The organism is Priestia iocasae (assembly GCF_016909075.1).
In the GTDB taxonomy this organism is placed as follows: domain Bacteria; phylum Bacillota; class Bacilli; order Bacillales; family Bacillaceae_H; genus Priestia; species Priestia iocasae.
Genome location: NZ_JAFBFC010000008.1, coordinates 57,672 through 115,342 on the forward strand (window position 1 = coordinate 57,672; position 57,671 = coordinate 115,342).

The 57,671-nt window shown below is 37.5% G+C and carries 55 protein-coding genes and 3 riboswitches (1 of these 58 only partly in view); of the genes, 18 read left to right on the top strand and 37 right to left on the bottom strand.

The features are described 5' to 3' along the window. The first annotated feature begins 25 nt into the window (after window positions 1–25). Complete coding sequence (locus JOC83_RS17680) at window positions 26–1,132, top strand: iron-containing alcohol dehydrogenase family protein (RefSeq protein ID WP_205188724.1); 1,107 nt, start codon at window positions 26–28, stop codon at window positions 1,130–1,132. Between the two features lie 100 nt (window positions 1,133–1,232). Further along, window positions 1,233–1,601, top strand: coding sequence for a YueI family protein (locus JOC83_RS17685; RefSeq protein ID WP_205188725.1), 369 nt, complete (start codon window positions 1,233–1,235; stop codon window positions 1,599–1,601). 58 nt (window positions 1,602–1,659) lie between these two features. Here the strand turns inward: JOC83_RS17685 and JOC83_RS17690 are convergent, their stop codons facing one another. From JOC83_RS17690 to JOC83_RS17705, 4 genes are all read right to left on the bottom strand, one after another. Continuing rightward, window positions 1,660–2,265: a cell wall hydrolase gene (locus JOC83_RS17690; protein WP_205188726.1), complete on the bottom strand. Its 606-nt coding sequence runs from the start codon at window positions 2,263–2,265 to the stop codon at window positions 1,660–1,662. A 313-nt stretch (window positions 2,266–2,578) separates the two neighbouring features. Further along, window positions 2,579–2,905 carry a hypothetical protein gene (locus tag JOC83_RS17695; protein WP_205188727.1) on the bottom strand — a complete coding sequence of 109 codons (327 nt, stop codon included), beginning with the start codon at window positions 2,903–2,905 and terminating at the stop codon, window positions 2,579–2,581. 136 nt (window positions 2,906–3,041) lie between these two features. Further along, window positions 3,042–3,236: a hypothetical protein gene (locus tag JOC83_RS17700; protein ID WP_205188728.1), complete on the bottom strand. Its 195-nt coding sequence runs from the start codon at window positions 3,234–3,236 to the stop codon at window positions 3,042–3,044. 44 nt (window positions 3,237–3,280) lie between these two features. Continuing rightward, window positions 3,281–4,156, bottom strand: coding sequence for a patatin-like phospholipase family protein (locus JOC83_RS17705; RefSeq protein WP_205188729.1), 876 nt, complete (start codon window positions 4,154–4,156; stop codon window positions 3,281–3,283). A 337-nt stretch (window positions 4,157–4,493) separates the two neighbouring features. Between JOC83_RS17705 and JOC83_RS17710 the strand changes: the two genes are divergently transcribed. Together JOC83_RS17710 and JOC83_RS17715 are read left to right on the top strand one after the other, a co-directional pair. After that, window positions 4,494–4,679, top strand: coding sequence for a YkvS family protein (locus JOC83_RS17710; RefSeq protein ID WP_205188730.1), 186 nt, complete (start codon window positions 4,494–4,496; stop codon window positions 4,677–4,679). A gap of 447 nt (window positions 4,680–5,126) precedes the next feature. Continuing rightward, entirely contained in the window at window positions 5,127–5,342 is a 216-nt protein-coding gene (locus tag JOC83_RS17715) for a hypothetical protein (RefSeq protein ID WP_205188731.1), read from the top strand. Between the two features lie 32 nt (window positions 5,343–5,374). On the opposite strand, the gene JOC83_RS17720 is transcribed toward JOC83_RS17715, so the two are convergent. The 5 genes from JOC83_RS17720 to queC form a co-directional block, all read right to left on the bottom strand. Next, on the bottom strand, window positions 5,375–6,076 hold the full coding sequence (locus JOC83_RS17720; RefSeq protein ID WP_205188732.1) for an NAD(P)H-binding protein: 702 nt from the start codon (window positions 6,074–6,076) through the stop codon (window positions 5,375–5,377). 122 nt (window positions 6,077–6,198) lie between these two features. Next, window positions 6,199–6,696, bottom strand: coding sequence for a preQ(1) synthase (gene queF / locus JOC83_RS17725; protein ID WP_205188733.1), 498 nt, complete (start codon window positions 6,694–6,696; stop codon window positions 6,199–6,201). Window positions 6,697–6,794: 98 nt separating this feature from the next. Then, a complete protein-coding gene (gene queE / locus JOC83_RS17730; protein WP_205188734.1) occupies window positions 6,795–7,526 on the bottom strand; it encodes a 7-carboxy-7-deazaguanine synthase QueE in 732 nt (243 codons plus the stop codon). Continuing rightward, window positions 7,519–7,962, bottom strand: a complete 444-nt coding sequence (gene queD / locus JOC83_RS17735) for a 6-carboxytetrahydropterin synthase QueD (RefSeq protein WP_205188735.1) — start codon at window positions 7,960–7,962, stop codon at window positions 7,519–7,521. The genes queE and queD overlap by 8 nt, the downstream gene beginning before the upstream one ends. Window positions 7,963–7,965: 3 nt before the next feature. Further along, window positions 7,966–8,625 (bottom strand): 7-cyano-7-deazaguanine synthase QueC, encoded by a 660-nt coding sequence (gene queC, locus JOC83_RS17740; RefSeq protein ID WP_205188736.1) that lies wholly within the window; start codon window positions 8,623–8,625, stop codon window positions 7,966–7,968. A gap of 223 nt (window positions 8,626–8,848) precedes the next feature. After that, window positions 8,849–8,892: riboswitch (PreQ1 riboswitch) on the bottom strand. A 153-nt stretch (window positions 8,893–9,045) separates the two neighbouring features. Between queC and JOC83_RS17745 the strand changes: the two genes are divergently transcribed. Next, entirely contained in the window at window positions 9,046–10,371 is a 1,326-nt protein-coding gene (locus tag JOC83_RS17745) for a DUF2254 domain-containing protein (RefSeq protein WP_205188737.1), read from the top strand. Between the two features lie 103 nt (window positions 10,372–10,474). Beyond that, entirely contained in the window at window positions 10,475–11,194 is a 720-nt protein-coding gene (locus JOC83_RS17750) for a 3-ketoacyl-ACP reductase (RefSeq protein ID WP_205188738.1), read from the top strand. Between the two features lie 93 nt (window positions 11,195–11,287). On the opposite strand, the gene JOC83_RS20100 is transcribed toward JOC83_RS17750, so the two are convergent. Next, window positions 11,288–11,422 (bottom strand): DUF6254 family protein, encoded by a 135-nt coding sequence (locus tag JOC83_RS20100; RefSeq protein WP_338038942.1) that lies wholly within the window; start codon window positions 11,420–11,422, stop codon window positions 11,288–11,290. An 84-nt stretch (window positions 11,423–11,506) separates the two neighbouring features. Between JOC83_RS20100 and JOC83_RS17755 the strand changes: the two genes are divergently transcribed. After that, a complete protein-coding gene (locus JOC83_RS17755) occupies window positions 11,507–12,085 on the top strand; it encodes a CPBP family intramembrane glutamic endopeptidase (RefSeq protein WP_205188739.1) in 579 nt (192 codons plus the stop codon). 11 nt (window positions 12,086–12,096) lie between these two features. On the opposite strand, the gene JOC83_RS17760 is transcribed toward JOC83_RS17755, so the two are convergent. The 3 genes from JOC83_RS17760 to JOC83_RS17770 all read right to left on the bottom strand — a co-directional run bounded on the left by JOC83_RS17760 (window position 12,097) and on the right by JOC83_RS17770 (window position 15,408). After that, complete coding sequence (locus JOC83_RS17760) at window positions 12,097–13,002, bottom strand: alpha/beta hydrolase family protein (protein WP_205188740.1); 906 nt, start codon at window positions 13,000–13,002, stop codon at window positions 12,097–12,099. Between the two features lie 219 nt (window positions 13,003–13,221). Beyond that, window positions 13,222–14,604, bottom strand: coding sequence for a Na+/H+ antiporter NhaC (gene nhaC / locus JOC83_RS17765; RefSeq protein WP_205188741.1), 1,383 nt, complete (start codon window positions 14,602–14,604; stop codon window positions 13,222–13,224). A 183-nt stretch (window positions 14,605–14,787) separates the two neighbouring features. After that, the gene (locus JOC83_RS17770; RefSeq protein ID WP_205188742.1) at window positions 14,788–15,408 is read right to left on the bottom strand and encodes a lysozyme inhibitor LprI family protein; all 621 of its coding nucleotides are present in this window, start codon (window positions 15,406–15,408) and stop codon (window positions 14,788–14,790) included. Between the two features lie 316 nt (window positions 15,409–15,724). Between JOC83_RS17770 and JOC83_RS17775 the strand changes: the two genes are divergently transcribed. Beyond that, entirely contained in the window at window positions 15,725–17,848 is a 2,124-nt protein-coding gene (locus tag JOC83_RS17775) for an ATP-dependent Clp protease ATP-binding subunit (RefSeq protein ID WP_205188743.1), read from the top strand. A 79-nt stretch (window positions 17,849–17,927) separates the two neighbouring features. Here the strand turns inward: JOC83_RS17775 and JOC83_RS17780 are convergent, their stop codons facing one another. Next, the gene (locus JOC83_RS17780; RefSeq protein WP_205188744.1) at window positions 17,928–18,086 is read right to left on the bottom strand and encodes a hypothetical protein; all 159 of its coding nucleotides are present in this window, start codon (window positions 18,084–18,086) and stop codon (window positions 17,928–17,930) included. A gap of 339 nt (window positions 18,087–18,425) precedes the next feature. Between JOC83_RS17780 and JOC83_RS17785 the strand changes: the two genes are divergently transcribed. After that, window positions 18,426–20,024: a PAS domain S-box protein gene (locus tag JOC83_RS17785; RefSeq protein ID WP_205188745.1), complete on the top strand. Its 1,599-nt coding sequence runs from the start codon at window positions 18,426–18,428 to the stop codon at window positions 20,022–20,024. A gap of 362 nt (window positions 20,025–20,386) precedes the next feature. Then, the gene (locus JOC83_RS17790) at window positions 20,387–21,787 is read left to right on the top strand and encodes an ATP-binding protein (RefSeq protein ID WP_239583619.1); all 1,401 of its coding nucleotides are present in this window, start codon (window positions 20,387–20,389) and stop codon (window positions 21,785–21,787) included. A gap of 379 nt (window positions 21,788–22,166) precedes the next feature. Here the strand turns inward: JOC83_RS17790 and JOC83_RS17795 are convergent, their stop codons facing one another. The 5 genes from JOC83_RS17795 to JOC83_RS17815 form a co-directional block, all read right to left on the bottom strand. Further along, the gene (locus JOC83_RS17795; RefSeq protein WP_378913122.1) at window positions 22,167–24,149 is read right to left on the bottom strand and encodes a TRAP transporter permease; all 1,983 of its coding nucleotides are present in this window, start codon (window positions 24,147–24,149) and stop codon (window positions 22,167–22,169) included. Further along, window positions 24,142–24,648, bottom strand: coding sequence for a DUF1850 domain-containing protein (locus JOC83_RS17800; protein ID WP_205188748.1), 507 nt, complete (start codon window positions 24,646–24,648; stop codon window positions 24,142–24,144). The genes JOC83_RS17795 and JOC83_RS17800 overlap by 8 nt, the downstream gene beginning before the upstream one ends. Before the next feature lie 109 nt (window positions 24,649–24,757). After that, window positions 24,758–25,708 carry a TAXI family TRAP transporter solute-binding subunit gene (locus JOC83_RS17805; RefSeq protein ID WP_205188749.1) on the bottom strand — a complete coding sequence of 317 codons (951 nt, stop codon included), beginning with the start codon at window positions 25,706–25,708 and terminating at the stop codon, window positions 24,758–24,760. Between the two features lie 473 nt (window positions 25,709–26,181). Further along, a complete protein-coding gene (locus JOC83_RS17810) occupies window positions 26,182–27,876 on the bottom strand; it encodes a M3 family oligoendopeptidase (RefSeq protein ID WP_205188750.1) in 1,695 nt (564 codons plus the stop codon). 120 nt (window positions 27,877–27,996) lie between these two features. After that, window positions 27,997–28,461, bottom strand: a complete 465-nt coding sequence (locus JOC83_RS17815; RefSeq protein WP_205188751.1) for a MarR family winged helix-turn-helix transcriptional regulator — start codon at window positions 28,459–28,461, stop codon at window positions 27,997–27,999. Between the two features lie 184 nt (window positions 28,462–28,645). On the opposite strand from JOC83_RS17815, the gene JOC83_RS17820 reads away from it, so the two are divergent. Both JOC83_RS17820 and JOC83_RS17825 read left to right on the top strand, forming a co-directional pair. Continuing rightward, window positions 28,646–30,163: an ATP-binding protein gene (locus JOC83_RS17820; RefSeq protein WP_205188752.1), complete on the top strand. Its 1,518-nt coding sequence runs from the start codon at window positions 28,646–28,648 to the stop codon at window positions 30,161–30,163. Window positions 30,164–30,237: 74 nt separating this feature from the next. Next, window positions 30,238–31,005 carry a DUF4931 domain-containing protein gene (locus JOC83_RS17825; protein WP_205188753.1) on the top strand — a complete coding sequence of 256 codons (768 nt, stop codon included), beginning with the start codon at window positions 30,238–30,240 and terminating at the stop codon, window positions 31,003–31,005. A 57-nt stretch (window positions 31,006–31,062) separates the two neighbouring features. Here JOC83_RS17825 and JOC83_RS17830 read toward each other — a convergent pair whose 3' ends face one another. Beyond that, window positions 31,063–33,180, bottom strand: a complete 2,118-nt coding sequence (locus JOC83_RS17830) for an EAL domain-containing protein (RefSeq protein ID WP_205188754.1) — start codon at window positions 33,178–33,180, stop codon at window positions 31,063–31,065. Between the two features lie 311 nt (window positions 33,181–33,491). Between JOC83_RS17830 and JOC83_RS17835 the strand changes: the two genes are divergently transcribed. Then, entirely contained in the window at window positions 33,492–34,223 is a 732-nt protein-coding gene (locus JOC83_RS17835) for a ZIP family metal transporter (protein WP_205188755.1), read from the top strand. Between the two features lie 114 nt (window positions 34,224–34,337). Here the strand turns inward: JOC83_RS17835 and JOC83_RS17840 are convergent, their stop codons facing one another. The 10 genes from JOC83_RS17840 to JOC83_RS17885 form a co-directional block, all read right to left on the bottom strand. Continuing rightward, window positions 34,338–34,577, bottom strand: a complete 240-nt coding sequence (locus tag JOC83_RS17840; RefSeq protein ID WP_239583620.1) for an aspartyl-phosphate phosphatase Spo0E family protein — start codon at window positions 34,575–34,577, stop codon at window positions 34,338–34,340. A gap of 228 nt (window positions 34,578–34,805) precedes the next feature. Further along, entirely contained in the window at window positions 34,806–36,137 is a 1,332-nt protein-coding gene (locus JOC83_RS17845; RefSeq protein ID WP_205188756.1) for a CoA-disulfide reductase, read from the bottom strand. A 150-nt stretch (window positions 36,138–36,287) separates the two neighbouring features. Next, window positions 36,288–37,205 (bottom strand): ABC transporter permease, encoded by a 918-nt coding sequence (locus JOC83_RS17850; protein WP_205188797.1) that lies wholly within the window; start codon window positions 37,203–37,205, stop codon window positions 36,288–36,290. 107 nt (window positions 37,206–37,312) lie between these two features. Next, window positions 37,313–38,818, bottom strand: coding sequence for a sugar ABC transporter ATP-binding protein (locus JOC83_RS17855; protein WP_205188757.1), 1,506 nt, complete (start codon window positions 38,816–38,818; stop codon window positions 37,313–37,315). Window positions 38,819–38,911: 93 nt separating this feature from the next. Continuing rightward, window positions 38,912–39,979: a sugar ABC transporter substrate-binding protein gene (locus JOC83_RS17860; RefSeq protein WP_205188758.1), complete on the bottom strand. Its 1,068-nt coding sequence runs from the start codon at window positions 39,977–39,979 to the stop codon at window positions 38,912–38,914. Between the two features lie 130 nt (window positions 39,980–40,109). Then, window positions 40,110–40,631 carry a 1,2-dihydroxy-3-keto-5-methylthiopentene dioxygenase gene (locus tag JOC83_RS17865; protein WP_205188759.1) on the bottom strand — a complete coding sequence of 174 codons (522 nt, stop codon included), beginning with the start codon at window positions 40,629–40,631 and terminating at the stop codon, window positions 40,110–40,112. 13 nt (window positions 40,632–40,644) lie between these two features. After that, window positions 40,645–41,274, bottom strand: a complete 630-nt coding sequence (locus JOC83_RS17870) for a methylthioribulose 1-phosphate dehydratase (RefSeq protein ID WP_205188760.1) — start codon at window positions 41,272–41,274, stop codon at window positions 40,645–40,647. Next, entirely contained in the window at window positions 41,271–41,933 is a 663-nt protein-coding gene (locus JOC83_RS17875; RefSeq protein WP_205188761.1) for a 2-hydroxy-3-keto-5-methylthiopentenyl-1-phosphate phosphatase, read from the bottom strand. The genes JOC83_RS17870 and JOC83_RS17875 overlap by 4 nt, the downstream gene beginning before the upstream one ends. Next, window positions 41,930–43,174 (bottom strand): 2,3-diketo-5-methylthiopentyl-1-phosphate enolase, encoded by a 1,245-nt coding sequence (mtnW, locus tag JOC83_RS17880; RefSeq protein WP_205188762.1) that lies wholly within the window; start codon window positions 43,172–43,174, stop codon window positions 41,930–41,932. Before mtnW ends, JOC83_RS17875 begins: the two co-directional genes overlap by 4 nt. Window positions 43,175–43,251: 77 nt before the next feature. Next, window positions 43,252–43,363: riboswitch (SAM riboswitch) on the bottom strand. Between the two features lie 87 nt (window positions 43,364–43,450). After that, window positions 43,451–44,623 (bottom strand): pyridoxal phosphate-dependent aminotransferase, encoded by a 1,173-nt coding sequence (locus JOC83_RS17885; protein ID WP_205188763.1) that lies wholly within the window; start codon window positions 44,621–44,623, stop codon window positions 43,451–43,453. A 109-nt stretch (window positions 44,624–44,732) separates the two neighbouring features. On the opposite strand from JOC83_RS17885, the gene JOC83_RS17890 reads away from it, so the two are divergent. From JOC83_RS17890 to JOC83_RS17910, 5 genes are all read left to right on the top strand, one after another. Next, entirely contained in the window at window positions 44,733–45,518 is a 786-nt protein-coding gene (locus JOC83_RS17890; RefSeq protein WP_205188764.1) for a carbon-nitrogen family hydrolase, read from the top strand. A gap of 116 nt (window positions 45,519–45,634) precedes the next feature. Beyond that, window positions 45,635–45,795: riboswitch (SAM riboswitch) on the top strand. 140 nt (window positions 45,796–45,935) lie between these two features. Continuing rightward, window positions 45,936–47,120, top strand: a complete 1,185-nt coding sequence (gene mtnK / locus JOC83_RS17895; RefSeq protein ID WP_205188765.1) for an S-methyl-5-thioribose kinase — start codon at window positions 45,936–45,938, stop codon at window positions 47,118–47,120. A gap of 28 nt (window positions 47,121–47,148) precedes the next feature. Next, complete coding sequence (mtnA, locus tag JOC83_RS17900; RefSeq protein WP_205188766.1) at window positions 47,149–48,198, top strand: S-methyl-5-thioribose-1-phosphate isomerase; 1,050 nt, start codon at window positions 47,149–47,151, stop codon at window positions 48,196–48,198. Between the two features lie 171 nt (window positions 48,199–48,369). Beyond that, complete coding sequence (locus tag JOC83_RS17905) at window positions 48,370–48,816, top strand: chemotaxis protein CheX (RefSeq protein ID WP_205188767.1); 447 nt, start codon at window positions 48,370–48,372, stop codon at window positions 48,814–48,816. A gap of 236 nt (window positions 48,817–49,052) precedes the next feature. Then, window positions 49,053–49,241 (top strand): hypothetical protein, encoded by a 189-nt coding sequence (locus JOC83_RS17910; RefSeq protein ID WP_205188768.1) that lies wholly within the window; start codon window positions 49,053–49,055, stop codon window positions 49,239–49,241. 28 nt (window positions 49,242–49,269) lie between these two features. Here JOC83_RS17910 and JOC83_RS17915 read toward each other — a convergent pair whose 3' ends face one another. The 7 genes from JOC83_RS17915 to JOC83_RS17945 form a co-directional block, all read right to left on the bottom strand. Further along, window positions 49,270–49,878 carry a DedA family protein gene (locus JOC83_RS17915; protein WP_205188769.1) on the bottom strand — a complete coding sequence of 203 codons (609 nt, stop codon included), beginning with the start codon at window positions 49,876–49,878 and terminating at the stop codon, window positions 49,270–49,272. A gap of 48 nt (window positions 49,879–49,926) precedes the next feature. Further along, a complete protein-coding gene (locus JOC83_RS17920) occupies window positions 49,927–52,104 on the bottom strand; it encodes a PAS domain-containing sensor histidine kinase (protein WP_239583621.1) in 2,178 nt (725 codons plus the stop codon). Between the two features lie 277 nt (window positions 52,105–52,381). Beyond that, window positions 52,382–54,121: a methyl-accepting chemotaxis protein gene (locus tag JOC83_RS17925; RefSeq protein WP_205188770.1), complete on the bottom strand. Its 1,740-nt coding sequence runs from the start codon at window positions 54,119–54,121 to the stop codon at window positions 52,382–52,384. A gap of 321 nt (window positions 54,122–54,442) precedes the next feature. Further along, window positions 54,443–55,165 (bottom strand): LutC/YkgG family protein, encoded by a 723-nt coding sequence (locus tag JOC83_RS17930; RefSeq protein WP_205188771.1) that lies wholly within the window; start codon window positions 55,163–55,165, stop codon window positions 54,443–54,445. Continuing rightward, window positions 55,165–56,592 carry a LutB/LldF family L-lactate oxidation iron-sulfur protein gene (locus JOC83_RS17935; protein ID WP_205188772.1) on the bottom strand — a complete coding sequence of 476 codons (1,428 nt, stop codon included), beginning with the start codon at window positions 56,590–56,592 and terminating at the stop codon, window positions 55,165–55,167. The genes JOC83_RS17930 and JOC83_RS17935 overlap by 1 nt, the downstream gene beginning before the upstream one ends. Window positions 56,593–56,629: 37 nt before the next feature. Beyond that, complete coding sequence (locus JOC83_RS17940) at window positions 56,630–57,346, bottom strand: (Fe-S)-binding protein (protein ID WP_205188773.1); 717 nt, start codon at window positions 57,344–57,346, stop codon at window positions 56,630–56,632. 285 nt (window positions 57,347–57,631) lie between these two features. Then, window positions 57,632–57,671, bottom strand: partial view of an L-lactate permease gene (locus JOC83_RS17945; protein WP_205188774.1) — the final stretch only. It continues 1,739 nt past the right edge of the window; only the last 40 of its 1,779 coding nucleotides appear in the window; the start codon falls outside the window, past its right edge; the stop codon is at window positions 57,632–57,634.

A 57,671-nucleotide genomic window follows, 5' to 3' on the forward strand; every position in this document is an offset into this window, starting at 1 on the left:
CCTTTTAATGAAAGGTGGATGAGAAATGAAGACGTTATTAGAAGTACGCGGTGCTCCTTCTTATTACGTATGTCAAACTGGTATTTTATCAATGATAGAAGAAAAATTACAAAAACAACACATTAAAAAAGCCCTATTTATACACGGACAGAAGTCTTTAGAGGCGGCTCAGCCTTTTCTTCCACACTTTCATAAGGTTCAAACATTTTATCGGCGCTATCAAGGAGAATGCTCTCTTGAAGAAATTAAACGGCTTTATCATGAGGCACGATTATTACAAGTAGATGTGATTATCGGCGTAGGCGGCGGCAAAATTCTTGATTTAGCAAAAGCGGTTGGACATGAAGCACAACTAGAGGTTGTTTTAATTCCTACCCTTGCTTCTACTTGTGCGGCTTGGACACCTCTTAGTGTCATTTATGATGAAAAAGGAACCTATATTCGATACGATGTGTATCCAAAAAGTACATGGATGGTTTTAGTTGAACCACGATTGATTCTCACTTCCCCTGTTTCGTACTTAAGAGCTGGTTTGGGTGATACATTAGCAAAATGGTATGAAGCAGATGCATTGCTTTCTAAAGTCGAAGAAAGAACAACTTCAATGGAAATTGCTCACACGATGGCAAAAATGTGTCATCAAACCTTACTTACACACGGAAAGCAAGCCATTGTGGACCTTGCCATTCTTCAGCCTTCGCACTCTCTTATTCAAACCATTGAAACAATCATCATGACTGGTGGAATGGTGGGAGGCTTTGGCGATCATTACGGTCGTGTCGCAACAGCTCACTCTATTCATAACGGGTTAACAACTGTCAAACAAACACACCATCTCCTGCACGGGGAAAAAGTGGCTTATGGAATCTTAGTTCAATTATTCCTAGAGTATAATAGAGAGGAAATTAAACGTCTTTTATCCTTTTATCGAGACATTAAGCTTCCTTATTCTCTTAAGACACTTGGCATATCACGAAGCGATGAAGAAACCGTTCATCAAATCGCGAAGGCTTCTGTCCAACCAGGTGAAGCCATTTATGCTCAGTTTCCCTCTATCGACGCAAATCAAGTGTACAAAGCAATGATTGATTTAGAGACATTTATCGAGACCCATCTCTCTCTTCCACTCTAACTCATCTTGCATATTATTCGTCAAAAGCGGGTAAAACGAGTAAGGTAATAGTGTGAACCCACATGAAACATTGAAAGAGATGACAATAGGAGTGAGACGCATGAAGAAAAACAACATTGATGAATACCTCGAACGTGGGATGCATGGAGCAAAAGAAACAAAGCCTGACGAACGTCGCTATTACTTAACGACTCTTCGTGAACGCATTGAGATTGCACTAAAAAAAGGGCAAGTGATGAAGCCAAAGCCATACTCAGAGGTTGTGACAAAAATAAAGAATGTTCAAGATGGGCAATTGTTTTTAAACGGTACAATTGCATACCCTCATTTATCAAAATACATTCAAGTCGCAAATCAACATCATGTACCATTTACAATTGTTCAAAATCTTGAAGCAGAAACGGATATTGGTCTTGTGTTAACAGGTAGTAAAGGTAGTGAAGACATTGAAATCTTCATTCAAGACTAAAAATCCGCCGCTAAATCCGTTTACGAATGGATTTGGCTGGCGGTTTTTTCGTTTGACTTTATTTTGCAAACACGTGGTTGCCAATCGTTTGGACAATTTCTCTCGTACGAATCCAATCGCTTGTTGCGATATCAGGATTATAGAAATAGAGAGACTCCGTCGAACGTTTTTTTGCTACTAGTGCTTCTTGAACTGCTCGTTTTGACTCTTCTGAAGCGGGTGCATCAATAGCGCCATTTTGAACCGGCGTAAAGGCATACGCTCCATTTGGAATCTTTTGTTTGATTACATCTGTAATAGAATTAGGAAATTCAGGTGAATCTACACGATTAAGTACGACGTTAGCTACTGCTACTTTTCCTTCGTACGGCTCTCCTTTTGCCTCTGCTTCTACTACTCGCTCTAACAAATCAATATCTGCACTCGTATATGAGTTACTACTTGGGATGGTCAGTGACTCCCCTGCATATATCGTATTAGTTTGTCGACTATTGGCTTTTTTAATGGTATCAATAGATACACCATATGTTTGTCCAAGCGCCCAAAGGCTCTCTCCTTTTGCCACTTGGTGCTCTGTATTTGCTTTTGCTTCATTATGTACACTGAAAAAGGAAAAAGCGGCTGCTGAAGTAACCACTAGATTTCTTATGTTACCTTTTTTCATAGAGATAAACCCCTCCTGAAAATTTGTATGTTCATACTTTAACATACGAATTTGACCATTTCATTGAAAAAAACGATAACATTTATGTTCATCTCATGTACAATGTAACAGCTTATCTCCTTCTCTGACACAATGAAAAACACATTGTCACATAACATCCAACTATTAGGAAAAAACATGTACTTATCTTTTATTTAGCTATTTTTCAAACAAAATCCCCCTGTCCTCTATCTATAGCCTTTTGGCTAGAGTGTGAGGCAGGGGGATTTTGTAAGGTGTGTAACAAGAGCGCATGTTGCTCCTGCTACACACCTTAATCGAAGATCTCTATTTCAACTACGTCATAAAAATCAATGACAAGTTTTGCACCTGTATCGTCCATAAAGGTAAACACATCACCTTCATCTGCTAAATGAAGCACATACCCTTGTAGAAATTGTTCTCTGTTATCATAAACAGTTATCAGTTCTACTTTCTTTTGTTCTGTATAAGCTTCCTTTAATAAAGAATGGAGGTCATGACTTTCAAGTGTATCGGGGCGGTTTACTAGTAACATCCCATATGTTGTCTCACCACGCTCATTTTTCCAAATATAATCTGCAAAGTAAAACGGTGATGTACTTTTACGAAAATCGTCCATCAAATCCCTCCTCTAAACAATGCTTAAACAATTGCAAGCATTTATTACTTTAAATCTATCACTTTTTACAACAGATAGCACCTTTTATTTATTAATTCATTAAAATAGGTGTAAATGAAGAGGTCAATCGTAAATGTTAACTACGTGGTGTTTCTAAATAGCGATATACGACATCCCCGCCACGTTGAGCAATTCCTCTAAAATGCTTAAAGTCTTCTCGTTGCACGAGCGTTTTCCTAAACAATAAAAACTCGTCTTTCGTCACTCGAAACTCTTTCAGTTCTCCACGCTGTAATTGACTTAATAATTGTGTTGCTTGCTGCTGATCCACCTTAACCACCTCTGTTGTCATAACGTTTACTGACTTGCATTATATCAAGTTTTCAAATAAGATGCACTCATTTCTGTTTCTAGCCATGCTTCTAGCTTTTCATGCTGAGCTTTTGCTTCCTCATATCCCTGTCTATAAAGAGCCTCAAGCTTCAGTGGATTTTTTTCCATTCTTCCTACTTGTAACGGTAATTGAGGACGAACGACGAAAATATTTCCCTTCTTTTCTTGCTCTTCAATATAATCTAGGGTGTCATTGTAACGTGCATATCGCTTTTCCATTGCTTCTAACAGCCCTTTGTATTTGCGATAAGAACGTTTGGCTAACCAAAACATGGATGATTTCTTTTTTCTATATTCTCGATTACGTGTTAAGATCACTACATTTTTCATATTTCCATCCTGCTCTGATTTTTTCAAAGGTATTGGATCACTAATGCCACCATCTAGCAGCTTTCGACCATCGTATTCAACGATTGGTGCGACAAATGGCAAAGAGCTAGATGCACGAATAATGGTTAATACATCTTCTTTGTACTCATCATAATAAACAGGCTCTCCCGTTACACAATCCGTTGTACCAATGACAAACTTCTCTTTCCGATTTTGAAAGGTTTCAAAATCGAAAGGCACAAGAGAAGTAGGGATTTCATTGAACACAAAATCCATTCCAAACATTTCGCGATTTCGAACATAGTTACGAAACGATAGATAGCGTGGATCGTTAATAAAATCAATATTAACTTTTCGATTACGGCCGTGTTGACGTGATAAATAAGAAGAAGCTTGACATGCCCCTGCCGAAACACCAATGACATAAGGAAAATAAAGGTCGTTCTCCATAAAATAATCCAGAACGCCTGCTGTATAAATCCCTCTCATTCCTCCGCCTTCTAACACTAGACCTATATGATTCATCATCTTATACACCTTCTATTTCCAACATTTATATGTGTGTAATATATCGAATTCATTTCCATTTGTCGACTATTACAACCTGTGAATCTGGTATTTTTTGAAAGATGATTTTATAGCAAACACTATTTTTAAAAAAGAAGCTTTCTCAAAAAAATGCTCAATAACTAGAACATTTTTAAAAAAACTCTTTACTCTATTAACTTTTTAAGGCAAACTTGTAAAAAAGAAAGCGTTATCTTTACCAATTTATTTACTTTTATTCAAATTTTTGAAACTTTTTTCTTTTTTATTCGTATATCTATGTATACAAAGATTATCTAACCATAAAGGAGAGAGACAAATGACAATTGCTCAAGTAGGAAATTTAATTGAATTTAAACAGGGGTTAAAAGGGATTGTCGAAAAAGTAAACGAAAATTCGGTTATCGTTGATTTAACATACATGAGTAACTATCGTGAATTAGATCTTGAACAACGTACAGTTGTCAATCACAAGAATTACAAAATTATCGCAGAAACGGTATAGCAAGTTTCTTCACCATACATGACATACATGTTTTTGAAAGCGCATTATTATTAAAAGGGTTGTTCTGTTGAAAAACGGAACACTCTTTTTTTATATGATGAATGTTAATATTCTCAACGAAAAACTTGACTGCTCCTCCTCAAGTCAGCTCTCTTGTCATCTACCATTTTCACTTACTCAAGCTCTTATTTTTGCTTGCAAATTTCGTTTTTTTGTTGTTCGTTAATAATTCCTAATTTGTACATTAAGTACACATAATTTTGAACTTTTTTATTCCCTTGTGATTTCACCCTTCATCATCCTTTTCATTTGTTAATGTTAGTACATTATATGAGCAAATCCAAAAAAGTTTCCTTGAGGAAAAATATTTCACCTTAACTTTCTCTTGAACAAAATGATGTTTGCTGTCACAATACAAACAAAAGGATAGATAAAGGAAGTTTTATCATGATTGATACTCTCTTATTTTTAATCGGTGTAGGAACCGTCATCTTCTTTGCTTTTGGATTATTGTTTAGGAAATATAAACGTGCAAATAAAAACCAAAACACGACCGTTGATTATGTAGATGATGAACATGATCATGATGAATTCGATGATAGCTCATCCTATACAAGCTGGAGTGATGAAGCATCTGGAAATGATGACAACAATAGCAATTAATGAAAAGACCCCTTGCATATGCAAGGGGCTTTCTATTTAGACAATACTCGTTTTCCGTTCGTAAATGAGTAATAGCATTCGCCAGTATAGATGTCGTTACTTTCATGAACATGAACGCCTGCTTTATCTTGTGTAGCGGCTTTCATCATAGATTTAGCAACGTTACAAGCTTTAATTGGCTTATACTTTCGGTATTTGCCAACAAGCAAAAATGAACAACTTTTTAACGCATATTCTCCGAACTTTTCACCAACTCGAAGCTCATTTCGCTTTCCAAGAAGTAAAGATGGACGGAAGAAGTGAGTGGAGCGAATGTATAAGCTTGCAATGTCTTCTTCCGTTTGGCCTTTCACTTTATTATAAAAAAACGGTGAACGAAGGTCTGCACCGATCGCAGTAATGGCTAAGAAGTTGCTCGCTTTCTTCTTTTCTGCACATTTCGCTGCTGATAATGGATATTCATAATCGACTTTCATGAATTTCGCTTTTGTTTTTGCTTTTTTCATCGTTGTACCAAGACAACAATACACATCATCAACAGCAAACTCATCTTCATATTGTGTTAAATTGGAAAAGTCGACTACAACTTGACGCAATTTTTCATGATTTAATGGAAGCTCATTCCGTACGAGCACTGTCACATGTTGATAAAGTTTGCTTTGAAGTAATAGTTGCAAGAGTTCTTGACCTACTAATCCACTTGCTCCTAATACCACTGCTGATCTTTGCGACATTCTTTCACCTTCTTTGTTCATTATGATTACAGTCAAAGGGCTGCCCCTTATCCCTTCCCTCTTTCATTGAGTAGTACAATGAAAACATTCAGGTGCTGCACAACGGGACAGCCACTTATTTATTAACGATTATCAACTGTTTCAGGGTATAAATCGTGATTCATTAGACGGTATTCTGCCATCTTTTCATATTTCGTACCTGGACGGCCATAGTTTACATACGGATCAATTGAAATACCACCACGTGGCGTAAATTTCCCCCACACTTCAATATAACGTGGATCCATCGCTTCAATTAAATCATTCATAATAATGTTCATACAATCTTCATGGAAATCTCCGTGATTGCGGAAGCTGAATAAATAAAGCTTCAATGATTTACTTTCAACCATTTTCACATCTGGAATATAGCTAATATAAATCGTCGCAAAATCTGGTTGATTTGTTTTAGGACATAAGCTTGTAAATTCTGGACAATTAAATTTCACGAAATAATCACGATTTGGATGTTTGTTATCAAACACTTCAATTACTTCCGGTGAGTACTCAAATAAGTATTTTGTTCCTTGATTACCAAGCAACGTAACACCTTCTAATTCTTCATTCTTACGACCTGACATGGTTATTTCCTCACTTTCCTCGTCTGTCATTCTAACAGCGTTTTGTTGTTTTGTGAATACATGATTTCTTATTTTGTTTGTAAATTTTTTGAAAAGGTTTACACTCCACGTTTATTGCCCCATACGAGTGTATGAAGCTGAGGTAAAACTCGGGCACTATTCATGTCTTTGGATGCTACAACTTTATCAATTAGCCACTCATATTTTCGAAGCAAATGCTGAATAAGAGCTGAGTCATCAACAGTGTGTGTATCGTCATTTCCAACTTGCACATAAAAAGGAATCATTGGATAACGATTATGAATCTCTTGGGCATAAGTAAAATCCCGGTCATCAAACACAACGACTTTTAAGCTAACATGATGTTGACGTTCACCTTGCATTAAACGCTCAATGATGGAGTCTAGCATCTCCATGTCTGTTTTCATTCCCGAGCTAGGAGGCTTAGGTGAAATGGTTAAGTCATCTATTAACAGCAGCCAATCTTGCCACTTGCTTCCTTGTGTTTCAATGGCTACTTTTATCTCGTTTTCTTTTAACAATTGAATGAACTCAACTAATGACTTTAACAGTGCTGGATTTCCTCCAGAAATCGTGACATGATTAAATGCATCGTGTCCAAGCTCTTTTAATTCCGACCAAATTTGCTCTGCCGTTAGCTGACGAATATCGTCTTTAGCTGAGCCATCCCATGTAAAAGCAGAGTCACACCAGCTACAAGAATAATCACAGCCTGCCGTACGAACAAACATCGTTTTTTGACCGATTACCATTCCTTCTCCTTGAATGGTTGGACCGAATATTTCAAGAACTGGAATTGTTTTACCCATTATGCTTCACCTGCTTTGGTCGATAAACAACATAGCTTGTAGGTGTTTCACGAACAAACACTTGCATACATACGGGCTTATTTGGTAATTCATCTAAATGAGCCTGCACAATTTCATAAATTTTTCTAGCAACCACTTCCGTTGTTGGGAAATCATTATGATTTTGGTCATTAAATAAATGAGTATGATCATTTAATAGCGTATGATCAAACTGACCAGATACGAGTTTTTTTAGCGTAGCAAAGTTAATCAAAAAACCTGATTCATCTAGCTCATTTCCTGCTACCGTTACGTTTACAAAATACGTATGACCATGAATGTTTTGACACTTCCCTGCGTCTTTATGTGGTACAAAATGAGCAGCGGCGAACTGCATATCTTTATTCAATTCATACTCATAGTTATGAAAAACTTGTGGATAGATTTGTTGAAGCATTTTTTAACGCCCCTCTTCTTTTAGTTGTAGATAGTCGTCTAGGCCTCGTTTACGCAGCAAGCATGCCGGACACTCGCCACAGCCATCCGCAATGACACCGTTATAGCATGTTAACGTACGCTCACGAACAAATTCTAACGCACCAAGCTCATCTGCTAATCCCCATGTTTCAGCTTTATTAATCCACATAAGTGGTGTATGAATCACGAACTGATAATCCATTGATAAATTTAGCGTGACATTTAGTGACTTAATAAACACATCTCGGCAATCTGGATAGCCTGAAAAATCCGTTTCACATACACCTGTTACAAGGTGTCGAGCCCCTGCATTTTTCGCAAGCACGGCTGCAAATGAGAGAAAAAGCAAATTACGGCCATCTACAAATGTCGTTGGAAGCTCTCCATCTTCATGCTCAATATCAATCTCTTCTCTCGTTAAAGCATTCGGCGCTAACTGATTTAATAATGACATGTCTAACACGGTATGTTTCACGCCTAGCTCATCTGCAATTTCTTTAGCCACTTCAATTTCTTTACTATGTCGCTGTCCATATTGGAACGTGACCGTTTCTACTTCTTTAAAGTTTTTTAACGCCCAAAATAAACAGGTCGTACTATCTTGACCTCCGCTAAATACAACCACTGCTTTTTCATTTTTCACTCTACGCCATCTCCTTTTTATTACTCAAAAGAAAAAGCATTCGTGAACCATTCTCTATCATGTGTCTACATAATAAAAAGAGACTGCTTCCTATGCAATCTCCCTTTAACTAAACACCATTATATATAAGCCCTTCCTATCGGCATATATAAAATAAACAGACTAAAAAAGACCCTTGTCAGCAAGCCAATATTGACAGTGTCTCTTCTTCACTCATTTATTAATGGTTATAGTTTTTTATAGAGGGAGTTCGCGAACCTCTCCCGCACAAGTAAAGTTGTACGGACTTCTTTCTTTAATTGTCTTTGTTTACTATAACACATAGTTTTTGTAAAGACTATACCTACTTAACAGAAGGTTTTATGTTTGTACAGAACGGTTATAGTGTAGAAGAATGAGATGAGAGGAAGATATCTATTTATGAAAATAACTGGTACATTTGAGCGACTACGCTCAAACTTTTGGTATTTACCAACTTTATATGGAATTGCTGCTGTTTTATTAGCATTAGTAACGATGCAGTTTGACTACTTTATGACTAAACATGAAAAGTGGCTAACCTACATACCGAGCGTATTATTATCTGATAAAGATTTAGCTCAAACCGTCCTTAGCTCCATTTCGACTTCATTATTAACGATTACGACGATTACCTTTTCATCCATTTTAGTGGTACTTACAACCTTTTTAGCAAACTTCTCACCAAGAACCGTACAAAACTTTATTACAGATCATAGTACACAACGCGTGCTTGGTAGCTTCATTGGCGGCTTCGTTTATTCTGTAATGCTATTATTGTTATTACGAAAAGATGATGATCAGCAGCTATTTTTATCCCCAACTTTTGCTATTATCGTCACCATATTCTGCTTAGCCGTCTTCGTTTTCTTTGTTCACCACACAGCTTCTTGGATTCAAGTCGGAAATTTAATTTTTAATATCTCTTCTTCGACCACCAAGATTATCGATGAAGAGTACCTAAATCGAGGAACAGAACGAATAAATGAACCGTTTGAAGAAATGAATTTAGATGACATTCGTATGGATAACTGCTTTCAAGTCACGGCTCCCGTATCTGGCTATATTGAATTTATGGATACGAATCAATTGCTAAAAATTGCCTCGGAGCATGATGTTGTTATTAAAGTTCATAAGCGTCAGCCAGATTTCACTGATAAATACTCGCCACTTTTTACGATTTGGAATGGAGAATCAAAAGACTTAGAAGCTTTACTTCAACAATCTGTCGTTATCGGTGAACAGAGAGCGCCTTATAAAGATGTAGAATTTGGATTGCGCAAACTTTCTGAAATTGCATTGCGCGCCATTTCACCAGGAATCAATGATCCCAATACAGCCATTAACTGCATTGAACAAATTGGGAACATTTTGGCTCGTTTAGGAAAAAAGCAGCTCCCTAATCCTTTTCATCACGATGAAGAAGGACAATTAAAGCTCATTATAAAACGACCTTCATTTTTCGACTATCTTTACTTGAGCTTTTATCAAATTCGTCATTACGCAAAAGAAGATGTGTCCGTCAATCGATCAATCATAAAAGCACTCACCATAATTGCAGAAAGCAACGATAACGAAATTAAAGAGATTGTATGGGAGTTTAGTCATTACATTATAGAAGGAATCGACGTAGAAGCACTGTTATCGCTTGATAAACGATACATCAATGAATTAATTTCAGAGCTTGCTCATATCTGTAACAAAGAAAAGGAATGTAAGTTACTTTAATTGAAAGCAATACTAAATTGGAAAGCAAATAAGCATCCATTTTGACTTCATAGCTTATTTGTAAGATAATAACTCATCATGCACATGTGAAAGGAGCTTTTTCATGACACAAGTATTAAAAGGCAAGGTTGCACTTATTACAGGAGCAGGTAAAGGAATTGGTCGCTCAACGGCACTGGCTCTTGCAAAAGAAGGGGTACATATCGGGTTAATGGCGCGTACTGAAGCAGACTTACAATCTGTTGCATCAGAAGTAGAAGCGCTAGGTGTACAAGTAGCCTATGCAACGGCAGACGTTGCATCAATGGAAGAGGTAGAAACAGCGGTAGCTTCTTTAAAAGAAAAGTTAGGCTCAACAGATATCCTGATTAATAACGCGGGTATCGCAAAGTTTGGTAAGTTTTTAGAGGTAGACCCTGAGGATTGGAAAAAAATTATTGATGTAAATTTAATGGGTGTTTATTATGTAACACGCGCCGTGCTACCACAAATGATTGAAAAAAATAGTGGAGACATTATTAATATTTCATCAACGGCTGGTCAAAAAGGAGCACCTGTCACAAGTGCTTATAGCGCATCAAAGTTTGGTGTATTAGGCTTAACTGAATCTCTTGCATTAGAAGTACGCAAACATAACATTCGTGTTTCTGCGTTAACACCAAGTACCGTTGCAACAGACTTAGCCATTGATCAAAACTTAACAGATGGTAATCCAGATAAAGTGATGCAGCCGGAAGATTTAGCTGAATTTATGGTGGCACAATTAAAATTACACCCACGTATTTTCATTAAATCCGCTGGTATGTGGTCAACAAATCCGTAAATATGAATGAACCTTTTTAGTAAAGAGCCCTTGTCTATTTGGTAAATAGACAAGGGCTCTTTATGTGCTGTGAAATGAACACTAATCTAATAATTAGTTGTTTTTTTTCACAGCAGGTGTGACTTCTTCTGCAAGCTCTTCAAATGATTTTACTTTTCCATGAGTTGGGTTTTGTGATTCTTTTCGAACTCTCCATTGTCGTTCTTGTTGACTCTTTGACTGTGTCACCATTCTTCATCCTCTCAATAGTCTTTTCTTTTATTAGAGTGGCATGTCTGCTTATAATTATGCTTAGAAGAAAGGTGGAAAACGATGAAATATTTGATACTGTTTTGCTTGGCTCACCTTGGGTTTTATTTAAGCTTTGGTAATGTGACTCCTTTTTGGTATACATTTCCGATTGTATACGCTGCACTCATCACTTTGTCGAGACATTCATTCCGTATGACGCAACTTTCTCTCCTTGGATGGATGCTTAGTGTGGGCAGTGGTTTGCTGTTATATGGCTTATTTTTCATTGGTTCTTACTTATTAGCCCCTTTGGCGATTGATCCATATATCGATTCACTTTACACATCAATCGCACCAACAAAATGGTGGCAACATATCGCCCTTTTATTCATTATTATTCCTGGTGAGGAAATAGTTTGGCGAGGGTTTCTTTATAAAAAGTTAGCTTTTCTCTCTTCCCCATTTATTCGCATCGCACTCGCAACAACACTGTATACAAGTGTTCATTTATACGCACTTAATCCTCTTCTACTTCTAGCTGCTGTCGTAGGAGGAGCCGTGTGGGGGTACTTGTATGAAAAGACAAAACGTTTATCCTTTGTCATTATCTCGCATTTGGTATTTGATTTCCTACTTCTGTATTTACTCCCTCTTAATTAAAAAACGGATCATCACGATGGATGATCCGTTTTTTCTATGTTGTTATTTAGATGCTGATTGAACCATTGATCAATTTCAGCATTGTATTGTGTAAAATACGCTCGAATTGGATGATCGGCTCCTTTATATAAAATGTATCTATGTTCTTTTTCGTTCTTTTCAAGGTGTTTAACAAGCTTTTCTGCTTGTGTATGATGTACTTTTTTATCGTGATCTCCGTGTAAAAGAAGAAGTGGTGAGTTTATTTTTTCACTCCAATAAATTACAGAGCGACTTCTATACTTCTCATAGTCATCATTAGGATCGCCAACAAGTTGCTTCAGAACTTCTTTCATTTCAGTTCCTCGTTGCTCATAAAACTGAAACATATCTGTAATCCCTGATACAACAGCAACGGCATCAAACTCAATATTATTTTTCATCAGTAAGTATGTCATCATGCCACCACGCGAATAACCGATTGCTACTTTCTTATCTTGGTTGACGTAAGGGAGCTCTTCGGCCCACTGAATGAGGTTCATTACATCGTGAATATCATCTCCACCGTATGTTTCCGTCCCTTCACTCCCCCCATTACCACGGTATTGAGAAGCAATTACCACATATCCCTTCGCTGCCCATGATGATAAGTAGTGTAACGTTTTTTTGTTAATCGCTCCGTGATCTCGATTCCCACCTCGGTTGTACACTAAAAGCGGTAGCTGCTTATGTTGAATGTTTTTGGGTTGTAATAGAAATCCTTTTATTTGCAAGCCATCACTTGGGTACGTTAATTCATATACATCTACTTCACTTGCATAAGGAGACATAAGATACATCTTCTTTTTATAATCATCATGACTCTCTGCATGATTTAAAAAAACGGTTAAAGAAAATCCAATAATTGCAAGCAATACAATGATGCTCCACCTTTTCAACGTTAATCTCTCCTCAATTGTGTCTATCATTAGGATGAATAGTTGCTTGTGAATTTACCCTTCGAATTATTGGATGGATAGGATAATCGTTACAGCAGACGCTCGATCCTGTCTTCCTATCTTAAGGTTGTTTGTCTTCCTTGACTAGATAGACTTTAGAACGATTTATGAGTGTAAAAAAACTTCTGCACACAAGCGAGCTTGTATACAGAAGTTTTCTTAACGATTGAGTGACTCTTCTTTTGAAATCCCAATACCTGTATATCCTAAAATAACAGATATAAGAGGGCAAAGTAATAAAAAGAAGGCATATGGCAAATAATCAATGACAGGAACACCTAATGTTTGTGCAATAAACGCACCACTTACTCCCCATGGAATGAGTGGATTCACAAGCGTCCCTGCATCCTCTAACGTACGCGACAAATTTTTCGGTGCTAGTTGCCACTTTTCATATAAAGGTTTAAATGTTTGACCAGGTAATAAAATGGACAGATATTGTTCTCCTGTAATCACGTTCACACCAATGGACGATAGAACAGTGGATAAAACCACGTCTCCGCTTCGACGGATATTAGAAGCTAAGCCTTCTAATATTGATTTTACAATACCAAGTTCTCTCATTAATCCACCTAAAGCAAGGGCAATCATGACAAGTGAAATAGACCACATCATCGACTGCAATCCTCCACGGTTTACAATGGTATCGACAATTTGATTTCCGGATTCAACCTTTAAACCTCCTTGTAGAATAGTAAACAATTGTGGAAGTGATTGTTGCTGAAGAAGTAAAGCAGTGACAAGACCACTTAAAATCCCAACAATTAACGTAGGAATGACGTCCACTCGTCTAACAGATAAAATAAGCACAAGTAATGGTGACACAAGCGCCCATAAACTAATGGTAAATTGCTCACTTAACACACTTTTCACAGCCACAATGTCATCATATTGAAACGCGGAATAATCAGTACGAATACCAATAACAAAGAAAATAATAGCTGTAATGAGTAAGCTTGGTAGTGTTGTCCACAACATATGGCGGATGTGCTCAAATAATTTTACGCCTACGATTCCAGATGCAAAGTTTGTTGTATCAGATAGAGGGGACATTTTATCTCCAAACGCTGCTCCAGATACAATTGCTCCCGCTGCTAAGCCTGGGTGTACCCCAACAGCCGTACCAATTCCAATTAACGCAACCCCAACCGTACTAACCGTTGTAAATGTACTACCTGTAAATGTAGAAACAATGACAGTAATCAATAACGCACTAATTAAAAAGTACGAAGGCGATACCCAATTAAAACCGTAAGAAAGAATGGTTGGAATCGTTCCACTGGCCATCCAAATGGCAATTAATAGTCCAATTAAGCCTAATATAAGAATTGGTTTAATTCCTAGCTTAATGCCATCTATAATACCATTTTCAAGCTCTGCCCATTTATATTTTAACGCTGCACCAATGAGACTTAGTAACACAACACTCATTAATAATGGTATATGCGGCTCTACTTTCAAAATAAATAAGCTAACAAAAATAAAGGCTAAAATAAGAACAATGATGCTTAATGATTGCAAAAACGATAGCTGCTTTTTCATAGTTTGTTTATCTCCTCTTTAACTTTCACACTTAAACGCTTTTATGCTTTTATGCAGTTAAGTGCCAAACATAGTTGAAGTATAATCTCCCCTCTATTGTTTGTCAATTGGTTACTATATCATTCTAACTAAAAAGAAAGAAAAGGAACCCAAAAACGAATCAGGTTCCCTTACACCTCACCATCATTTGGAATATTTCTCAATTAATTCATAACAACGCTGCTTTGTTAATTCAGCTAAACTCTTCGTTAATTCGTATCCGTAAGAAGTGGTATTCAAAAATGGACGGGCGTTTTCTTCGGCGGTTTGATCTCTCGTGGAAATCCATTCTCTTTGTTGAATTAATAATGCATCTTTCTCTTCAGATGAAAGGTGACTTCTCAGATCTTGATAGACATCATTTAACAAGTTATCCCACCTGTTCAGCTTCTGCTCCTCAGCAAAGGCCATTTCATTGCTGTTTTCATTCTTATATAAATAATCAAACTCTGACATACTTTGCTCTACTTCTGTAAATTTTTCTTGATAATACGTTTGCCTCTCTTTCAGCAATTGTTGGTTAGTTATCTTTTCTTCTGACGTTTCCTCTACATGTGTCGCGTTGTCAGTTTCTCCTTCAACCTCTCTCATTGTATCAGTTGAACTTCCTGGTTGGTCTTCTGATATTGAGTCAGTTGAACTTTCGTTTCTATCCTCAGGCGCTGAATTAGTGAATGTTTCTTTTTCTCCTTCTTTTACGTTTCCACACCCAGCAACCATGACTACTAAAAGAGAAATAGCTATCAACAATACGTTTTTTTTCATTTTGTTACTCCTTATGTAAACTAAGAACTTCTTTTAAGACAAGTTAAACATCTCTACGGTTCAATTTTTAACGGTTATGTACCAATGCTTCTTTATGACGACTAACTACCATTATTATATTAGCGAAGAAGTGTTGTTATATCAATGTTTGATATCGTGCTCATATGTTACGGTTAAAAGCCTCAATGTTCTTTCACAAAAAAGAGCAATCAAAATAGTTGAAAGTCAAAAAAGGTCAAAGTATAATAAAGTCACATTAGTCAAAGATAGTCAAAGTCAATCTTTGACTAAAGAATCATTTTAGGAGGTAGAAGAAATGATTTGTCAAAACTGTAACCAACACAACGCAACGATTCATTTAAATATGCATGTAAATAATGAAAAGAAACAATATCGTTTATGTCATAAATGCTACCAAGAAATTGTGAACCAACATAAAATCCCGTCTAACTTTGGAGGTGGATTCATGAATATTGATGAGTTTTTCCATCAGCTTGCAAATGAACAGCAACATTCGAACAAGCAAGCAGCCCCTTCTCAGTCAAACGGTAGAGGCGGATTATTAGATGAGTTTGGTCGAAACTTAACGCACATCGCAAAAGCAGGCCTGATCGATCCCGTTATTGGGCGTGATGATGAGATTGAACGAGTGATTGAAATCTTAAACCGCCGTAATAAAAACAACCCGGTTTTAATTGGTGAACCAGGGGTTGGGAAAACGGCGATTGCTGAGGGCTTAGCGTTAAAAATTTCAGAAGGACATGTTCCATCTAAATTATTAAACAAAGATGTATATTTACTAGATGTGGCATCTCTTGTTGCAAACACAGGTATTCGCGGTCAATTTGAAGAGCGTATGAAGCAGCTCATCGCAGAGCTACAACAACGTAAAAATGTCATTTTATTTATTGACGAAATTCATTTACTTGTTGGTGCAGGATCAGCTGAAGGCTCAATGGATGCCGGAAACATTTTAAAACCAGCACTTGCTCGTGGTGAATTACAACTTGTAGGAGCAACGACGCTAAAAGAGTATCGTGCAATTGAGAAAGATGCAGCGCTAGAGCGTCGCTTCCAACCTGTTATGGTTCAAGAGCCAACAGTAGAAGAAGCAATTGAAATCTTAAAAGGAATTCAAGCAAAATATGAAGCATACCATCATGTAACGTTTACAGATGAAGCGATTAAAGCGTGCGTTACTTTATCACACCGCTACATTCAAGACCGCTTCTTACCAGATAAGGCCATCGACTTATTAGATGAAGCAGGGTCTAAAATGAATTTACAAGCTGGCGTCACCAATAAAGATGAGGTGGAAGCTCGCTTGAAAGAAATTTCAGTTCAAAAAGAAGAAGCATTAAAAGAAGAAAATTATGAAATGGCGGCTAAGCTTCGTGATGAAGAAATGAAGCTTGAGAAGCAATTAAATGATGAGGCAAAACATGAAGCAGCGGTAGATGTTGAACACATTGAACGAATTATCGAGAAGAAAACAGGCATTCCTGTTGGAAAGCTTCAAGCAAATGAAACAACAAAAATGAAGCATCTTGCTGATCGCTTACAAGAAAAAGTCATTGGTCAACAAGAAGCCGTTCAAAAAGTTGCAAAAGCCGTTCGCCGTTCTCGCGCTGGCTTAAAAGCAAAGCATCGACCAATTGGTTCCTTCTTATTTGTTGGACCTACAGGTGTTGGTAAAACAGAGTTAACAAAAACATTAGCAGAAGAGTTATTTGGCTCAAAAGATGCGATGATTCGTCTTGATATGAGTGAATATATGGAGAAGCACGCTGTATCTAAATTAATTGGTTCACCTCCTGGCTATGTTGGTCATGAAGAAGCGGGTCAACTAACAGAAAAGGTACGTCGTAATCCGTATTCAATTATCTTATTAGATGAAATTGAAAAAGCACATCCAGACGTACAGCACATGTTTCTGCAAATTTTAGAAGATGGCCGTTTAACAGATAGTCAAGGTCGTACGGTCAGCTTTAAAGATACAGTCATCATTATGACAAGTAACGCTGGAGTTGGTGAAAAGAAAATAACGGTTGGCTTTGAAGCAAACAACGATGCACTAAAACAAGCGTCTATTCTTGATTCATTATCATCTTACTTCAAGCCGGAATTTCTGAACCGTTTTGATGCGATTATTGAATTCAATCACCTTGACAAGCAGGACCTTGTGAAGATTGTTGATTTATTACTCGTTGACTTACAAGAAACACTTTCTGAACAACAGGTTTCACTTGTTGTATCAGATGAAGCAAAAGAAAAGCTTGCCGAACTTGGCTACCATCCTGCTTTTGGAGCGCGACCGTTACGCCGCGTTATCCAAGAGCAACTAGAAGACCGTATAACAGACCTACTTCTTGAAGAAGAAACAACACCGTCTACTCTTCATGTTAAAGTAGAAAATAACCATATTATTGTTCATCCATAAAAACAAGGCGCTGTGATAGCGCCTTGTTTTTTTACAGATACAAAAAAGAAGAGGCTCACTCACCTCTTCTTTTTTCCATTTATTCAGTTGTCTCTTCTTCCTTTTCTTCCGTTTCCATTTCTTCTTGTTGCTCAGTTTCTGGTGTTTCTTCTTGATCTTCTGTTTGACCGCTGCAAGCTGTTACTAACATGACTGCTAAAAGTGATCCAAATAGTTTAACTAATAGACTTTTGTTCATTTTTAACGTTCTCCCTTCAGATCTCATCTGTAAGCCACTATGTACCTTGTTTTGTGTGGCTCTGTCCTGATTATATTAAATCCTGTAGGACAAATGCTCATTTTTACAAGATTATCACCAAATATTTACAGGTGTTTTATAATGTAATATTTCCTTTTTATTCCCTTTACAAAATTTATAATTAATTTGACCGCTCTCTTCTTTTAGGTTTGTCACAACCTTTAGTAATGAGTCAGCAACGCTACTTTTAGAAGCATAAACACATTATGTACTTATTTACGTATGAAGGAAAATAAGGTATAACTTTACATAGAACGTTCAATTTTGGAGTGACACTTTATGTCAAAAGATCAGTTAATTAAACAGCGAAATTATCTATTATTTTTATCCTTTGTGACCTTATATATAATAGACGTCATTTTTTGCGCAATTGTAGATGACATCACTGAAATTACAATGCTCCCTCTCGGACTTGGTTTGCTTATCTTTTCAGGATTGTTCATACGACTAGAATTAGCTTCTCCTCGTGTAATTATGATTCTGCTAATTGTTAGCTATTATATAGTTGTGTGGTCTTTACTCATTCAATTTCCGTATCTCGTTAATTATATGTTTTTACTATTTGGTATTGTTGTTTGTGCATTATACCATGATTACTTATCTCTTTCTGTTTCAAGTACACTAAGCTTTATTTTGTTATTTTATTTTTACTGGCAAGACGGAGATCAAATTTTTTCAGAAGTATATAAATCTGACTTTATTTTCTTTCCTTTATTCGCACTTTTTACAACTATTTTTCTATTCGTTTATGCTCGATACACGAATAGACTTTGGGAAGATGTGTATCAAAATGAACGTACAGTTAAAATGGAGCTTCATTCTACACAAGAGTATCTACAGTCTTTCTTTACTCATAGTAATGATGCCATTACCGTTGTGGACCTACAAGGAAACGTCATTACAGTAAATGAAGCATTTGAACGAACCTATGGATGGAAAAAGCATGAAGTGATCGGTAAGCCATTTCCTGTTATTTTAGAAGAATCAAGAGAATTAGAAACAAAAATTCGTGAGCTTATCTTAAAAGGAGAAAGTGTGATCGGCTATGAGACGCAAGATCGATGCAAAGATGGAAGCATCATTAACGTAGAAATTACCGTCTCCCCTCTTTATAATGAAGCAAAAGAGGTCGTGGCTATCTCAGAAATTGCTCGTGACATTACTGAACGCAAGCAATTAAATAATCGACTTCTCGATGCTGATAAGCTCTCAATTGCCGGAGAGATGGCTGCTGGTGTTGCTCATGAAATTCGAAATCCACTTACATCTATACGAGGTTTTATACAGCTCATTGAAGAGGAACAGAATGCGAATTCCACCTACACAGCCATTATGAAATCAGAGATTACAAGAATTGATGGTATTCTGAATGAGTTTCTGATGCTAGCAAAACCACATACACATCAATTTAGCTCATGTTCCATTAACCAAATTTTAAGTGATATTATTCTTTTATTTGAAACAGAATGTCACTTACGAAGTGTGACCATCGACTATGAATGTAACGAAGACGCCTACATTCAATGCGATAGTAACCAATTAAAACAAGTATTTATTAATTTATTTAAAAATGCCATTGAATCCATGTCAGATGGTGGAAGATTAGCTATTCAAACAAAACTAAGCTCGGAAAAGGATACTGTTACGATTACCATTACCGATACAGGAAGTGGCGTTCCCAAAGAAATTCTAGCGCACATTCATAAACCATTTTTTACAACTAAGACCCATGGCACAGGATTAGGCTTAATGGTATCTAATAAAATTATTGCTGCGCATGAAGGAAACCTCGACATTCAAAGTCAACAAGGTAAAGGCACCACTATTTCTATTATGTTTCCAACTGTTAAAAAAGCAGAAGAGCTTATTCACCTATAACATCCCTTTCCTCCTCATTCCATTGCATTTGGATGTTGTTGGTAAGGGGTTTTTCATTTCCAAAGAAACCGATGTTCATTTGGCAAAACTTCGCACTCTTTTTATCTATTCATAATTATCGCCTTATGATACTATAAAAATTAGAAAACAAGGTAAACATAGGAAAGGTATTTTATATGGAAAAACACTTTATGACTCATCAACGAAATATACTTTTATTTAAAACTTTTTGGTGTTTTTACTTCTTTCATACGTTTTCATATAAATTTATCGATTCACAAACAACACCAATCTCCCCTCTTATTGGCCTAATGATGATGATTGTCCTATCAGCTTGTATTTTTTTTCGAGTGAATGCTTTTATGACAATGTATATCTTTATCGGTTGTTACTACGTGTATATGGCTTATATCAACCTCATTGAACCCGAAATTGTGAATTACATCTTTCTCTTTTTAGGTATCATTATTAGTTTTATTTATCAAAGCTATCGCCTCATTCTCACATCAACGGTTCTATCTGTTTCATTACTTTGGTATTTGTATGATCGTTCTTTTGATGTGATGAAAGCAGATATTACAAGACAAGATTTAATTTACTTTATTTTATTTGCGATTTTCACAATGCTTTTAATCTTATATTATACAAAGTTCTCGAAACAATTATGGGATATTGCAACAATCAGAATGAAGGAGCAAGAAACAGAGCTTCACTCCAGTCAGGAATACTTGCAATCATTTTTCACGTATAGTAATGATGCCATTTCTGTTTTTAGCATGGATGGAAAGATCATTACCGTAAATCCTGCTTTTGAACGTATTTATGGGTGGAAAAAAGATGAAATTGTTGGACTTGATATACCGTTTATTCCAGAATCACTAAAAAAGGCTGCATTTAAACGATTTGAACGTGTCAAAAACGGCGAAAGCATTATGAGCTTTGAAACACAGGATATTCGCAAAGACGGTCAACTTATTGATGTACAAATTACGATCTCTCCTATTTATAATAAAGATGGGACTGTTATTGCCCTTTCCGAAATTTCACGTGATATGACGGATAAAAAAGCAACGGAAGAATTTTTACGAAGAACAGATAAATTATCGCTCGCAGGAGAAATGGCTGCTGGAGTTGCACATGAAATTCGAAATCCACTTACATCTTTACAAGGGTTTGTTCAACTTATTGATGAAAAGAGTCCCGAACATCATACATATACGTCCATTATGAAATCTGAGATTAAGCGAATTGATGGCATTGTAAATGAGTTTCTAATGCTAGCCAAGCCACAGCCTGTTATCATGAAGCCTCATCTATTTAAAGAAATTCTAGAAGATGTTATTTTATTATTCGAAACGGAATGTGCGTTAAAAAACGTCATGATTGACGTACGTATGAACATCCGTCATACAGAGTTAATGTGTGATGCTAATCAACTAAAGCAAGTGTTTATTAACTTGCTTAAAAACGCTATTGAAGCGATGCCAAATGGTGGCTTAATTTCAGTTTCAGCGTTACACTATGAAAACGAGTTAATCATTAAGATTCAAGATTCAGGTGAAGGAATTCCCCCTCATATTCTTGAACATATTACAAAGCCTTTTTTCACAACAAAAGAGGAGGGCACAGGACTTGGCCTCTTAATCACAAAAGATATCTTGAAGCAGCATAACGGGTCTATGACCATTCAAAGTAAAGAAAAGCAAGGAACAACGGTTGAAATTCGTCTTCCATTCCTCCCATCAGCTGTCCTATCGCTTTAATACATACGATTGAACAAACCATCAGTCAAAAGACTGATGGTTTTATTTTACAAATTAAGGAGAAAATGTTCATCCTTTCTTCAGATTTCGTTGGTTTGACTTTTTACTATGATAATAGTAAGAAAACAAACCAAAGACGGAAGGTTGCTGACATTTGATGTACATGAATGACTATGAAGCTATGATGATTTTTCGATTGAATCAACTAAATCACCATCCACAACACATTCATTTTTATCCATTAAACGTTTTTATTTCTTTTCAGATGAAGAACAAAAAAATGTGACTAGTGAAAGAAGTCATCTCTATTAAAATGGTGTATTTCTAATCATCGTTTTTCTCATGAAACGAAAAAAAGAAGGGAACGAATCCCTTCTTTTTATGCTTGTACGGCTGTTGGCTTTTGTTTATCTTGATTTTTATTTTTTGTCATGATTTGTACGACTAATAAGATAACAAACAAGCCAAACCCAGCAATATCCGTAAATCCTTCTGGAATGATTAGCATTAATCCTGCTCCAAGCGCAAGAACACGCTCTCCCCAATGCATTTTACGATACCAGAATCCAACCATCGCTGCACCAATAGCAATCATACCCGCTAAAGCTGTTGCCACAACCCACATCGTTCGTGTAGGCGTTGTATCAATCATTAGAAGCTCTGGTGATAAAACGAAAATATACGGAATGATAAAAGCTGCAATCGCTAATTTAGCAGACTGCACACCCGTTCGAATCGGTTCTCCACCTGACACTCCAGAAGCAGCAAAAGCAGCTAGTGCAACTGGTGGTGTGATATCTGCGATGATTCCAAAATAAAACACGAATAAATGTGCCGCTAAATCTGGTGCACCTAGTAAAATAAGTGCCGGTGCTGCAATTGTAGAAGTGATAACATAGTTCGCCGTCGTTGGTGAACCCATCCCTAAAATAAGAGCTGCAATCATTGTAAAGAATAAAGTAAGGATTTCAACTCCACCAGCAAGATCTACTAAGCCATTGGCAAGCTTTAATCCAAGACCGGTTTTTGTTACGATTCCTACAATTAAACCAGCCGCTGCCGTTGCAGCTGCTACACCCAATGCTGTACGAGCCCCATCGACAAGTGCATCAAAGAAATCTGTAACTGAAATGCGTGTTTCTTTACGAATCGCACTTACTGCGATTGTAATGACAATGGCTAACAACGCTGCTCGTGTTACCGTCATCCCTGACATTAATAACACAACAACTGCTAAAATTGGAACTAACAAATAAATTTTCTTCAATACTTCTTTTTTGTTCGGAATTTCTTCAGGAGGTAACCCTGTTAATCCAATGCGCTTTGCTTCAAAGTGCGTCATAATCCAAATTCCTGTGAAGTATAGCAACGCGGGAATCGTTGCTGCTTTTGCGATATCCCAATACGTAATACCATTCCCGATAAACTCTACCATTAAGAAGGCTGCCGCTCCCATGATAGGTGGCATTAACTGACCACCAGTTGAAGCTGCTGCTTCTACTGCACCAGCAAACTCTTTACGATATCCAAGCTTTTTCATCATTGGAATCGTAAATGAACCTGATGTTACAACGTTGGCAACAGAACTACCACTAATTGTACCTTGAAGAGCACTTGAGAAAATGGCTACTTTCGCAGGTCCTCCTATACGACGTCCTGCAATCACAACCGCTAAATCATTAAAGTATTGTCCGACTCCTGTTTTCACAAGAAATGCACCAAACAAGAGGAATAAGAAGATAAATGTAGATGATACGCCAAGTGGAGTACCTAAAATACCTTCTGTTGTAAAGAACATCGTCTGCACTAAGCGCTCTAACGATAACCCACGATGCACTAAAAACCCTGGCATGTATGGACCAAATAATCCGTACAGCAAAAAGACAGATGCAATAATGGTAATTGGAAGACCTACTACACGTCTTGTTGCTTCTAATACAAGCAAAATGGCTAGTGAACCAACGATAAAGTCTAACGTTTCTAATCGACCCACTCTGTTAACGAGTTCATCAATCATAAGTGGCCAATAAGATCCAACAAAGATACCTAATAATGCTAAAACCCCATCGTACCAAGCGATTTGCAGCTTACCTTTTTTCTTGTTTTTCTTAGAGGCCGGAAATAGTAAAAAGATAAGTCCTAACGCAAAACCTAGATGAACAGAGCGTTGAATTTGTGCTGCAAACACACCAAATACAGCTGTATAAAGCTGATACAATGAAAAGGCAAGCAGTCCACCGTATGCAATCCACCCTAACACTCCTGTTAACTTACGAGTGTTGGCTTCTGGATCATATTTTGCGAGCAATTCCTGTTGCTCTTTTTCTGATAACGTTTCATGTTGTATATCCTTTTTATCCAAGTACATTCACTCCTTTGACAATGTCCCATAGACTGACATGTTTATAATCTATCCTGATCCAGTTTCCTTTTTGTACAAAAGATGAAAATGGTATCTTTCGATTTTCATAAAGTAACGTATGATTCGCGACAACTTGTCCAATGCGCAAGTCAATAAATGGAAAAACACGGTTCATATCCTTTAAATAATAACGACCATCTTCTTCTACAAACGTAGCACCTTCTGTACTATCAGAAGGCATCCCAATTGCAAAGTCTTCATATTGTAATTCTGTTTGCTTTAACTCGTTTTGATTCGTGATTTCATACGTTTCAATGACATCTGATAAATGAATCGAATGAGTGTATTTAATTTGGAAGCTCGTTTGTCCTTCCATAAACGCATATCCAATTACTTTGTTAGAATTCTCATGTTCAATAACAAGAGCTTCTTTAAATGGAACGAAGCATATTGCTAAACTCATCACAGCTACAACAATAAGAACAAGCTTCTTTTTCATCTTTAGTCCCCTACATAAGAAAGATGACTCCTCAAAAATGAAGCCATGTTTGATTAAGGGAAAGATAGACCAATTGACATCAATTGGTCTATCTTTCACAGTTATACAATTAGTCTACTAAGCCTTTTTCTTTGAAATACTTCTCAGCACCTGGGTGGAATGGGATTCCAGCACCTTCAACTGCTGATTCAGCCGTAATTAATTTACCTTTTGCATGTGTAATTTTATCTGTGTTTTCGAAGATAGCTTTTGTAATGTCATACACTAACTCTTCTTCTAAATCTGTTGATACAGCAAGCATTGCTTGAACAGCTACTGTTTTAACCTCTTCAGCTAGCTTGTATGTTCCAGCTGGTACTGCATCTTTAATGTAGTAAGGATATTTTTCAATTAATGCGTCTACTTTATCGTCTGCGATTGGCACAATTACCACTTCTTGTGTAGCAGATAAACTTTCAACAGCTCCAGTTGGCGTACCAGCTGTTACAAATGCTGCGTCGATGCTACCATCTTGAATTCCTTCTGTTGAATCCGCGAAGTCTAAGTTACGTGCCGTAATATCGTCCATCGTTAAACCATGGATTTCTAAAATTTGCTCTGCATTTGCATATGTTCCACTTCCTGGTGCCCCTACAGAAACAGTTTTCCCTTTTAAATCTTCAACAGCTGCAATACCGTTCTTCTTTAATGTAACGATTTGCACTGTTTCAGGGTATAACGTTCCAATTGCTTGGATGTTATCAATTTTATTTCCTTCAAACATTAACTTACCTTCTGTTGCATAGCTAGCAATATCGGTTTGAGTAAACGCGATATCCGCGTCACCCGTGCTTAATGTTTCCATGTTCTCAGCAGATGCACCTGAAGATTGAGCCGTCGCCTCTGCATCTGTGTTGTCTGAAATAATTTGAGCCATTGCGCCACCTAATGGATAGTATGTACCACCTGTTCCACCTGTCACAAGGCTAAGTTGTTTTGTACCACCGCCGCCACACGCTGCTAAAATCATCATTAATCCAACGATAAGAGCAACCGGCATAAAATAGCGTTTTCTTTTCATAAATATTCCCCCTTCTTCATAGATTACTAATTTTCTACATTACAATATTAACATAACGGTTAACACAATTGTCAATAAAGTGTTACATTTTTGTTATACAATACCTTGAAAATCGTATGGTTGTTGCATAACTATTGTCAATTACTTTGTTAGCTTCTTCCCTATTTCTCATTGTTTATCCGTAAGTCAAAACTCTCAAAAAACCTTGATTTATCAATATTAATCTTCACGATTAAAAATTTTAATCGCTTTCTTCTCATCTTTTTTTCATAGATAAAATGAATAGATACAGAAACAGATTATCATTGTCCATTTTATTTTTATTTTTCAAAAAAATAACTACATTTTTCTCTCTCTAAATTACTGATTTTGCATATTAATTTAACAAAAACAATATTTATAAGTTTACTTCAAAACGAATTGATACAATAAAGGGTGACCAAATTTTGGCCACCCCTTGTTGTATCGATTGATTACAATTTTTTGTCATCAATTGAATTTAGGTACTGTTCAATTTCTCCAACAACCGACTCTACGCAGCCGTTTTCAAATGGAGAAAGTAAATTGGCTTCTTTTACGAGACCAACAAATGATTGACTACCTCCTAGGCTGCATAGATGTAAGTAATCGTTCCATGCTTTCTCATGGTTCTCACGATCTCTCTTCCAAAATTGAAATGCACAAATTTGTGCAAGTGTGTAATCAATGTAATAAAACGGTACGTTGTAAATGTGGCTTTGACGTTGCCAGAAGCCTCCATTTTCAAGATACTCATTCCCATCATAATCTTTCCAAGGCGTATATTTCTTTTCAATTTCACGCCATGCTGCTTTACGCTCACGTGGTGTCGCATCTGGATTTTCATAGACAAAGTGTTGAAATTCATCGACTGATACACCATATGGTAGGAACGATAATCCTGAGCTTAGGTGTGAGAATTTGTATTTCTCCGTATCTTCTTTAAAGAATAGCTCCATCCACGGCCAAGTGAAATATTCCATACTCATTGAATGAATTTCAGCTGCTTCATACGTAGGGAATCCATATTCTGGAATAGCTAAATGACGGCTTGAGTATGCTTGAAACGCATGACCTGCTTCATGTGTTAACACATCGATATCACCTGATGTCCCATTAAAATTGGAGAAAATATAAGGAGATTGGTGATTCTCAATAAATGTACAATACCCTCCACTTGCTTTTCCTTTTTTCGCAACAAGATCCATTAAGTTATGATCAATCATAAACTGGAAGAACTCGTTTGTTTCAGGTGATAATTCTTCGTACATCTTTCGACCATTTTCAATAATCCATTCTGGACTTCCTTTTGGCGTTGCATTACCTGTTTTAAATTCAAACGGATCGTCATAATATTTTAATTCCGCTACTCCAATGCGACCTTGCTGTCTTTCTTTTAATTTTTTAGCAAGCGGAACGATGAAATCTAACACTTGGTTTCTAAAATTTTGAACCATTTCAGCGTTATAATCTGTACGAGTCATACGTGCATAGCCTAGTTCAACGAAATTTTTGTAGCCTAGCTTCTTCGCAATCTTCGTTCTTACTTGAACAAGATCATCATAGATTTGATCAAACGCTTCTTCATGATCGGCAAAGAATTGAAAGCGTGCTTCTGCTGACTTTTTACGCATGTTTCGATCCGTTGATTGCATAAACGGCTCTAATTGTGCAAGCGTACGCTCTTCTCCTTCGAATACAATTTTGGCAGATGCCACTAATTTCGTATAATCAGAAGAAAGTTTGTTTTCTAATTGCAAGTCTTCAACAATTTCAGGTGAGTATGTTTTTAACTGTGCCTCTGCTAATGCAAAAAGCTGCTGTCCCCACTTTTCTTCTAACTGTTGACGAAACGGTGATGACACAAGCGCTGTGTAATATTGATGAATAAATCCTTCAAAAATTGGCTCTATTTCGTCCATATAATCTTGCTCTGCTTTGTAAAATTCGTCTTCTGTATCAATAGAGTGACGAATTGAGCAAATGGTTGACATTGTTCCAAAGTCAGCGCGAATTTGATTAATGTTATCAATTGCTTTACTTTGTGCTTCGACTGTTTCAGCTTCTTTAAAAGCCACTAATGTGTGTTCAAATGCTAATTTGATTTCTTCTATGTTTGGTCTTTTGTATTCAAAATCTTGAAATTGCATATACTAACCACCTTTTATATGTACTTATATCGTTTATTTATTCTTTATGTTAGCTTTCATTTCCTGCCTTAGCATCAAAAAAATAGCAGCATTCGACACATACTGTGTCAAATACTGCCATTAGTCTTTCGGAATGTATTCATTTGCATGATGGCCAAGTTTTTTTAATAAGGCAATAGCTGTTTCTTTTTCATCTTCTTCTAGTACAGATAAAATGTCATGAATTCGTCTTTCATGACTTGGAAACATACTCTCAATCATGTCTTTTCCTTTGTCCGTTATTTCTGCATATGTCACTCGTCGATCATTTGGGCATGCAACACGTGCTAAAAATTCTTTTTTCTCTAGCTTATCAATCACATATGTGATGCTACCACTTGCTAATAAGATTTTACCACCAATCTGTTGAAGAGGCTGTTTTCCTTTATGATATAACAGCTCTAGTACGGCAAACTCTGTCGGGTTCATCTCATGCTGTTGAATTAGCTTATGAACGTGATCGTTAATGGCACGATGTGCTCGTGATAACACAATAAATAATTTTAACGATTGATCTAATTGTTCTCTTGAAACTTCCTTACTCATCGTCATCAGTTCCTTTATCTCGATATCAAGACAATTTTACTAAAAAGACTAGCCGCTGTCAATTCTCTCCTTTTTCACCCTACTAAGAGCGCCAGGTTTCTAATACTCTGATACATGTTATTGATTGGATCACTTTATGATATAATAATGGCAGATTATGTTGCAAGGAGCGGTTAACACGTGCATGTTTAGTTCTTTTTTCACAAACTCAAAATGGCATAACATCCAACTTTATTTATTAATTGTTATCATTCCTTCCATTATTATAAGTCTACTATTTGTGCAAATTCGTTATTACCAGCTAAAAGAAGATATTACTGATCATGCTGAAACGACAGCGCTCTTTCATAAAAATCAACTAGACCGATTTATCGGTGAAACAACAACTAGTATTGAAACAATTGCCTTAATGGCTAATCCACAAAAATCTTCTTATACAGAGATTGAAAGGATTTTAAGTAGCACCCATCAAAAAGATTTACGCTTATCGGGGCTTTACTACGTAGATGTAAAAGGAAACATGCTATTTGGCTCACACCGCTTGCCTAAGCAAGTGAATGTATTTGACCGCCAGTATTTTCAGCGTGTGCTCACAACGAAAACAACCGTTATTTCAAACGCTTATTTTGGACGCTTAACAGGTAGATACATTGTAACCATTGCTACACCTATTTTAGATGAAAATAAAAATATTAAAGCCATCTTACTTGCAAGCTTACGGTTAAATTACATTGAAAGTCTTATGGCTGAATTAACACCTGATACAAAAGTCGATGTATATGACCGTAATCAATTGTTAGTGTTTCAAGCTAATGATAGCGCCCATACAGCCGATATTTTTGTTCGTACACAATTAGAAAGTGTGCCATGGACAGTAGCTGTGTCTGCCACTTCGATTCCACGTAAAGATATTTTTGGGTTATTCCTGATTGCGCTTCTTTCATCGTTTGTGGTAACCAATATTTTATTTTTAATCGTTAAGCTCTTACTTGTAAAAAGACAAGCTGCCAAAGAGCATGCTCAAAATGAAAGTCAAAAGCTAGAGCTTATTGGAACACTAGCTGCCAGTACAGCTCACGAGATTCGAAATCCACTAACTGGCATTAAGGGATTAGTTAGTTTACTAAGTGAAAAATACACAAAAGAAGAAGATCAATTTTACTTCTCTATCATTCAAACAGAAATTGATCGCATTAATCAAATTGCAAGTGAATTCTTAGTGCTCGGTAAGCCAACAGCAGAAAACCGAAAGGACTATGATCTTCAGTCGATTGTACATGAAGTTATACCTATCGTTGAGTCAGAAGCAAATCTTCATCAAATAACGTTATTAACGAATATCGATAAAGAAAAGCTTCCTATTCATTGTGATAAAAATCAAATTAAACAAGTGCTTTTAAACCTAACTAAGAATGCACTTGGTTCAATGGAATCAGGAGGTATCCTCACCATTGTTTTAACCAAAAAAGATCATACTTGTATGATGAAGGTCATTGACACTGGGATTGGTATTCCACCTGAGAGGCTAGCAAAGATTTTTCATCCGTTTTTCACGATGAAATCCGAAGGAACAGGATTGGGACTTGTTGTTTGTAAGAGAATCATTGAAATGTATGACGGAACCATTCACATCAAAAGTGAAGTAGATGTAGGTACAGAAGTAGAGGTTTGTCTTCCTTTATCTCACTCTCACTTATACTAGCTCTATTTCTTTTCTTTTTCGGCTAACTTTGAGATAATAGAGAAACTTAAACTACTTGATAAAAGGTGAGCTCTATGAACAATTCGCATCTTATTTTTAATTCGTCTATCGGTTCTAAAAAGCCTGAAACCATTATCAATCGTCAAAATCCCTGTCCCTTTTGTGATGTTCAATCGTTAACAAACATTCTTGATCAAGATGGATCTATTATTTGGTTAGAAAACAAATATCCAGTTTTACAAGATACGTACCAAACGGTCATTATTGAAACAAATGAGTGCTCTTCTGAACTATCACTATATGAGGAAGACCACTTATACAAATTATTATCATTTGGTATTCGCCACTGGTTTGAGGTGATCAATAGCGGAGACTATCAGTCCGTTATCTTTTATAAAAATCATGGCCCTATGTCAGGTGGATCATTAAGGCACCCTCACATGCAGATTATTGGATTAAAGCATATTGATTATCATGAAGCAGTCAATCGTACGATGTTTGAAGGCGTAACAATTGAAGAGAAAAACGGTGTATTGTTCAATTTATCCTCAGAGCCTAGAGTGGGCTTTTTTGAGTTTAATATTATGATGGATAATCCTGAAGAACAATTGCGTGAATTTGCTCATTATATTCAAGTCTCTGCTCACTATGTGTTAAATCATTTTCATCGCAGCTGCACAAGCTATAATTTGTTTTTCTACTATTTTGAGGGTAAAATCATCGCGAAGATTTTACCGCGATTTGCTACATCGCCTTTATTTATTGGATATGGCATCCCTCAAGTATCAAATAAGATTGATGTGATAGCGCATCAAGTAAAAGAGCTCTACCTAGATGAATAAGAAAAAAGAGACACGATTAGGATTACTACTTTCCTTATCGTGTCTCTTTTTTTATGATTAACTAATCTGTTCGTTTCTTTTTTTAAAGTATTCACTTGGTGAATCATAAATGTAAGGGAGCTGTGTTCGTTCAGCACCTTTTTTCACATGAATCTCTAATTGATTTATGAATGACAATACCTGTGAAGAGCCTTCTTCTTCAGCTACAAATTGAACGCCATATCGATTTAACCCTTCTCCTACTTCTCTACTCCAGACAATTGTACCTTGTAACACCATATACTCACCTAAAAAGTTGATTGTAAAGGCCAACAGGAAGTCTGCTTGTGTTGGAATTTGGATTGTTGATATAAAAACTAATCCTCCTCCACTAATGTTTTCAAGTAAAATCAGGCTTTGCCCAACCGATACAGGCTGATTGTTATACTCTTTAATTGTAACAAAAGCTTCTACCGGTGCCGGAAATGATAAACGATGATATTTCCGCTTGTTCGGTAACTGAACTTTTTTCGCCTTATTTTTCATATAATCTTCAAACTCTTCATAATGCAAAGGTTTACTAAAATAGAAGCCTTGTAGAAAATGACAATCTAATGAGTTAAGAATTAATCTTTGTTCATTCGTTTCAATACCCTCAGCTATCACTTGGATGTTCAATCGTCTGGCCACTTGAATCAATCCTTTTATAATTTCAAAATCCACCTTATTATGAAGAGATTCTCGAATGAACGTTTTATCAATTTTAATCGTATGAACAGTAAACCTTCTTAAATAGCTTAGAGAAGAATATCCAACGCCAAAATCATCAATAGCAATGAAGAAGCCTCGTTTACTGAATTCATTTAGGTAATGACAAATAACAGATTCATTTTCTAGAAACGAACTTTCGACAATCTCAATTTGAATTTGCCTCGGGTTCACCCCATGACCTGTCACAATCTCACTCACACGCTCTAACATGTTGGTTTCTAAAAAGTGTTGAGGCGCAAAATTAATCGACATCTTTAAGCCTTCTATCCCCTGTTCTTCCCATTGCTTTAATTGTCGACAAACACGATCTAGTACCCAATAGGTCACCTCGGCAATGAGACCATCTTCTTCTAAAAGGTGAATGAACTCAGCAGGGGAAACAATACCAACCTCTGGATGATTCCATCGCAAGAGCACTTCTGCTCCTATGGTTGATTCTGTTTTTGCTTCTACAATTGGCTGATAAACGATATAAAATTCATTTTGCTCTAATGCCTTTCGCAAACCCATTTGCAACAATAGCGAGCGATATGAGCTTTGAGAGAAAGATTTATCATACATTTCATAATGATTTTGACCTTTCTTTTTTGACATATATAAAGCAAAACGGGCTTGTTCAATGAGCTTTGTTGGATGAATAGTCGAGCTGGACAGACTAATTCCTATATATACTGGTAAATAATATTCATACGTATGAATACAAATTGGTTCATGAAAGAGCGAGAGTAATCTTTCTGCTAGTTCATAAACCTCCTCCACATTGGAATAGTGCGGCAATAAAATAGCAAAATCGTCATCATTCATGCAAGCGACTAACCCTTCATTACCTATATACGACTGTAATCTTATCGCAACATTCTTCAAAAGTAGCTCTCGAACATCGTATTCCATGTTTTCATTCACAAAACGAAAATACTCAATATTAAGTAGAAACAATGCTTGATTTCCCGTTGTTACGCCTTTTAACTTTTCTTCAACAAACAAGCGATTCGGTAGTTGAGTAAGTGAATCGACATATAAAAGAGCGTCGAGGTCATTTTTTTGTCTTAGCTGAACGGTAAGAGCAATGGTATCATCCGTTAATTGTTTGCCAACCATGGTCACAGTGAACATCTCTGCTTTTTTTGATTGCATCGTGCCATCAAATACACTTTGTCCATAATGATTCACTTTAGAAAGAAATGACTGAAACATCTCTTGCTCCTCGTTATGGATAAGCTCCGTCATTTGGTCATCGCTATCTTGATCTGACTTTATATGAAATAAAGAACGAGCAAGCATGTTTGCCTTCATAACCTGTCCGCTATTCGTGATAAACATAGTAGGTTGCGGATACTCTTCAAATAGTATTTGATACACACTTGCATCTTGCTGGCTGTTCTTTTGAAACCAGGATATACGCTCTCTCTTCCTTGCCTTTCCCATACTAACTCACATCCTAGTTACACAAATGATTAAAGACTACATTACTCTACTTATCTACATAACGGTAATTTAAAGTATGATTATTCCTATAATACCTAATTTTTCTTAATTAAGCGATATTTCACCTAGTATTTTTGACATTTTTGGTCAGATAACGAGCTTTTCTACGCGTTTTTTACTTTTCATGTATATAAAAGCCGTTAATTTGATACGTTTATAGAGAGTGATTCATCTAGGCTTTTTACTTTCTCACATGTCAAAATAACTATATAATGAAAACGACTGATTATTTGCGTTGAAGGAGATTGAACATGAAAGATGTACTAATAGGAAGTGTTTTATCCGCACTCTCTACGGGACTCGGTGCTTTGCCCATTTTATTTTTACACAACATGCTAACACACCGATGGAGAGATGTTTTATTAGCTTTAACAGCTGGTATCATGACCGCAGCTGCGACGATGAGTTTAATTCCTGAAGCTTTGCAAACGGGGGGATTTTTTCCTTTAGCAATTGGGCTTATGCTTGGTGTTGTCACATTGACATTGCTGGAACAAAACATTCCACATATTGACTTAAAACATTCGAAAACGGGAATTGAATTTGATGAAAAGGCATTGCTCATTGTTGCTGCTATTACCCTTCATAATTTACCTGAAGGACTATCTGTTGGAGTGAGCTATGCCTCTGATGTAGAAAACACGGGGAATTTAATTGCACTTGCAATTGGGCTGCAAAATGCACCTGAAGGTTTATTGGTCGCACTCTTTTTAGTTCAACAAAAGATTAGTAAGCTTAAAGCGTTTGTCATTGCTACCTTAACGGGAACTGTAGAGATTGTGACATCTCTTCTTGGGTTTTATTTAACAGCGTATATTAGCTCCCTTGTCTCTTATGGACTAGCTTTTGCAGCAGGATCTATGCTATTTATTATTTACAAAGAGCTCATTCCTGAAAGTCATGGGGATGGGAATGAACGTTTTGCTACATATTCCTTTATTTTAGGATTATTATTCATGATTTTTCTCATTCAAATCTTTTAATAGAATTCCCTGCTTATATTGTCTAGTAACATAATTAAGTTCAATAGCAGGGAATTTATCTAAGTAGCACATGTATCATCCTTCTACACCTGTTGAGATCTTGTCCTAATTTTTTCAAGATTTTTGCAAAGCAAATTTGCTTCCTAAAAATGAAAACAACGATTGCTTTTCTTGATGTTCTAGTAATTGTTTTTGATATCTATTTAAAAGTCCATCTAACTCTTGACTACATTGGATTGTCTCGCAACTTGTAAAACCAGTCTGTTCTGCAATCTCCATCATTTGTTGTCTTTTCATGACAATTTCAACAAGTAAGGCTTCTACGTTCGCCTCACGTTGACCTTGGATTCGCAACGCTGAGTCCTCCCTTAACTTTTATAAATTATCCCCCTAACGCATTATTACAAATTCTACTAAATATGTAAATAGACTCGCAATAATAGACAATTTTTTTAATCACTTTTTTAACGTTTTGTAATGGAATTGTTTAAAAAGTATTAATACATCAAGATTTATCCAGCAAATGGACAAATGTGCGTTCGACAAAATCTGTTGACTTATCTGACAAATTTCTACCTGCTTTTATGTTGCTTTTTGCGCGGCTCTTTGTACCGCATCCCACACAGATGCAAATGGAGGAGCATAACTAAGATCGAGCATGGAGACTTGTTCTCCTGTTAGTTTCATTGTAATCGCTGTTGCGAACACATCAATTCGTTTCGCTACCCCTGTTTTTCCAATCATTTGTGCTCCTAATAAAACGTTTGTGTTTGCATCATACACGAGTTTAATGGTTATTTTTTCAACGTTCGGATAATAAGAAGCATGGCTATTTGCTTGTTCTGTAACGGTTTTATATGAAAGCTTATATTGCTTTGCTTCCTTCTCGCTAATACCTGTTTTTGCTACTTCAAACTCAGCAATTTTTACGACGCTCGTTCCAACCACACCAGGAAATTCTTTTTTCTCATTCCCTAAATTATACCCAAGAATTCGTCCTTGCTTATTTGCAATGGTCCCTAATGCGATATGCACAGGTTCATTTAAAACAAGGTGATAACTAGTTGCACAATCACCCGCTGCATAGATATCCTTCACACTCGTTTCCATTCGGTTATTAACATGAATCGCGCCTTTTTCATTCATCTTAATCGACGTTTCTTTTAGAAAATCGGTGTTCGGCTTGACTCCTACGTTTACAATGACAGCGTCGGTCTCATAGGCCCCTTTATTCGTGCGAACAGTCCTTACGTGAGCATCACCTTCTAACTCTTTTACTTCCTCGTTTAAATGAAACGCAATTCGCCCCTTCAATCCTTCTTCAACAATTTCAGCCATGTCGGCATCAAAAGGAGGTAGAATTTGCTCATTTAATTCAATGACACGTACGCTTTTCCCAAGCTCAAGCATTGATTCTGCAAGCTCTAGTCCAATATATCCGCCTCCGATAATGGTTACATGCTTTACTTTCTCGTTATTGACAAACTGACGAATCCGCACGCCATCTTCGATATCTTTTAACGTAAACACATTCTCCATGTCATCTTTCATAAAAGGTGGACGAATCGGTGACGTTCCTGTAGCGATGACCAATTTATCGTAAGACACGCGTTTTTGTGTAGATGCTTGATGATCGACAACTACAACCTCTTTTTTTGTCTCATTAACTTCCACCACTTCATGTAGAGTGTGAATGTCAATACGGCGCTTTTGAAATTCTTCTTTCGTTCGCGCAATGAGTTCTTCTTCATCTTGTATAATACCTGATATATAGTAAGGTAAGCCGCATGCTCCATACGATACATGTTTTCCTTTTTCAAATACGACAATTTCAACTTCTTCATTTAGACGACGCAACTGTGACGCAGCGCTCATTCCAGCGGCTACTCCACCAATGATTACTACTTTATCCATACAATCCCCTCTTTTACACTATTTTCGATATCTTTCCCTTTCCTTTTTCCGCCCATTCATAAACAAAAAAGCGTCCAACATGAACGCTTTTTCGCTAGTGCATCTTCCCTCAAAGGTTTACCTAGATGAAGGATGCTATCCACTTATTGTCTAAATCATTCTACTGCGATAGTAGGTTAGGGCTAGTGCTCCCGCTAATACAGCTCCCTTAATGATATCTTGTGTATAATATGGAACATTTAACATCGTTAATCCATTTAACAATACTCCAATTAAAATGGAGCCAAATAACGTTCCAATGACATTTGGCTTTCCTGCTCCAAATACTGAAAAACCGATGTACGCAGCCGCTACAGCGTCCATTAGAAACGGTGCTCCTGCATTGACTTCACCAACTCCAATACGAGCAGCTAAGACAATTCCTCCAATTCCTGCAAACAGTCCTGAAAGCATATAAGCGTAAATACGATAGCGATGAACCGGTACACCCGATAGACGAGCCGCCTCAATATTTCCGCCTGTCACATAAAAGAAGCGACCAAACTTTGTATACGTAAAGAGAAGGTGAACAAGTAAAACAGCTAGTAGCATGATAATAACAGGCATCGGAATGCCAAACAGCTCACCTTGGCCGATATGCAAAAAAGAAGGAATAAAAATACCAGGTGCTCGCTCTCCTGCTGCAAGCGGCATGTTGGCATAAATAGCTGAACCTTTTGTATACGTTAATAAAATCCCTTGTACGATGAACATCATGGAAAGTGTTGCTAAAATATCTGGAATTTTTACTTTTACGACTAAAAAAGCATTCACAAGCCCAATCAAAACGGCTGCTAAGATGGGAACGAGTAATGCAATAAAAAGTTCTTGCCGATGTAACACTAGCATAGAGGCAGATAAAATCGTGGCCAATCCCGCTGTTGAACCGACAGAAAGATCTAATCCGTTTACCGTTAAAGAAATGGTTACACCAATTGCAATGAGTGTCACAATCGAAATCGAACGTAAAATATCACTAATATTGGCAGCCGTTAGAAAGTTCGGTGATAAAAGAGAAAAGATAACCATCACCGCTACGATTGTTAAGACCGTGCCATATTTATAAAGAAAATCAAATATACTTCCTGTCGATTGACTCGTCTGTTTACTCTGCTTTATCTCATTTAATTCCGTACTCACTTTTCTGTTCCTCCTGCAGCATAATAAAATAACTGTTCGTGTGTCGCTTCAGCACGTGACAGCTCTTTGACAAACTCTCCGTTATAGATCACATAAATGCGATCGGCAATGCCTAAGAGTTCATTAAACTCACACGTTGCATACACAACACCTTTCCCTTGTTTTACCAGTCCTTTTACTAGGTCAAAAATATCTCGCTTTGAACCAACGTCTACACCTTTTGTCGGTTCATCAAATAAATACACATCGGCATCTTTCACGAGCCATTTACCAATGGCAACCTTTTGCTGATTGCCTCCACTTAACGTTCCGACTTGTTGTTTAATCGAAGACGATTTTACCCCTACTTCTTGAACCGTTCTTAATGCTTGCGCTTTCTCTTTTTCTTTTAATAAAAAGGAGAGTTTCGTAAATTGAGATAAGCTTGGTAAAGTTAAGTTCGATGTAATGGATTCTTCTACAAGAATTCCTTCTTTTCTCCGTTCTTCAGGAACGAGAGAGATGCCATGACGAATGTAATAGTATGGTTCTTTATTTACTTTTAATTGCTTATCTCGAACATGAATATGTCCGGTAACACCTGATTGAAGGCCAAATAAACTTCGACATAGCTCTGTTTTACCAGCCCCAACTAGCCCTGCAATTCCAACGATTTCACCTTCGTTGACATGAAAGGAGACATTTGATACTTTCGTAGCCCACGATAAGTTCTCCACCTTCATTAATGGTGATCCAATGGATACATCTTCTTTCGGAAATTCCCCTTCAAACGTTTTTCCGAGCATATGAGAGATGACATCATCAATGCTCGTTTTATGAGTATCTGTTGTGATAATATGCTCGCCATCTCGTAATACTGTCACACGATCTGCGATATCGAACACTTCCTGCAGACGGTGTGAAATATAAATAATTCCTACACCTTGTTCTTTTAACTTACGAATCACTTCAAACAAACGTTTCGTTTCTTCTACACTTAACGGAGCAGTCGGTTCATCTAAAATAAGATACTCCACGTCTTGAGCAATGGCTCTTGCTAGAAGTACTTGCTGCTTCTCTGATAGGCTAAGCTCTCCAACTTCTTTTTTGACGTCAACGCTTGATCCAAGACGGAGAAGAGCAGCTTTTGCTTGTTCATATGTGTGCTTCCACTTCATGAGGGCAAACCCTTTTTTCGCTACCTGTGAGTTCAGCATAATGTTTTCTGCTACCGATAACGTTGGAATAAGAGCTACATCTACCTCTTGATGCACCATTTGTAAGCCATAATGCTTGGCATTCTTTGGCGAACGAATGGAAATAGTCTGCTCATTTTTTTCAATAATTCCATCATAAGTATCATAGGCTCCTGACAAAATCTTCATAAGCGTACTTTTTCCTGCGCCGTTTGCGCCTAGTAGTGCATGAACTTCTCCTTTTTTTATTGAAAAGCTCACTCCCTTTAGTGCTTGAAAAGAACCAAACGTCTTGGTGATATTCATCATCTTTAGCGCGTCTATCATATCTCTACCTTCCTTCTACCATTCTCGCTACTTCCTTAAGAACGGAATATGACATAGGCCTCGGCATCCTATGTCATATCACTTTGTAATAAATTAATCCCACGCTTCTACATATTCATGTAATTGATCCATATTAATTGGAGAATCTGGTAAGTCATCTTGTGTGACAAGAACTGGGTCAAATGAGTAGTAACGCGGTGTTTCTTCTCCTGCTAGCTTTTGTAAAACAAGCTCGACTTGCTTCGCGCCGACAGAGGCTGGATTCACGGCAGATGATGCTTTCCATGGACTATTTTCTTCCTGCATCATTTGTAAATCTTCATCCGATAAATCAATGCCATATACTTTAATCTCATCACGACCTGCTTCTTTAATTGCACGTGTTACCCCTTTTGCAAACTCATCCCAAGGTGCCCAAACCGCTGTAATATCTCCTTTATTCGGGTATTGTCGTAAAATCGCTTCCATTTTCGTTTGCGTATCTAATGACGTATTGCTTGATGCGTTTCCAAAACGAGCTACTTCTTTTAATCCTGGGTAGCGCTCGAGCATCATTTCATACACACGGTTACGCTTTTCCATCGGTGCAAATCCACCTACAAATACATATACAATGTTTCCTTCGCCATTAATGTCTTGTGCCATTTGTTTTAATCCTTGAAGTGCCATCATGTAGTCATCTTGGTCAATCGTTGTCACACCTTCTACATTCAGTTCAACATCAAATGCAACAACAGGAATACCTTTTTCAATGGCACGTTTCACACCTGGTTCTAGCGTTTCAGTACGACCGTGTTTAATGATAATGCCATCGACGTTTTGATTAATCGCAGCATCTAAATAGGAAGCCATTTTGGATTGATCATTATTTGCATCCGAAATGGTTAGTTTAACACCGCTATCCTCGGCTGCTTGCTTTACGCCATTAATATACTGAGCCGCGTGAGTACCCGTGGTAAACTCAGCAATTAACGCGATTTTAGCATCTCCTTCAAATGGTTTTATCGCTTTTTCTTCTGTTTTTTCTTCTTTTACTGTTTCTTTTTTCTCACTTGAAGCTGTTGGTTGCGCAGTCGGCTGTTCACTCGTACAAGCGACTAATGGAAACACAAGTGTAAAAATCAATAAAAGTGCAAAGGCATGTCGCATCCAATTTTTCATCTTTTCTTCCCTCTTTCCTGACTTTTTCGATGTTTTTAATTGGTTTTAGATAAAACGATAAGAAAGCCCTGCTTTTACAGGTGAATAAAAGCAAGGCTTTCTCACTTTCTTCTATATTATATGTGTGTCATTATTGAGCTTCGTAAATCGGTACCCAACCTTCCGTTGTGACAAAGATACGTACTGCAACTACTTTACGATCGTCCATTAATGTAAAGTAATGACGAATGTTTTCTGGAACAGAAATTAAGTCACCTGGCTCTAATTCCACATCAAAGAAATGGCCGTCTTTGTCTTGAATAACAAAAATGCCATGACCACTTACAATAAAGCGAACTTCATCGTCTGTATGATGGTGTTCGCGCTGAAAGTTTTGAAGAAGTTGCTCTAAGTTTGGTGTTGATTCTGAAAGTGAAATAACATCTTGTGCTTGATAACCACGACGGTCTGATATATCTTTAATTTCGGCTGCAAATGTTGTTAAAATAGCTTCTTTCTCTTCATCTGTTAACGCAAATTTCTCACGTAAGTTTTCTGGTAGTTTCGTAATATCCCAGTTTTCATAAATAACTTCATTATTTGTTAGAAATGCTGCCACCTCTTGTTGATTTTCAATACGCTCATTGTTTTTGTGTAAACGAATCGTTGCCATTAAAAATTCCTCCTCAACTTATTTGTAATTGATTTTTTAAGGTTAATAGCTTTACATGATAGCTAAATAAGAACTCATACGCTTCTAATACTTTTTTTGCTTCAAATGCGTTACGTCCCCAAACCGTAATGCCATGATTTCGGATGAGAACGGCTCCTTGGTCCCCTTGTATATGTTCATCAAAGGTCTCGGCAAGAGTCGGAATATGCGCATGATTCTGAATAATCGGCACAGACACTTCGGCATCTTCTTCCCAAATGCCTAGCGCTTTAATGATTTCTTGCCCTTTAAATGTAACTTCTCCCTTGTCACCATATAGCTCAGAGATAAGGTTGTTATCAATCGTATGCACGTGTAAACTACATCCGGCATTTGTTTTTCCATATACTTTTACATGAAGCAATGTTTCTGCTGAAGGGCGCAAAATTGTCTCTTCAGCAGGGTTTCCATTCGCATCAACAAGTAAAAAATCTTCACTTGTCCGCTTCCGCTTATCTTTACCGCTAGCGGTGACTAGAAACGTTGTTGGATCGTGACTCACACGAATGGATAAATTTCCACTCGTTCCGAAAAACCAATCTCGTCCTGCTAGCTCGTCTTTTACATCTGCTAGTTCATTCCAGCGTTGTACTAAAATGCTCATGTTGTCACCTCCACTAGCTTTTCGATTTCTTTTCTAACATCATAAAACGTTTCAAAGGACTGATGAGGGATGTTCAATTCTTCGCACTTCTTAACTAAAAAGTCACGCGCAATAACCGTATCCACCATTTTGGCCGCTTGTAAATCGGTAATGGAATCACCAATCATCACGGTAACATCATCTTCATTTGCAAGCGTACGAATCAGTGTCGGCTTACAGCATCCACACTCGTTATGACATTGATCATCACACGTATGTGGCCATGTAATGGTAATTCGCTCCTTGCTAAAGTCAGATTGATTGCAGTACACATTTTCTACGTCGATGATGTCTCCCAATAGTGGATAGACAAAGAAATCAATCCCTCCACTCACTACATAGAGAGGAATGTTTTGCTCTTTTGTAAATTGAACAAATTCTGAAAAACCTTCACGAATCTTCGCATGATTTAAAATGAACTCAATAATCTGATCTTTCAAGTTAGAAGGTAGCAAGGAAAACATCTTCCCTACTCCTTCTTGAATGGAAATACGCTGTGCGAGTACATCTTCTTTAATCGCATCCCATTCTGGTGGAGCGAATTGTTTCATAATCGCGATGATGTTATCACTGTTTGTAATCGTTCCGTCAAAGTCACAAAAGATTTTAATGTTGCTCATGACTTCACCTCAACCGTTCCCCACAAGTCAATGGCCTTGCTTAATTCTGGGGAGTTTTGTGCACCTTCTTGTAGGGTTTGCCCTTTTAACACAGCATCGACTGCATCTCGAAACGCTTTTCCACCACCAGCGGCTCCATCTGGATGACCGTGAACACCACCACCAGCGTTGATGACACTATCAATGCCAAAATCTTTCACAAGAAGTGGCACCATACCAGGATGAATGCCTGCTGATGGGACTGGAAATGCTTTCTTCACATAATGATTTGGTGCAACAAGCTCTGTTGAAATGCTGAGAGCTTCTTCAAACGGTAACGCCACGCTTCCGTATGGTGACGGAAACAATGAGAAGTCTGCTCCTGTTATACGGAGTAATTTTCCTAGTAACAGAGAATTCGAGAATCCGTAAAATTCAGATGGTGTTAACGCACCGCTTACGGCTGGATGAGCCATAAGCGGTAACGCAATTTCATCATCTTCACGAAGCGCTTGAAGGACGTCTAGTCCGTAGGCAAATACATTGAACAGGAGTGCATCGGCTCCGAGCTCTTTTGCTCGCTTTGCTTTTTCTTTTAAGTCGAATGTACGACCTGATACATTCACTGCATAAAGAGTACGGTGTCCTGTTTTTTCGTACACATCTTTTAGTACCGCTTTTCCATGTGTGATGCGTTTTTCAAATGGCGTTAAGTCGTTTTCAAATAAAATTTCATCATCTTTTACAAGGTCGACGCCGCCTAGCGCTTGCTGCTTTAACTGCTCTGTTAAGTACGATAAATCTTTTCCAAGTACACCTTTGAAAATACTCATCACGAGTGGACGATCATACACATTTAGCTCTTTACGAATGCCTTCAATACCAAAGCGCGGTCCTGGAAAGGCTTGAATCAGCTCTTTGGAAAACTCTAAGTCTATTAATTTAATTTTTCCATCTAGCGATAATTTTCCAAATACAGTTGTTAAAATGGCTGGTAGATCAAGTGAAAAATTAGCAGTTGGATACGCAATTTTAATGATTGCTTGATTCACTTCATTGTCTAAATACTGATTGACACGGTCACATGGTTGTAACGGAAAAACCGATACGACACGACCTTTATGCTTTTTTAATTGCTCTTGCTCAAGCAGCGGCAAATTCGTCCATGAACCAACGGTTAGTCCAAGTGCAATGCCTTCTGCCTTTTTATGAAAGTCACTATTTTTATCATGAATTAAATAGCTTGCAATTACTTCACTCATTTTGTCTAACTCCCTTGCTAATTAGTACGGATAAAAGAAAAAGTCTCTTCGCTGTAAGAAGAGACTTTTATCCGCTCTTCTTATCTCCCAGCTCTACGCTGCAAGAATTAGCACCGTGCTTAACAATTTATTGTTAAGTCGGTTGCCGGGCTTCATCGGGCTAGTCCCTCCACCTGCTCTTGATAAGAAAATTGTCTATTTATTTGTACGATCATTACTACCAATTTATAACTTACTACATAGTATGACAACTTGTCTTTTTTTGTCAACAAATTTTTAAAATAATGTTAATTTTTTTATTCGTTCGACCGCTTCTTTTAATCGATCTTCGTCTGTTAAAAGGCCTACGCGCACATAGCCTTCCCCGTACTGACCGAAGCCGATTCCTGGCGCAACAACGACATGTGCTTTTTCAAGTAAAAGGTCAGAAAATTGCTCAGATGTATACCCTTTTGGCACTTTGAGCCATGCAAAAAATGAACCCGCCGGTGCTGTCACATTCCAACCAATACTATTTAGCCCATCAATCAGTACTTTTCGACGAGATTCATAGCGTTCCACTAACTCCTCGACACATTGCTGTGATTCTAGTAGTGCAGTGGCTGCTGCATGTTGCACAGCGCTAAAGATACTAACATACAAGTGATCTTGTAAAAGGTTAATCGATTCTATAACACTTTCATTTCCGACTGCAAAGCCGATACGCCAACCTGCCATGTTATACGTCTTTGACAACGTATAAATTTCAATGCCAATATCTTTAGCTCCTTCAGTTTGTAAGAAGCTAATTGGCTTCTTCCCATCAAACCCAATCGCTCCGTATGCAAAATCATGCACCACACACATATTATGTTGCTTCGCTAACTGAACCGTTTCTTCAAAAAAGGCGTCTGTTGCGGTTGCCCCTGTTGGATTATTTGGATAATTTAAGAACATCAATTTTGCTTTTTCTTTCACATTTTCAGGGATGGCTGCATAATCTGGTAGAAAAGCATTCTCTGCTTTTAATGGCATCATTTCCATTTTTACTCGAGCCAACTCCACACCAGACCAGTAGTCCGGGTAACCCGGATCTGGGACAAGCACTGTGTCACCAGGATTAAGGATACATTGAGGAATTTCGACAAGCCCTGCTTTTCCTCCAAATAAAATCGCCACTTCTTTTTCCGCATCTAATTCAACACCATATTCTCGCTTGTAAAATTGGACAACCGCTTCTTTTAAAAATTGTTGCCCACGAAATGGAGAGTATTTATGGTAATTAGGATTTTCACTTGCTTGTTGAAGAGATTTCACAATATGCGCAGGCGTTGGTTGATCAGGATTTCCTTGACCTAAGTTAATGACGTCATGTCCTTGTGCCATGACATGACCAACTTTTGCGACGAGTGACGCAAAAAATTGCTTCGGTAAGCTTTTTAATAAGTCCGATTGCTCAAAATAGTTCATAATTGTACACCTTCTCAAAAATTTCTTGAAATTATAGTCAAAAATAATATATGTTTATAATCGACTTGTAAAGTGATTTTTCTAAACTAGTAAAGAGGTGACGATAAAGATGAGCTTAAAAGTCGCATGTATTCAAATAGATATCGCCTTTGGGAATCCGAAAAAAAATCGTACACATGTTGAAGAAAAAATGAAAGAAGCACTCGTAAACCAACCAGACGTTCTTGTCTTACCTGAACTATGGAACACTGGCTATGATTTAACAAGATTAGATGACATTGCTGATGAAAATGGCGATGAGACAAAGGCATTTTTATCTTCATTTGCGAAGCTTCATGGCGTCAGCATTGTCGCAGGGTCTGTGGCGAAAAAGACCGAAAAAGGTGTGACGAATACGATGTATGTATTCGATAAGAGCGGTGAATACGTCTCCGAATATAGTAAACTACACCTTTTCAAGCTAATGGATGAGCATTTGTACTTACAATCAGGTGATCAAAAGCATCTTTTTACTCTCGACAATACATTATGCAGTGGTGTCATCTGTTATGACATTCGATTCCCTGAATGGATTCGCGTTCATACGAGTGCGGGTGCAGAGGTAGTATTCGTTGTAGCCCAGTGGCCGCTTCCTCGCCTTGCACATTGGAAAGCACTGCTTATTAGTCGAGCTATTGAAAATCAATGTTATGTCGTAGCTTGCAATCGGTCAGGAACAGATCCAGCAAATACATTTGCAGGTCATTCACTTATTATTGACCCTTGGGGAGAGATTCTTGCAGAAGCTGGCACAGAGGAAGAAACCATCTTTAGTACGCTTGATCCTGTGAAAGTACGTGACGTTCGCAAACAAATTCCGGTCTTTTTAGATCGACGCACAGAATTTTATCAATAATTTTCAAAAAAGTCTGTTGACACATATTGGTTTCTCATGCTAATATTCTCATCAAGCGATTTTTACCATTACTTACAATCTTCTAAATAGTGAAACAACTAAATAAATTATGTTTACTCTTATCAAGAGTTGGCTGAGGGATTTGGCCCTATGAAGCCCAGCAACCGACCGTAATACCATCGCAAGGTGGAGCGCAGCAACAACGCGCTATGAACCATTTGTTCATGAAGGCACGGTGCTAATTCCAACAGAAAGAATACTTTCTGGCAGATAAGAGGTTTGAGCATCGCGATCAAGCCTCTTTCACAAAAGAAAGAGGCTTTTATATTTACGAAAAATGTAAAAGCCTCCGTAAAACAAGACAATTATTTTTCTTAGTAATTCAATGAATTTACTAAAACTTATGGAGGGATCACGATGGCTTTATCAAACGAACTAGTTTATAACCCATTAACAGAAATAACGGCAATCAAACTTGTAAAAAAGTTGAGCTTATTTGATGAAAACGAAGTCTTAACATGTCGCGAAATTGGAGATGGCAACTTAAATCTTGTTTTTCAGATTGTAAATGATCAAACGAATAAGTCACTCATTGTCAAACAAGCGTTACCATATGCAAAAGTAGTTGGTGAGAGCTGGCCACTATCACTAAATCGGGCAAAAATTGAGAGCGATGCGCTTCAAATTTTTGCAAAGTACGTGCCGCAATACGTACCGAAAGTGTTTTACTCAGATGATACGCTAGCCGTTACAATCATGGAAGATTTATCTCATTTACAAATTTCACGTGCTGGCTTAATTAGTGGTAAACAATATCCCCTTCTTTCTCAGCATGTTGGTGAATTTTTAGCACATATTCTGTTTTACACGTCTGACTTTGCAATAGAGCCTGAAAAGAAAAAACAACTCGTAAAGCAGTTTGTAAACCCTGATTTATGTAACATTACCGAAGATCTTGTGTTTACAGATCCATTCTTTGATCATGACACAAATGATTTTGAAGAAGGATTACGCAAAGAGGTTGAAGCATTATGGAATGATCAGGCAGTAAAGTTAGAAGCAGCAAAGTTAAAGAAAAAGTTTTTAACAAATAGCGATGCCCTTATTCATGGGGATTTGCATACAGGAAGTATTTTTGCTGACGATGCAACAACAAAAGTCATTGATCCAGAATTTGCTTTTTACGGTCCTCTTGGCTTTGACCTCGGACAGTTCGTTGCAAATTTATTATTAAATGCCCTTTCACTTTCAGAAGAAAAACAAGGCTTTTTATATGACCATATCGAAAAAACATGGCATGTATTTGAAACAACGTTTACAAAGCTTTGGAAAAAAGATAGTATCGAGGCATTTTCTAAGACAGAAGGCTATTTACAGCACGTATTAACACAAACGTGGCAAGATGCCATTGGCTTTGCAGGTTGCGAAGTGATTCGCCGTACCATCGGATTAGCTCATGTTGCTGACTTGGATGGTATTTCAAATGAGCAAGCTCGCCTTACAGCCAAACGCAGAGCGCTTTTACTTGGCCGTCAATTATTACTTCATCAAGAAACCCTTTCACCTAAAGACTTAAAAGAACTTGTTCAAAAAACCGTGTGAAAGAAGCAAGAGAAAGGATGTACACATCATGACAAATACATTATCACTTCCTCGTTCAGTTGAATGGGAAGAGACACATATTACCTTATTAGATCAACAGCTGTTACCGGGAAAAGTTGAATACATTGAGCTAAAAACAATAAAAGATGTGTGGGATGCCATCGTGACGTTAAAAGTACGTGGCGCTCCCGCTATTGGTATGACGGCTGCTTTTGGCTTAGCTCTTGCAGCTCAACAATATGAAACCGATTCAATTGATGAATTCAATGAGTTGTTACAAAAAGATAAAGACTATTTAGCAAGCTCTCGACCAACAGCGGTTAATTTATTTTGGGCCCTTGAGCGTATGGTAAATAGCATCACGAATGTCACATCCATCAATGAAGCGAAAACAACGCTTGTTCATGAAGCCATTCGCATTCAGGTTGAAGACGAAGAAGTGTGTTATAAGATTGGAGACAACGCCTTATCACTTTTCAAGAAAGATGACCGTGTAATGACGATTTGTAATGCAGGGTCAATCGCCACTGCTTACTACGGAACCGCTCTTGCACCGTTTCACTTATCTCGTGAGCGCGATATTCCACTGCAAGTGTATGCATGTGAAACAAGACCTGTTTTACAAGGCTCTCGCCTAACAGCTTGGGAGCTTCAACAGTCCGGTGTTGACGTGACACTCATTACCGATAACATGGCTGCACATACCATTAAAACGAAACAAATTAACGCCATTATCGTTGGAGCAGACCGCATTGCTGCAAATGGTGATACAGCGAATAAAATTGGCACGTACGGCTTAGCCCTGTTAGCAAAAGCCTTTCATATTCCTTTTTATGTTGCAGCTCCTCTTTCAACATTTGACCCCACGATTGCAAGTGGTGAGGAGATTCCGATTGAAGAGCGTAATCCTGAAGAAGTAACACACCTTCACGGTCAACAAATTGCACCAGATGGCATTGCCGTCTTTAATCCCGCGTTTGATGTGACACCCAATGAACTAATCACCGCCATTATTACAGATCGAGGAATTTTAAAAGGAAATTATCAAGAAGGCATTCAAACATTGTTTAACAACTAACAACAGAACCTCACCGTTTCGATTTGCATATCGGATAAAAACGGTGAGGTTTTTTTTATAGGAATATAGGATGCTTGTTTTTGTGGAAAAGTAAATTTCTTCGTGTGAAATCGACAAAATATGGTATGATGGTATTGATTAAATAGACCTAATAGCTAAAGAGGTGAAATGGTGAACATTTCTGATTCACTTCCACAATTATTAAAGCAAGCAATTTTATCTTTTCAAACATCTATTCCTGTTTCAATGTCGATTGAAGCAGCTGTGACACCGTTTGATCAATATGCTAAAAGTCAAACGGTCAGCGTTCAGATTATTGGGGACCTTCACGCGACCTTAACAATTGTAGGAGAAGAACAAACATTTTCGAAGATTGCACAAATGATGTTTGGGATGGAGCTTCAGCAAGAGATGCTCTCTTCTTTCACTTGTGAGCTAGGAAATATGATGGCGGGTAGTCTTGCCTCTGAGGCAATAAGCTTTCAGTTGCATGTGGACATTACCCCTCCAAGCCTTCATGAGGATACCATTACACAACCTTCTTCTGTTGTCACATTACCCGTAAAATGTGAAGATAGTGGTTATCTACATGTTTCGCTTTTACCTCTTTCTAGTTAATGAATGATGAATGTATGAAACGTTCAAGAATCGTTTATATTGATAAAGGATGAGTATTGCTTACAAGTATTTATATGCATTTGTTACAAAACTGTAAGGTAACTCTTTCTGTTTCTATCATATATTGTAAAGCTACCATCTATATCGTTCTTGTCAGAAATTGTTTGATGCCTGTTTTTCACATTTAGAGTTGGAGACAACGAACCGTTTAGGTGAGTTAAAGGAGGCTTTTATTTGTGTATAACAATGAAAAAGAAAAAACTCCCTTGCAAAAGTACAGTGAGGAACAACGTAGGCAAGATCTCCAGTTATTAAGTGTAAATGAGCTTGAAGTAGAAAATACCACAACAGAAGATGATACAACGACTTCTGTTGATATTGTATTTGTAGAAGGAGAAGGTTGGAAGCTAGATAGCGAACATTAATCGCTATAGCTGTCCAACCTTCTTCATTTTATGAGGGATGCTTTTCTTTTATTTTTCGTCTTTTCTTTATGAGTTGAGCAATGACAACGACACTAAAAAGAAAGAGTAAAATGATTGCTCCATACGAATAAAGAGCCGAAATAATCTCATCCATGTGTTGCCCTGAAAAATAGCCCGTTGTATAAAGAACAATTGTCCATAGAAAAGTGATTGTGTAACCAAACAAAGCAAACGTCCTGTATGGCATTTTACTATTCCCTACTAAAAAAGGGACAAAGTGACGAACTCCTGGAATAAAGTAACCAAACACAAGGGCGAGTGGCCCGTGCTTTGTAATGAGATGTTCCGCCCGGCCTACATATTGATTAACCTTAGGTACCCGATTAATAAAGCGGCTAATTACTTCATGCCAAAATCGACCAAGTAGATAAAGGGTCGTTAAACTACATATTACCCCTACATATGTCACAACAAAAGTTGGTATGGGCTCTAAATAGCTCTTAGAAGCAATTAATCCACTTGTCATAATAATTGCTTCATTTGGGATAGGTAAACCGAAAAAGCCCAACCATAACGTAAAAAACAGAGCCCAATAGCCATAGTCTTTTACAATTAATAATATGGTTTCTGTATTCAACGATTTCCTCCTTTAACGATCTGTTCACACACATCCCAATTCCTCTTTTTATTCTTGTAAAACAGGAATTGGCAATGCAACATGAAAAGTCGTGCCTTTTCCTAGTTTACTCTCAACTTGAATAGAACCTTTATGTTCTTCAATAATTTTATAGGAGACCATCAACCCTAGACCTGTTCCTTTTTCTTTTGTTGTATAAAATGGTTCTCCTAGCTTTTTAACTCGATCTTCTGATATACCTTCCCCTTCATCCTTAATTGATACTACCACATATCGCTGTTTAACACACTTGATTTGAATGGTAATAACGCCGCCGTTTTTCATCACTTCGATTGCATTTTTAATAATATTGATGAACACTTGCTTTAACTGATTCGATTCACAATAAATGGACGGTAAATCGGCTTCAAAGCTCGGGACAAATTGAACATTCTCAAGCATCGCTTGCGCATTTAGTAATTCCATCGTATCTTTAACAATTTGCTTCACATCTTTTTTTTCAAACTTCACAGCTTGTGGCTTCGCCAGTACGAGAAACTCGGTAATAATGGATTCAATTCGCTGCAACTCAGATTTTATAATATCAAAGTAGAGAGAGTAATCTTCTTTTACACTTCCCTCTAAAAGCTGAATAAACCCTTTTAAAGCTGTCATTGGATTCCGAATTTCATGAGCAATTCCTGCTGCTAACTGTCCCACAACTTGCATCGTATCCGACTTTCGAATTTGCTCATGCATTTCTTTTTTCTCGGTAATGTCTCGAATGATCGTCATATACAGACCTGGAATAATGTCCTTTTTCGTAGAAAACTCGATGTTTCGCTTCTTTCGACTTCTTGTATAAAGAAGGATTTCTCCATCTGCTTCTCCTTGAGCTTCTAGCTCATAGTGATGCTGAACAAAGAAATCATACGTATCATGTGTCATAAAATCATCTATGGTACATTCACATATTTCTTCCTTCGTCATTTCAACGATTTTACACGTTGCCGAATTTGCATCAATAATTTTTCGATCTCGGTTCCATAAGACGATTCCATCTAAGGAGCCGTTAAAGATTTGTCTGAATTTCTGCTCATTCTCTCTTAATTCTTTTTCCATTTTCTTTCGTTCACTTATATTTCGAAAGATGGTCAAATTATAATCTTCAATTACATCACTCTTTGCTGTAAACTCTAATTCTTTCACTTCACCATTTGGCATATAAAATGGAAGCTCTGCACGAATGGAACCCAACTCTTTAAATTCATTGCATATATCATGAAGGCCTTTACTCTCAGAATTAACAAAAGAATAAAGCTTTTGAGTAATAAGCTCTTCAAGTGGCAATTCAAACGTACGAGCAGAAGCTGCATTTGCATCTATAATGGTGCCATCGTCTTTCCATATCACAATTGGATCAATCGCATTTTCAAAAATCTCACGGAATTTTTGTTCACTTTTGGAAAGCTGTTGTTCCATATTACGTTTTTCTGTTACATCTCGCATGATTGACATGTAATACTCGCTATAAATATTAGCTGTTGTTGTAAACTCAAAATAGTTTACATCTCCGCTGTCAGAACGAAGCGGTAGCTCTCCTCTAGCCGTTCCGTTTTGATGAAGAATACGCCATAGCTTTTTAATTTTGTAATCGAATGCTGGCTCTACAAGCTCGTTCAGTGTTTTAGCCAGTAATTGCTCTTTTGTATAGTTCAGTCGTTTACAAAAAGCAGGGTTAGCATCAATAAAAGAACCGTTACGATCAAAAATGACAATGCCATCGACCGCTTGATTAAATACATCCATAAACATTTGTTGACTAATAAACCGTTCATTCTCTAAAAGTTTACGCGCTGTAATGTCTCGAAATGTACAAATAAGGATATTCGTTGATGAATGTTTTTTTTCACACGTAAATTCAACCTGCTTCATGATACCACTATGGAGAGTGAGTGTGCCTTCATAATGAAAATAGCCCGTCTTTGTAATAGAGGCGTAGTACTCCTCGACAACCTCGTAAGGAAGCATCATAAGGAAATCACGGACATGATACGTTACTAACTTTTGTTCCGACTGTTCAAATAATTGACACGCTGCATCGTTCACATTAATGACTTGAAAAGATGAATCAAAAACAATAATGCCATCTAACACTCGATTAAAAATCATTCGCAATTGCTGTAGCTCTTCATTCTCACTTACGCCTTGTTTATTCAATGACATAACACCTTTTTGGTCTGTCATTATTAATCCCCCTAACCCATTTTCACTTCACCTCTAAGTAGAAGCTACCCTTCTTCGTACTTAGCTTTGTTACTCTCTATTCATACATTTCATTCATTCAAATATCACTTCTTTTAAAGACACCAAAACCACATAGATTTAATACACTAGTATTCTACAAATTCTGCTCATCCCCTGCTAAATACGTCGAAAATGGAGAAAGGGTTTTACGAAACCAGTGCTTATCCATGGTTTCATAAAACCCTTTTTTATTTGCTCATTACGTGTTAATCAACCGCTACACTCTGAATGTAGCAATCATCTTTTTCAATTGATCTGATAATTGCGCAAGGTAAGCTGAATTAGCAGAAATATCAGACATAGCTCCGTTCGTTTGTTGAATAGAAGCCGACGTTTGTTCAATTCCGGCTGCAGATTCTTCTGAAACGGAAGCAATTCCTTCTATCGAATTGTTCATTTCATTTGTGTATGTCGCGATATCTTGAAGGTTTGTCGTCATTGCATGAATATTTCCATTCATACTTGTAATGGCTTCATGAATATGAGAGAACGTATGCTGTGTATTCACAACCTTTTGTGCCCCTTCTTCTACCTGGCCGTACCCTTCTTCTAATGAAGTTACAACCTCATGTGATTCAGCTTGAATTCCTTGAACAATGGATGTAATATCTGAAACAGAGCGAGACACTTGTTCAGCAAGCTTTCGTACTTCGTCCGCTACAACTGCAAATCCTCTTCCATGCTCTCCTGCTCTCGCCGCTTCAATTGCGGCATTTAACGCTAATAGATTCGTTTGATCTGCAATATCACTAATAACCTTTACGAGATGAGAGATTTGTTTTACTTCTGCGTCTAATCCTTTGACACGCTTAACAGACGAGTGAACAAGCTGTTGAATCACTGTCATTTTTTCCGTTGATTCATGCATCAATTTGTTTCCTGTCTTCGTCAGCTCTAGAACATCAGCTGATACGGTTTGAACACCTTTACTTTCTTTGTTTGCCGCATTCACTTTTTCCACATATGAATCCATCATAATAGCAATGGTCGATGATGTATTTGCTTGTTCATTTGCACCCGATGAAAGCTCATCCATCGTTAAGGCAATTTGCTCACTTGCTGTTTTTACTTCGTTTGATGACTGCATTAACTCTTCACTTTTTTCTGTTACTTGATAAGAAACAGAGGAAATCTCTTGAATCATTCCTTGTAAGTTTTGACGCATTGCATCCACTGATTGACTTAACTGCTTAATCTCATCGTTTCCTTTGTAGTCTGGAATTTCTACACCTAGATTTCCAGATGCAATTGAATTAGCCGTTGAAATCACATGGTTTAAATGCTTGTTTACTGTACGAGTAACAAAGAATAAAAGCCCTCCTCCAACAATAGAGGATACGATTAATGCAATGACTAGTAGAAGAAACGTTGATTGAATAATGGTAACCGCTCGCTCAGCAATGCTTTTTCGCTCTTGACTTAATACCTCATTAAATGATTCTAATGTTTGGATGTTATCCTCAATTATTTTGTCACCGCGAAATTTAGCTGTTTTGTATGTACGCTCATCATGTGCTGTTACAGCAGGTACAATTTCTTCTTCAAACAATTTGACTAATTCTTGCTCTTTTTGCACAATTTCACTAAAGCGCGTTTTTTGTTCCTTTGTTGTTAAAATGGGTTGAATTTTTGTTTCAAGCACTTTAAAGCGTGCTGCTAGCTCTGTTACACGTGTACGATGTTTTGGGTTTTTATCAATAATATAGTTACTAATGGAAAAGCCTTGCTGCTGAAAAATCTTGGCCATCTCTATTGTATCAATGGATCGCTGACTACTTGACGTGACTTCTTTTACATCATGCTCTACATATTTAAGTCCAGCTCCTGCCACAACCGTTGACACTAAAAATAGTAAAATGGCAATGAGCATGCCTGCACCGTACTTTTTTCCTAGATTCATGTTGTACCAAAGTGTTTTACCTGGTAGTATCAGTCGTTTTTTTCTCTCTCTCTTCAACGTAAAAGTCCCCCCTGTAAAAAATCTACTAATTGATTTGACAATACCTATCTCTACTAAAATTCATCCAAAATCCATTCATCCGCCAAAAGATGACAAACTTTTCATATATTTCTATATTATATATTATTTTTAAAAAATAGTAAGATGTGATGATGATATTTTACCTATTTTTTATTTTGAGAAACTTAGCATAAAAAAAGTCTCACCCTATTCTTCAGTTTTCACCGAAAAAAATGGGTAAGACTTTTTCTATCTATTTGTTTTTTCAAGACATTCTTTCACCTTTTTTCAAAGAGCTCATTTAACATCGCACTAAACTTATCGATCATCAACAATGATGTATGTGGCTTTAATCGGACCATGAACCCCTACAACAAGATTCATTTCAATATCAGCCGAGTTACTTGGACCTGTAATAAAGTTGACACATGATGCCACAGCCTGACCCGCTTGAATTTGCTCATGAATATGCGCTGCTGCTTGAGTCATGCGTGGAACAAGGGTACTCTTTGGAATGATAGCAATATACGTCGCTGGCAATAAACTCACAGAGCGACCTTTTCCATTTCCGCTAAACAAGACAACTGTCCCTGATTCTGCAAGAGTGATGTCACTGAACGTAATACCAACATTTGCTTTCTCTGATTTGACGATGTTTTCTTCTCCTTTTTCCGTGTCCCAGATGTGAACATCTATCTCTTTGCTTGGCCATTCCTCACGTAGTAAATGAGATAATCCAAACTCTGCAAACCGAGGATCATCCCATGTAACAACAGAACCGCCTCCGTATACATCAACCACTTTCTTTAAGGTCGACACAAGATCTACGCTTGTCGTTTCTACATAATCTGTATGAATACGCGTACAGTGATCTTGTAGCTGTTCTTTTAATTGATTTAACGAATAGCCCTGGTATACGTCATGCTGTGGTTGATGCTTCCATTCTGGTCGAGTCACACCTTCTTTGCGACGCTCACGTCCTAATCGCTTTGAAATGTTGTTTAAAAACCGATCTCTATTGTGTACGGTTCCAATGGCCATTACGATTTCTCTCCTTTCTGACGCTGATCAAACCAATCACGGAAACGCTCTTTGTTTGGCGCGGGAAACTCACGAATTTCCGTCCATGCTTTTAGTGGACCCGGTCCTTTTGAAATTTTATCTCCAACGGTAAAAGGGTTCATCGCAGTCGGTGCGACCTTTGAGCCCATTTGATAAAGAGTTGACGAAGCCGCTCCTAATCCAAATGCTTTCATCGCTAACTTTTCTGAAATAGGCGCACGTCCTTCTTTTTCAACAATCTGTTGACGATGCTTGTGCAATAACTCATGAAGTGGGATTTTTACCGGACAAGCTTCCGTACAAGCTCCACAAAGAGTTGATGCGTATGGAAGCTCTTTGTAATCATCGTATCCACCAAGTAACGGCGAAAGCACGGCGCCAATTGGTCCTGCATAAATCGATCCGTATGAATGACCTCCAACATGGCGATAGACAGGGCAAACGTTTACACATGCGGCACAACGAATGCATTGCAAGATTGATTGAAACTCCGTACCTAAAATATCCGAACGTCCATTATCAACGATCACAAGGTGAAATTCTTCTGGACCATCCACATCCCCATCGTCTTTTGGTCCGGTTAAAGCCGTTACGTAGCTTGTTAAACGCTGACCAACTGCGCTTCTTGTTAATAAGCTGACAAGCACTTCAAACTCTTCAAAAGTTGGCACAATTCGTTCCATCCCCATGACGGTAATTTGCGTTTTCGGTAAGGCCGTTGTTAACCTCGCATTTCCTTCATTTGTAACAAGACTAATTGAACCTGACTCTGCAATAGCGAAGTTACATCCCGTAATTCCGATGTCTGCCGCTAGAAATTCTTGTCTCAGCATTTCACGAGCATGAAGGGCGAGTTCTTCTGGTTTTTCCGTCTTTTTATAGGCAAGCTTTTGCTTGAACACATCGCGAATTTGCTCTTTGTTTTTATGAAGAGCTGGCGCTACGATATGAGACGGCGGATCGTGGTCGTCTACTTGTAAAATGTACTCCCCTAAGTCTGTTTCAATGACTTCACAGCCAATCGATTCAAGGCTTTGATTCATATTAATTTCTTCTGTTACCATTGACTTAGATTTGACAATTTTTTTCGCTTGTTTTCTTTTTGCTACGTTCGTAATGTACTCGTTTGCTTCTTCTGCTGTTTGCGCAAAAAACACGTGACCTCCACGCTTTGCTACATTTTCCGTTAGTTGCTCTAAATAATAATCTAAATTATCAAGCGTATGCTGACGTATTTCTTCTCCTAGTGCACGCCAGTCTTCCCAATTGCCTAGTTCTTCTGCTGCATCTAAGCGACGTGTACGAAGGCGTTCTTGTGCACCAGCTACTGCAAAGCGCATGAATGTATTATTCACACCGCTATCGACACGTTCTTTAAAATTATCCGAACCAAATTTCATTGCCATCTTTCTCAGCCCCTTTTCTAGTTATCTATGAAGTTATTTATTGGCTATTTAATACTTCTGCAATATGCATGACACGAACTGGCTTTCCTTTACGGTCAATTCGCCCACCAATGTTCATTAAGCAGCCACAGTCTGCACCAATTAAATAGTTGGCTTCTGTTTCTTCAATGTGCTTCACTTTTTCATCAACCATTTGCTCAGAGATTTGGCCCATTTTCACAGAGAATGTCCCACCAAATCCACAGCAATTGTGTGCGTTCGGTAAAGATTCAAATTGTAAGCCTTCTACATTCTTAAGTAAGGTAAAAGGTGCATCTTTCACACCAAGTAAACGCGTCATATGACACGATGTATGATAGGTTGCTTTTCCGTTCAACTTTGCTCCAACATCTTCTACTTTAAGAACATCCACAATAAACTGTGTCAGCTCATAGGTTTTGTTCGCAAGCGCTTTCGCTTTTGGTTCCCAAATAGGATCATTCTTAAAGACATGCGGGTATTCTTTGAACATTGATACACACGAACCGGATGGTGACACAATATGTTCAGCGTGTTCAAATGCTTTTATCATGTTCTTCATTGCTTCTTTTGATTCTTTTACATACCCGCTATTGTAAGCAGGCTGTCCACAGCACACTTGCGCTTTCGGAAAATCGATTTCACAGCCAAGTCGTTCTAATACTTCAACCGTTGCTTTTCCTACATCTGATTGAAACATATCAATTAAACAGGTTGTAAATAATGAAACTTTCATTTCTTACCCCTCCAAAAAGGTTCACGTCTCTATTTTCATTTTGATTAACAGGTCATCTGATGACTATACTTTTATTATACCTCTTTTAAGTAAGCGTTTCACGTTTTTCTATAAAAAACTTTACGTGACACGTTAACTATGCGAAGAGGGTGTCTCAAAAGGAGAAAAATCGTCCTCTTGTGACACCCCTTTTTATTTAGCTAGCTGCTGCTTCGATGAATGTGATTCAATCAACTTTGTTAAGAGACAACCACCAGCTAAAGAAGAGCCGTTTCATTTCATCTGTTATGCGACTTTCTTTTCTGTTCCTGGCTTCGCATCTGCT

What these genes read in the sequence shown, in the direction of transcription:
- JOC83_RS17680 (WP_205188724.1), top strand. Translation starts at nt 26, where the DNA reads ATGAAGACGTTATTAGAAGTACGCGGTGCTCCTTCTTATTACGTATGT.
- JOC83_RS17685 (WP_205188725.1), top strand. Translation starts at nt 1,233, where the DNA reads ATGAAGAAAAACAACATTGATGAATACCTCGAACGTGGGATGCATGGA.
- JOC83_RS17690 (WP_205188726.1), bottom strand. Translation starts at nt 2,265, where the DNA reads ATGAAAAAAGGTAACATAAGAAATCTAGTGGTTACTTCAGCAGCCGCT.
- JOC83_RS17695 (WP_205188727.1), bottom strand. Translation starts at nt 2,905, where the DNA reads ATGGACGATTTTCGTAAAAGTACATCACCGTTTTACTTTGCAGATTAT.
- JOC83_RS17705 (WP_205188729.1), bottom strand. Translation starts at nt 4,156, where the DNA reads ATGATGAATCATATAGGTCTAGTGTTAGAAGGCGGAGGAATGAGAGGG.
- JOC83_RS17710 (WP_205188730.1), top strand. Translation starts at nt 4,494, where the DNA reads ATGACAATTGCTCAAGTAGGAAATTTAATTGAATTTAAACAGGGGTTA.
- JOC83_RS17715 (WP_205188731.1), top strand. Translation starts at nt 5,127, where the DNA reads ATGATTGATACTCTCTTATTTTTAATCGGTGTAGGAACCGTCATCTTC.
- JOC83_RS17720 (WP_205188732.1), bottom strand. Translation starts at nt 6,076, where the DNA reads ATGTCGCAAAGATCAGCAGTGGTATTAGGAGCAAGTGGATTAGTAGGT.
- queF (WP_205188733.1), bottom strand. Translation starts at nt 6,696, where the DNA reads ATGTCAGGTCGTAAGAATGAAGAATTAGAAGGTGTTACGTTGCTTGGT.
- queE (WP_205188734.1), bottom strand. Translation starts at nt 7,526, where the DNA reads ATGGGTAAAACAATTCCAGTTCTTGAAATATTCGGTCCAACCATTCAA.
- queD (WP_205188735.1), bottom strand. Translation starts at nt 7,962, where the DNA reads ATGCTTCAACAAATCTATCCACAAGTTTTTCATAACTATGAGTATGAA.
- JOC83_RS17745 (WP_205188737.1), top strand. Translation starts at nt 9,046, where the DNA reads ATGAAAATAACTGGTACATTTGAGCGACTACGCTCAAACTTTTGGTAT.
- JOC83_RS17750 (WP_205188738.1), top strand. Translation starts at nt 10,475, where the DNA reads ATGACACAAGTATTAAAAGGCAAGGTTGCACTTATTACAGGAGCAGGT.
- JOC83_RS17755 (WP_205188739.1), top strand. Translation starts at nt 11,507, where the DNA reads ATGAAATATTTGATACTGTTTTGCTTGGCTCACCTTGGGTTTTATTTA.
- nhaC (WP_205188741.1), bottom strand. Translation starts at nt 14,604, where the DNA reads ATGAAAAAGCAGCTATCGTTTTTGCAATCATTAAGCATCATTGTTCTT.
- JOC83_RS17770 (WP_205188742.1), bottom strand. Translation starts at nt 15,408, where the DNA reads ATGAAAAAAAACGTATTGTTGATAGCTATTTCTCTTTTAGTAGTCATG.
- JOC83_RS17775 (WP_205188743.1), top strand. Translation starts at nt 15,725, where the DNA reads ATGATTTGTCAAAACTGTAACCAACACAACGCAACGATTCATTTAAAT.
- JOC83_RS17780 (WP_205188744.1), bottom strand. Translation starts at nt 18,086, where the DNA reads ATGAACAAAAGTCTATTAGTTAAACTATTTGGATCACTTTTAGCAGTC.
- JOC83_RS17785 (WP_205188745.1), top strand. Translation starts at nt 18,426, where the DNA reads ATGTCAAAAGATCAGTTAATTAAACAGCGAAATTATCTATTATTTTTA.
- JOC83_RS17790 (WP_239583619.1), top strand. Translation starts at nt 20,387, where the DNA reads ATGACAATGTATATCTTTATCGGTTGTTACTACGTGTATATGGCTTAT.
- JOC83_RS17800 (WP_205188748.1), bottom strand. Translation starts at nt 24,648, where the DNA reads ATGAAAAAGAAGCTTGTTCTTATTGTTGTAGCTGTGATGAGTTTAGCA.
- JOC83_RS17805 (WP_205188749.1), bottom strand. Translation starts at nt 25,708, where the DNA reads ATGAAAAGAAAACGCTATTTTATGCCGGTTGCTCTTATCGTTGGATTA.
- JOC83_RS17810 (WP_205188750.1), bottom strand. Translation starts at nt 27,876, where the DNA reads ATGCAATTTCAAGATTTTGAATACAAAAGACCAAACATAGAAGAAATC.
- JOC83_RS17815 (WP_205188751.1), bottom strand. Translation starts at nt 28,461, where the DNA reads ATGAGTAAGGAAGTTTCAAGAGAACAATTAGATCAATCGTTAAAATTA.
- JOC83_RS17820 (WP_205188752.1), top strand. Translation starts at nt 28,646, where the DNA reads ATGTTTAGTTCTTTTTTCACAAACTCAAAATGGCATAACATCCAACTT.
- JOC83_RS17825 (WP_205188753.1), top strand. Translation starts at nt 30,238, where the DNA reads ATGAACAATTCGCATCTTATTTTTAATTCGTCTATCGGTTCTAAAAAG.
- JOC83_RS17830 (WP_205188754.1), bottom strand. Translation starts at nt 33,180, where the DNA reads ATGGGAAAGGCAAGGAAGAGAGAGCGTATATCCTGGTTTCAAAAGAAC.
- JOC83_RS17835 (WP_205188755.1), top strand. Translation starts at nt 33,492, where the DNA reads ATGAAAGATGTACTAATAGGAAGTGTTTTATCCGCACTCTCTACGGGA.
- JOC83_RS17845 (WP_205188756.1), bottom strand. Translation starts at nt 36,137, where the DNA reads ATGGATAAAGTAGTAATCATTGGTGGAGTAGCCGCTGGAATGAGCGCT.
- JOC83_RS17850 (WP_205188797.1), bottom strand. Translation starts at nt 37,205, where the DNA reads ATGGTTATCTTTTCTCTTTTATCACCGAACTTTCTAACGGCTGCCAAT.
- JOC83_RS17855 (WP_205188757.1), bottom strand. Translation starts at nt 38,818, where the DNA reads ATGATAGACGCGCTAAAGATGATGAATATCACCAAGACGTTTGGTTCT.
- JOC83_RS17860 (WP_205188758.1), bottom strand. Translation starts at nt 39,979, where the DNA reads ATGAAAAATTGGATGCGACATGCCTTTGCACTTTTATTGATTTTTACA.
- JOC83_RS17865 (WP_205188759.1), bottom strand. Translation starts at nt 40,631, where the DNA reads ATGGCAACGATTCGTTTACACAAAAACAATGAGCGTATTGAAAATCAA.
- JOC83_RS17870 (WP_205188760.1), bottom strand. Translation starts at nt 41,274, where the DNA reads ATGAGCATTTTAGTACAACGCTGGAATGAACTAGCAGATGTAAAAGAC.
- JOC83_RS17875 (WP_205188761.1), bottom strand. Translation starts at nt 41,933, where the DNA reads ATGAGCAACATTAAAATCTTTTGTGACTTTGACGGAACGATTACAAAC.
- mtnW (WP_205188762.1), bottom strand. Translation starts at nt 43,174, where the DNA reads ATGAGTGAAGTAATTGCAAGCTATTTAATTCATGATAAAAATAGTGAC.
- JOC83_RS17885 (WP_205188763.1), bottom strand. Translation starts at nt 44,623, where the DNA reads ATGAACTATTTTGAGCAATCGGACTTATTAAAAAGCTTACCGAAGCAA.
- JOC83_RS17890 (WP_205188764.1), top strand. Translation starts at nt 44,733, where the DNA reads ATGAGCTTAAAAGTCGCATGTATTCAAATAGATATCGCCTTTGGGAAT.
- mtnK (WP_205188765.1), top strand. Translation starts at nt 45,936, where the DNA reads ATGGCTTTATCAAACGAACTAGTTTATAACCCATTAACAGAAATAACG.
- mtnA (WP_205188766.1), top strand. Translation starts at nt 47,149, where the DNA reads ATGACAAATACATTATCACTTCCTCGTTCAGTTGAATGGGAAGAGACA.
- JOC83_RS17920 (WP_239583621.1), bottom strand. Translation starts at nt 52,104, where the DNA reads ATGACAGACCAAAAAGGTGTTATGTCATTGAATAAACAAGGCGTAAGT.
- JOC83_RS17930 (WP_205188771.1), bottom strand. Translation starts at nt 55,165, where the DNA reads ATGGCCATTGGAACCGTACACAATAGAGATCGGTTTTTAAACAACATT.
- JOC83_RS17935 (WP_205188772.1), bottom strand. Translation starts at nt 56,592, where the DNA reads ATGGCAATGAAATTTGGTTCGGATAATTTTAAAGAACGTGTCGATAGC.
- JOC83_RS17940 (WP_205188773.1), bottom strand. Translation starts at nt 57,346, where the DNA reads ATGAAAGTTTCATTATTTACAACCTGTTTAATTGATATGTTTCAATCA.